We start from the raw sequence: 56,012 nt of genomic DNA, 5'->3' as shown, positions 1-56,012 counted from the left end.
GGAGAGGTCGACGGCGCCCGAGATCAGACCGCCCTGCGTGCCCGCGTGCAGCAGCTCGGCGAGCGCGCGCTCGTCGTCGAGCACCGCCACGGGCGGCCGGCCGCCCAGGTGCTGGTGCACGGCCTCGGCCCAGGCCGAGCCGTCGAGCTCGTCGCGGGTGGTGCCGAGCAGGTAGAGGTGCTCGCCCTGATCCTGCCAGCCGCTCGGAACTCGGCGGGCGACGTCGTCGATGATGCCGAGCACCCCCACGACGGGCGTGGGGTGGATGGGGGTGTCGCCGGTCTGGTTGTAGAGCGACACGTTGCCGCCGGTGACGGGCACTTCGAGCGCGAGGCAGGCGTCGGAGAGACCCTCGACCGAGCGCGAGAACTGCCACATGACCTCGGGGTTCTCGGGGCTGCCGAAGTTGAGGCAGTCGGTCACCGCGGTGGGCACGGCGCCGGAGGCGGCCACGTTGCGGTAGGCCTCGGCGAGGGCGAGCTGCGAGCCGACGTAGGGGTCGAGCTGGCAGTAGCGGCCATTGGCGTCGGTCGAGATCGCGACGCCGAGGCCCGTCTGCTCGTCGACCCGGATCATGCCCGCCCCGTCGGGGAAGGAGAGTGCGGTGTTGCCGAGCACGTACTTGTCGTACTGGTTGGTGATCCAGTCGACGGAGGCCTGGTTGGGGGAGCCTGCCACGGCGAGCACCTGCTCGCGCAGTTCATCGCCCGACTCGGCGCGCGAGAGGCCGGAGGCGCGCACGCCCGAGGCCTGCAGCTCGTCGATCCACGACGGGTAGGCGACGGGGCGCTCGTAGACGGGGCCGTCGACGGCGACGGTGCGGGGGTCGACGTTGACGATCTCCTCGCCGCGCCAGTTGATGACGAGGCGGCCGCTGTCGGTGACCTCGCCGAGCACGCTGGTCTCGACGTCCCATTTCTCGGTGACGGCGAGGAACGCGTCGAGCTTCTCGGGGGCCACGACCGCCATCATGCGCTCCTGGCTCTCGGACATGAGGATCTCCTCGGCGGTGAGCGAGGGGTCGCGCAGCAGCACGCTGTCGAGCTCGATGAACATGCCGCCGTCGCCGTTGGCCGCGAGCTCGGAGGTGGCGCACGAGATGCCCGCCGCGCCGAGGTCCTGGATGCCCTCGACGAGTTCGCCCCGGAACAGTTCGAGGCAGCACTCGATGAGCACCTTCTCGGCGAAGGGGTCGCCGACCTGCACGGCCGGGCGCTTCGTCGGGCCGCCCTCGCTGAAGCTGTCGGAGGCGAGGATCGAGGCGCCGCCGATGCCGTCGCCGCCAGTGCGGGCGCCGAAGAGCACGACCTTGTTGCCGGTGCCGGAGGCGTTGGCGAGGTGCAGGTCTTCGTGCCGCAGCACGCCGACGCCGAGCGCGTTGACGAGGGGGTTCCGCTGGTAGACCCGGTCGAACACGGTCTCTCCGCCGAGGTTCGGCAGGCCGAGGCAGTTCGCGTAGGAGGAGATGCCGGAGACGACGCCGTGCACGACGCGGGCGGTGTCGGGGTCGTCGATGTCGCCGAAGCGCAGCTGGTCCATCACCGCGACGGGGCGCGCGCCCATCGAGATGATGTCGCGGATGATGCCGCCGACGCCCGTCGCCGCGCCCTGGAAGGGCTCGATGTACGAGGGGTGGTTGTGGCTCTCGACCTTGAAGGTGACGGCCCAGCCCTCGCCGATGTCGATCACGCCGGCGTTCTCGCCCATGCCGACGAGCAGGCGCTCGCGCATCTTGTCGTTGACCTTCTTGCCGAACTGGCGCAGGTACATCTTCGACGACTTGTAGGAGCAGTGCTCGGACCACATCACCGAGTACATGGCGAGCTCGCCCGAGGTGGGGCGGCGGCCGAGGATCTCGCGGATCCGCTCGTACTCGTCGGGCTTGAGGCCGAGAGCGCCGTAGGGCTGCTCCTTCTCAGGGGTGGCGATCGCGTCGGCCACCGTGTCGGGGCGAGGGGCGTGGGTGGGGGCGGCGGTGTCGGTCACGCTCGGTGTGCTCCAGTGAGTGAGAGATCGGGATCGGCTCGCGAGCCGAAACATGCAGTCTCCAGTCTATCCCGCCCCGTGCGGGGCCGCCTCGAGGGGTCGGAGTCGCGAGAATGACGCCACGGTTGCCGTTTCACAGGGGAACGCGCAAGACTTGGAGCATGAGCGATCCGAACACGAACGCACCCCGTCCGAACCCGCAGGCGTCGCAGCCCGCGCCGGAGGCGTCGCAGCAGGGCGGCCGGCAGGAGGCCTTCTCGTGGCAGAGCGGTGCGGGTGAGAGCGCCGCTGCGGCGCGCGCTCCGCAGGCGGCGCCGGCGAAGAAGCGCAAGCGGGCCGCCAAGCCCGAGGCGTCCGGCGAGGGGCTTTCGACCTTTCTGAAGGTCAGCATCATCCTGCTCGCGGGCCTCACGGTGGCGTCGATCTCGCTGCTGTTCATCGGCGACTTCGAGGGCAAGTTCGAGCGCGTGTTCTCGACGTTCGCGCTCTTCGCGGTGTTCGTGCTGTTCACCGCCCTCGACACGCGGCGCGAGCAGAAGTCGGAGTGGTACGCGCCCGTCGCGCTCATCGCGAACGCCTACATCCTGGGGCTGCTGCTCATCGTGATCTGGATGACGCCGTACGCGTCGTTCGGACTCATGCTCGAGATCTTCTGGAAGTCGGTGTTCGTGATCGTCGTCACGAGGCTCGTGATCCTGTGCTGCCAGCTGCTGCTGGGCATGGGCGCGAAGCTGCCCGCGGTCGTGACGCGGTTCGCGTTCGTGACGAGCGTGCTCGCGGTGCTCTCGGGGATCCTCTTCACCGCTCCGGTCGGCATCGAGGCCTTCGATCTGCACATCCCGGATCTGTACTGGAAGATCGCGACCGCGCTGCTGATCCTCACCGCTCTCGGCCTCTCGATCACGTTGCTGCTGCGCTGGTCGTACGGCTCGGCCGCTCGTGAAGCCGCGCGCGCCGCTCGGGGCAGTGCCCCCGCGGCGGCCCCGCAGCCGCTCCGCCCCTCGCCCGCACCCGCCCAGCCGCAGCTCGCGCCGCAGCCCGCGCCGCAGGCGCCCGCGGTCGAGCACCCGCAGCAGCTGCTGCCCTGGCCGACCTTCCCCGACGGGCGTCCGCTTCCCGCGGGCCCGGACGGCCAGCCCGACTTCTCCGCGCTCCAGCCGCCCCGGGGGTGACCGCGGGCGTAGAGGTCCGCAGGATGCGCGTCGACGAGATCGACGCGACGGGTGAGCTGATGCGGGCGGCCTACGGAGGGGACTACCGACTCGATCCCGCCTACCTCGACGAGATCGCGGACGTTCGCGGCCGGGCCGAGACGGCGCAGCTGTGGGTTGCCGCTGATCAGGGAAGCGGTGCAGTGCTCGGCAGCGTGACGACCCCGCATCCGGGGCGACGCCTGCAGCGCGACAGCGAGGCCGACGAGATGGATCTGCGGCTGCTCGGCGTCGCCCGGGAGGCGCGGGGCCGGGGGATCGGCGAACTGCTCGTGCGGCACTGCGCGGGGCTCGCCCGGGAGCGCGGGGTGAGCCGGCTGGTGCTGCACACGGCCTCTCAGATGGTGGCCGCTCAGCGGCTCTACGAGCGCGTGGGGTTCGAGCGGGTGCGCGAGCGTGAGCGGGACTTCATCGCGATGGGCGAGCGGAGGCTCTTGATGGTCTACGCTTTGCCCGTCTGATCTGGGCTTCCGTGACGCTGAACCGAAATCGGGTTGAACATCAGATGAATGTATGTATAGGCTTACTCAGAGGTTCCGGGGGGTCGTGATCGCGTCGCCCGGGATCGCGAAGCATCGATGCGCGCACCGCGTCGGTGCTTTCTTTTTGCCAGCCCAACCTCAGGAGAACACCAGTGTCCATCCGCACCACCCGTAGCGCAGCAGTCGCGCTGACCCTGGGCGCCGCACTCGTCCTCTCGGCTTGCGCATCGAGCGCCCCCGCCGGCGAGGAGCCCGCGGAGTCGGCCGACGCCACCACCGTCACCATCACCGACAACCACGGCGAGGTCGAGGTTCCGGTCAACCCCGAGACCGTCGTCGCGCTCGACAACACGATCTTCGACACCCTCGACGAGTGGGACGTCGAGCTCGCGGCTGTGCCGAAGGACGTCATGGGCTCGGTGTGGCCCGACTACATCGACGACCCCGAGGTCGCCAACGTCGGCAACCACCGCGAGCCGAACCTCGAGGTGATCGTCGCGGAGCAGCCCGACCTCATCATCGGCGGCTACCGCTTCGGCGACTATTACGACCAGATCAAGCAGCAGAACCCCGACGCGGTGGTCATCGAGATCTCTCCCCGCGACGATGAGGACGAGTTCGACGAGCTCAAGCGCCAGACCGAGATCCTCGGCCAGATCTTCGACCACGAGGACGAGGCGACCGAGCTGAACGAGGGCCTCGACGAGGCGATCGCCGGTGCGAAGGAGGCCTACAACGGCACCGACACCGTCATGGCCGTCAACACCTCGGCCGGCCAGATCGGCTACCTCGCGCCCGTCGTGGGCCGCGGCCTCGGCCCGGTGTTCCCGGCGCTCGGCTGGAAGCCCGCGCTCGAGGTCGAGGGCGCGACCGACGACCACCAGGGCGACGACATCAGCGTCGAGGCGATCGCCGACTCGAACCCCGACTGGATCGTGGCGCTCGACCGCGACGCCGCGTTCGCTCCCGAGGAGCGCGAGGCCGGTTCGGCTCCCGCCGACGAGCTCATCAAGAACTCCGAGGCGCTGCAGAACGTGCCCGCCGTGCAGCAGGACCGCATCGTGGTGCTCGATCCGAACTTCTACCTGACCGAGGGCGTCCAGGCCTACACGAAGCTGTTCACGCAGCTCCAGGAGGCATTCTCCGCCGCATGAGCCGCTCGGCCATGACCCCGGAGGGGCCCGACAGCGGGGCGCCCGTTCGCGAGAACGGGCGCCCCGCTCGCCGCGTCCGCCGCACCGCGACCGCCGGCACCGCGACCGCCGCCGCGACCGCCGCCGCGACCGCCGGCACCGCCTCGGCCCCCGCCGGCGCCGAGGCCGGTGGCACGGCGGTGATCGGCGGCACGCGGCCCGTGGCCCCCGAGCTCGCCCCGCCGAGGCGGCGCCCCTGGCTGCTCGTCGTCGCGGCGGTCGTCGTGCTCGGTCTGCTCGCCGCGTCGCTCGCGATCGGCGTCTACGACATCACGGGCAACGACTTCGGCTCGGAGATGTTCTGGATCACCCGCGTGCCCCGCACCCTCGCGCTCGTGCTCGCGGGCGCCGCGATGGCCACGAGCGGCCTCGTGATGCAGATGCTCACCCAGAACCGCTTCGTCGACGCCACCACCTCGGGCACGACCGAGTGGGCGGCGCTCGGACTGCTGCTCTCGGCGCTGCTGCTGCCGGGGCTCGGGCTCGTCGGCAAGATGGTGATCGCGAGCTGCTTCGCCTTCGTCGGTGCGATGCTGTTCATGCTGATCCTGCGACGCATCGTGATCCGCACCACGCTCGTCGTGCCCCTCATCGGCATCATGCTCGGCGCGATCGTGAGCTCGCTCACCACCTTCCTCGCCGCGCAGTTCAACCTGCTGCAGATGCTCGGCACGTGGTTCATGGGCAGCTTCACCGCCGTGGTGCGCGGCCGCTACGAGGTGCTGTGGGTGGTCGCGGTCGTCACGATCCTGGTCTTCCTCATGGCGGATCGCATCACCGTCGCGGGGCTCGGCAAGGACGTGGCGACGAGCGTGGGCGTGCGCTACGAGGCGATCCTGATCGGCGGCACGGCGCTCGTGGCGGTCGCCGCGGGCGTCACCACGGTGGTCGTCGGCTTCCTGCCCCTGCTGGGTCTCGTCGTGCCGAACATCGTCTCGATGATCCGCGGCGACAACGTGCGCAGCAATCTGCCCTGGGTGTGCCTGGGCGGGATCGCGCTCGTGGTGGTCTGCGACATCATCGGCCGCCTCATCATCATGCCGTTCGAGATCCCGGTCTCGATGGTGCTCGGCCTCGTGGGCGCCGTCGTGTTCGTCACGCTCCTGCTGCGGCAGCGGGAGAGGTGATCATGGAGAGCAGCATCGTCAGGCTCGCGAGCACGGGGGAGCCCCCGCTCGCGCCGTCGTCGCGTTCCTCGCGCTGGCGCGACGCGCTCCCCGTCGTCGTCGTGTTCGCGGCTGCGGCGGCCTTCGCCGTCGCGATCCTCGTCTACGGCAAGCCGGCGCCCGCGGGCAGCTCGGGGTTCTGGGTCATCGTGCAGTCGCGCCTCACGTCGCTCGGCACGATCGCCTTCGTCGCCGTCGCCCAGGCGCTCGCCACCGTGCTCTTCCACACGGCCACCTCGAACCGCATCCTCACCCCCTCGATCCTGGGGTTCGACGCGCTCTACGTGCTCACCCAGACGGCGCTCGTCTTCGTCTTCGGCACGACGGCCGCGAGCATGGAGGGGATCCCGAAGATCATCGCCCAGAGCGTGCTGATGGTGCTGTTCGCCACCCTGCTGTACGGATGGCTGTTCTCGGGGACGCGCGCGAACCTGCACCTGCTGCTGCTCGTCGGCGTGGTGCTCGGGATCGGCTTCGGGTCGGTGTCGACCTTCATGCAGCGCACGCTCACCCCGAGCGAGTTCGACGTGCTGAGCGCTCGCCTCTTCGGCAGCATCAGCAAGGGTAACCCCGACTACCTGCCGATCGCGGGCGCCATCGTCTGCGCGATCCTCGTGTTCGTGTGGCTGCGCCGGCGCACCTACGACGTCGTGGCCCTGGGCCGCGACGTCGCCGTCGGGCTGGGCGTGAACTACCGGCGCGAGGTGGTCACCGTGCTCGTGCTCGTGGCGGTGCTGGTCTCGGTGTCGGCCACGATGGTCGGGCCCATGACCTTCTACGGCTTCCTGGTCGCGACCCTCGCGTACCAGTTCGCCCGGGGCGACTCGCACGCCGAGACGATCCCGCTCGCCATCGGCATCGGGCTCGTCACGCTGCTCGGAGCGACCTTCGTGCTCAGGCACCTGTTCGCCGCGGCCGGCCTCGTGACCGTGATCATCGAGTTCGCGGGCGGCCTGCTGTTCCTCATCGTCCTGCTGAGAAAGGGGATGCGTTGACCGACGCACACATCGGAGCCGGGGCGGCAGCCCCGGCCGACGCTAGGAGCGCCGCCGCACCTGACGGGCCGCCGCGCTCGGTCGCGGGCATCGAGCTGCGCGGCGTCGAGAAGACCTATTCCGGCCATCGGGTGCTCGGCCCCGTCGATCTCAGCATCGAGCGGGGCGGCGTGACCGCGCTCATCGGCCCGAACGGGGCCGGCAAGTCGACCATGCTGACCATCATCGGACGACTGCTCGAGCCGGACAGCGGGCGCGTGAGCGTGGGCGGCCTCGACGTGCGCACGGCCAAGTCGAAGCAGCTCGCACAGGTGGTGTCGATCCTCAAGCAGGAGAACCACTTCATGGCGCGCCTCACCGTGCAGCAGCTCGTCACCTTCGGGCGCTTCCCGCACTCGGCGGGCCGGCTCACCGAGACCGATCAGCGTGCGATCCACGCCGCCATCGCATTCCTCGACCTGGCCGGGTTCGAGCACCGGTTCATCGACGAGCTGTCCGGCGGTCAGCGCCAGCGCGCCTTCGTGGCCATGGTGCTCGCGCAGGACACCGACTTCGTGCTGCTCGACGAGCCGCTGACGGGGCTCGACATGCGGCACGCGGTGAGCATGATGGGGCAGGTGCGCGCGGCCGCCGACGCGCTCGGCAAGACCGTGGTGCTGGTGATCCACGACGTGAACTTCGCGGCCGCCTACGCCGACCGGATCGTCGCGCTCGCCGAGGGGCGCGTCGTCGCCTCGGGCACGCCCGACGAGATCATCACGTCGGAGGTGCTGGAGCGCGTCTTCGAGACCCCCGTCGACGTGGTCGAGCACGGCGGGCACCGCGTCGCGGTCTACTACCGGCCGTAGGCCGCCGACGCTGCCGGCGGGTGCGGGCCCGGGGCTCGGCACACGGGTGCGGCCGCGGGGCTCGGCCCGTGCCGCGGGGTGCGCCGATGTTTCGGACCGTGGCGCTGCCGTCGGATCCGCAGGATCGGCGCGGTCCGAGGTGCGGGATCAGGATCCTGGTCCGCCGCGTGCCGGTTCCTCGCCGAGAAGCGCGGCGACGGCGGCGACCCCTTCGGCGGCGCGCCCCTCCCGGGCCAGCTCGCGGAGGCGCACCGTCGGCCGGTGCAGCAGACGCCCCGCGAGGTGGCGCAGGGCGGCCTCGGTCTCAGCCGCGACGCCCGCGCTGTTCGAGTCCACGGCCTCGCGATCCCGGATCCTCGCGATCTCCTCTTCGAGGATCCCGTTCACGAACGACCGCAGTTCGCGCAGAGCCGGCACGGCGCCCCGCTCGGCGCGCAGAGCCGCGAACTCGGCGGCGGCGGTGCGCACGATGTCCCGGGCCTCGAGCTCGGCTCCGAGTTCGGGGATGGGTGCGTGCAGCGCGATCGTCTCGAGGTCGAGCAGCTCGACGCCGGCGACGCCGGCGACGTCGGTGGAGATGTTGCGCGGGAGACCCATGTCGATGAGCAGCCGGGGCCGGGTACGGTTGCGCGCGGGCGGAGCGATCCTGCCGAAGCGGGAGCAGAACGGCGGGCTGCCCTCGGTGACGGTCTCGTCGAAGCGCTCGCGCGTGAGCAGCGGCTCGTGCACGGTGCTGCAGGCCACCACCAGGTCGGTGTCGCACAGCTCGGCGTCGAGCGCGTCGTGCTCCACCGGTCGGATGCCGTGCGAGTCGGCGAAGGCGCGTGCCCTGCCCGAGGGGGAGTAGACCCCGATGCTGCGCGCGCCGCGGGCGCGCAGCGCGGCGAGGCTCGCTCCCGCGTAGGCGCCGGTGCCGATCAGCAGCACCCGGGCGGCCTGCCAGTCGCCCACGCGGCTGTCGACCATGGTCAGTGCGAGCTGCACGAGCGACCGGCCCTGGGTCTGCAGGCCGGTGCGGTGCTTGATGCGCTTCGAGACGACCATGGCCTGCTGGAAGAGCCGCTCGAGTTCGGTGCTCGACCGTCCCGATGCGCGCGCGGCGTCGATGGCGCGCCGCACCTGCCCCGTGATCTCGCCCTCGCCCACCGAGACCGATTCGAGGCCGCTCGAGACCGCGAAGAGATGCTCGACGACGGCGTCGCCCCGGTGCACCGAGCACGACGCGGCGAGTTCCGCGGGCGCCAGGTCGGCCGCCCGCGCGAGGCCGTCGAGCGCCTGCTCCGGCGCGAGCCCCGGAGCGTCGAGGTAGGCCTCGAAGCGGTTGCACGTCGCGAGCACGACGGCGCCGCGGGCGAGCTCGGGGTCGCTGAGCGCGGCGGTCACCGTGTCGGTGCGTCGCTCGATCCGCTCGAGCAGCGCCAGGTCGGCGTTTCGATGATCGACGGTGAGGCAGAGCAGCATGGGTTCTCGGGAGGTGTTCTGGGCGGGATCGGGCTCGGAGGTCTGCCGGGCGCGGCACGCCAAGCTGAGTAGATCTGATGTTTCACATCAGATCTATAAGCTAGCATCTCGACCGATGAACTCACTCCCAGCTTCGCACCCGCTCGTCGACGGTCGCACGAGCGACGCCCCCCTGGTCCGCGCCCTCCACGGCCACCGGCCGGAGCGCACGCCCGTCTGGTTCATGCGCCAGGCGGGCCGGTCTCTGCCCGAATACCGAAGCATCCGCGCAGACCACCGTATGCTCGACGCCTGCGTGAATCCCGAACTCGCGAGCGAGATCACGCTGCAGCCCGTGCGGCGGCACGGAGTCGACGCCGCCGTGTTCTTCAGCGACATCGTCGTGCCGATGAAGCTCGCCGGCGTCGAGGTCGACCTGGTCGCCGGGCGCGGCCCGGTGTTCGCCGAGCCCGTGCGCACCGCCGCGGACGTGGCGCGCTGCCGCGCAGAGTTCACCGCGGACCGCCTGCGGGAAGCCCTCGACCCGGTGCGCGAGGCCGTGCGACTGACGGTCGCCCAGCTCGGCGGCACGCCGCTCATCGGCTTCGCGGGAGCCCCGTTCACGCTGGCGGCCTACCTCGTGGAGGGCGGCCCATCACGCGATCATCTGCGGGCCCGCACGCTCATGCACGCCGAACCGCGGGTCTGGCGCGAGCTGCTCGAATGGACGGCCGAGCTGAGCGGCGTCTTCCTCGAGGGGCAGGTCGACGCGGGGGCGAGCGCGGTGCAGCTCTTCGACTCGTGGGCCGGCTCGCTCAGCGCTGCGGACTACCGGGAGCACGTGGCCCCCGCCTCCCGCCGCACGCTCGACGCCGTGCGCGGCCGCGCGTACCGGCACCCGCTGCGCGAGGGCTACGCGGCGCGCGACGAGACGGTGCCGACGATCCACTTCGCCGTGGGCTCGGGGCACCTGCTCGAAGAGCTCGCCGCGATCGGGGCCGGCGCGCTCGGCGTCGACTGGCGCACGCCGCTCGACGAGGCGAGCCGCCGACTGGGCGACGCCGTGCCGCTGCAGGGCAACCTCGATCCCGCCTACCTCGGGGCGCCGCCCCCACGGCTCGAAGCCCACCTCGACGACGTGCTGCGACGAGGATCGCGTGCTCCGGCGCACGTGCTGAACCTCGGGCACGGCGTCCCGCCCGAGACCGACCCCGGCGTGCTCACGCGCATCGTGGAGCTCGCGCATGCGCGCTGACGGATCCGGTGACGCGCCGGGCGGCCTCCGCCGTCGCGCCGACGGGATCGCCGTCGCCGTCGTGGGCGGCGGCGTCTCGGGGCTCACCGCGGCTCGGGAGCTCGCGCTCGCGGGAGCCCGCGTCGTGCTCTACGAGGAGCGGGATCGCCTCGGCGGCCGCGTGCGCCGCGAGAACGTCGCCGACGTGCCGCTCGACATCGGAGCCGAGGCGTTCGCGACGCGGGGCGGCGCCGTCGCCGAGCTGCTGACCGAGCTCGGCCTCGACGGTCAGATCGTGAACCCTGCGCCGCTCGGCTCATGGGTGGTCGCCGACGACGGCGCGATGCCGCTGCCGGCCGCGGGCACGGTCGGCATCCCCGCCGCGCCGCTCGCCCGCGACGCCGTGCGCGCGCTCGGCATCGGCGGGTCGCTGCGGGCCGCCCTCGAACCGCTGCTGCCCCGATCGGTCGGCCGCGGAGCGACGCTCGCGCGCCTCGTGCGCGCGCGGCTCGGCTCGCGCGTGCTCGACCGGCTCGTACGCCCGGTGGTGCTCGGGGTGCACTCCGCCGACCCCGCCGATCTGCCGGTCGAGGCGGTGCCCGGCCTCGCCGAGGCCTTCGAGCGCCGCGGAACGCTCATCTCAGCCGCCCGCGAGCTGCGCGACAGCCGCGCCGCGGCGGGCGGAGCCGTCGCCGGACTCCGAGACGGCATGGGCGAGCTCGTCGACGCGCTCGCCGATGAACTCGAGCGCTTGGGCGTCGAGGTGCGCACGAGCGCTCGAGTGCGGCGGGTGGAGCGCGGGGAGGCGGACGGGATCCGGATCCTCGCCGCCGCACGTTCCACCGCCGGCCCCGCCGCCGATGACGCGGAGACCGAGGCCCTCGCGGACGCCGCGATCCTCGCGGTTCCGGAGCGCGCGGCCCGGCAGATGCTCGGCGCCCCCGACGCGGAGCCGGAGGCGCGCATCGAGATCGTCGCACTCGCGATCGACGATCCGCGCCTCGACGCGGCTCCCCGCGGCACGGGCGCGCTGGTGGCCGCCGACGCCGTCCCCCGCATCCGCGCGAAGGCCCTGACCCACGTCACCGCGAAGTGGCCCGCGCGTGCCGCATCGCTCGGGCCAGGCCGGCACCTGCTGCGGCTCTCCTACGGGCGCCTGGGCAGCGCCCCCGAGACCGCCGGGCTGCCGGACGAGGAGGTGCTCGCGCTCGCGCTGCGGGACGCCTCACGCATCCTGGGAATGGAGCTCGACCCGGCATCCGTGCGCGGTATGCTCCGCCGAGAGTGGGACAACGGATCCGTCCGAGCGTCGGCCGCCACCGGCAGCGACCGCACGGGCCTGTCCGAGCCGCCCGGCGTCGCATTCGCCGGGGACTGGGTCGGCGGCACGGGTCTCGCCTCCGTCATCCCGGCCGCCCGCGCGGCCGCCCGGCGCATCCTGCGCCCCGCTCCCACTCCCGCTGCGCCCGCGCACGTCCCAGCCCCGCACCCCGAAGGAGGCCCCAGATGACCGCACGCACGACCGCCGCCGATGCGCAGGCGCCGCGCGTACGCCGATCCGACGCGCCCGTCGCGGCCGCACCCGGCCTCATCCGCATCGGCACCCGAGGCAGCGCGCTCGCCGTCGCGCAGTGCACGACCGTCGCGCGAGCCGTATCCGCGGCCACGGGCCTCGAAGCGGTGCTCGTCATCGTCACGACCCAGGGCGACGTCTCCCGGGCCTCGCTGGCTCAACTCGGAGGCACCGGCGTCTTCGTGAGCGCGCTGCGGGACGCGCTGCTCGCCGGCGAGTGCGACCTCGCCGTGCACTCGCTGAAGGATCTACCGACGGGCCCCTGCCCCGGTATCGAGATCGGCGCCATCCCCCCGCGGGCCGACGCCCGCGACGCGCTCTGCGCCCGGGACGGTCTGACCCTCGAGGCGCTGCCGGCGGGCGCACGCGTCGGCACCGGATCGCCGCGCCGAGCCGCGCAGCTCCGCGCGCGGAGATCCGACCTCGAAGTCGTCGATCTGCGCGGCAACGTCGACACCCGTCTCGCTCGGGTCGGCGCCGACCTCGACGCGGTCGTGCTGGCCTGCGCCGGCCTCGACCGGCTGGGGCGCCAGACCGCCATCACCGAGCGGTTCCCGCTCGCCGAGGCGCCCGCCGCCCCCGGGCAGGGTGCGCTCGCCGTCGAGGTGCGCGCCGACGACCTCGCCCGCGAACCCTACGCCGGAGCGCTCGCCGCCCTGGACGACGCCGAGTCGCACGCCAGCGCTCTCGCCGAGCGCGCCGTGTTGGCGACGCTCGAGGCGGGGTGCGCGGCCCCCGTCGGGGCGACCGCCCGCGTGGAGAGCGGCCGCCTCGCGCTGCGCGCCGAGGTGACGAGCCTCGACGGCGCCCAGCGGATCGTCACGGAGGACGCACTGCCCTGGGACGCCGCGGATCCCGGGCACCGGCGCATCCCGGAGCGCCTCGGCAGGCTCGTCGCCCAGAGCCTCTTCGACCAGGGAGCCGCGATGATCGCCCCGCGCGCGGGTACCGCACCGGGCGCGGAGCACCCCGGAGGTTCGCGCCCCGGAGGGCCCCGGTGACCCTCCGCCGCCCCGATCACCAGCCCGGACACCGACCCGATGAGCGCGATCTCGCCGGGTGCCGCATCCTCGTGCCGCGCGGCGGCGAAGCCGGAGAGCGGCTGGCGGCCGAGATCCGCGAGCGCGGCGGGATCCCCATGATCGCCCCGCTCACCGTGACCGCCGCTCCCGAGCATCCCGCCGCGCTCGCGGCGGCCGTCGAGCGCTGGAACCGCGGCGGCTACGACTGGCTCGCGATCACGAGCGCGAACGGGGCGCACGCCGTCGCCGACGCCGGTGCGCGCCCCAGCGCGGGGAGCGTCGCCGCGGTCGGCCCCGCCACCGCCGAAGCGTTGCGCGAGCGCGGCTTCACGGTCGATGCGCGGCCCGAGCACGACTTCTCCGCGACCGGGCTCGCCGAGGCGCTGCTCGCGACGTTCGGCTCCGGCTCCGGCCCAGCAGGCTCCGGCTCCGGTCCAGTCGGCCCGGGCGCCCCCGCGCAGCGGGTGCTGCTGCCGCTCTCCGAGATCGCGGGCGATGAGCTCGAGCGCGCGCTCGCCGCGGCGGGGCACACGGCCGAGCGGGTCACGGCGTACCGCACCATCCCCGCCGCACGGGATCCGCGGCTCGAGGCGCAGGTGCGAGCCGGCGGCGTCGACGCGATCCTCGTGATGAGCGGCTCCGGCGCGGCCGAGGCGGCCCGCCGCTTCTCGCCGCTCCCCGAGAGCACACGACTCGTCGCGATCGGTCAGCCGACGGCCCGGGCGCTCGCCGATCACGGGCTGAGCGCCGACGCCGTCTCGCCCCGGCACACCTCGACCGGACTGCTCGACACCCTCGCCGCGACTCTCGCCCGCGACTCCGCGCCCGCGCAGCCGGCCGGCCCCGACCCCGTAGACCCCGGGCCCGCACGCGCCGTCGGCCTCCCAGACCGCTCCGAATCCCCGCACCACCCGGAAGGAAGTTCCGCATGATCCCCACAGTCCGCCCCCGCCGTCTGCGCACCACCCCCGCCATGCGCAGGCTCACCGCGGAGCATCGGCTGCACCCGGCCGAGCTGATCCTGCCCGCCTTCGTGCGCGAGGGACTCGGCGAACCCCGCGAGATCTCCGCTATGCCGGGCGTGCTGCAGCACACCCTCGACTCCCTGCGCCGCGCCGCGGTCGAGGCGGCCGAGTCCGGTATCGGGGGCATCATGCTGTTCGGCGTGCCGGCCGTCCGCGACGCTCGCGGCAGCGCCGCCGACGACCCCCGGGGCATCCTCAACGTCGCGACCCGGGCCGTCGCCGCAGAGGTCGGCGACGCGCTCGTGGTGCAGACCGACCTCTGCCTCGACGAGTTCACCGACCACGGCCACTGCGGGGTGCTCGACGCGCACGGCGAGGTCGACAACGACACCACACTCGACCGCTACCGCGCGATGGCGCTCGCGCAGGCGGAGGCCGGATCGGCGCTGCTCGGGCTCTCGGGCATGATGGACGGCCAGGTCGCCGCCGTGCGCGACGCGCTCGACGCCGCCGGACATCAGGGCACCGCGATCCTCGGCTACTCCGCCAAGTACGCCTCCGCGTTCTACGGGCCCTTCCGCGAGGCCGTCGACTCGCAGCTGTCGGGCGACCGCCGCACCTACCAGCAGGATCCCGCGAACCGGCGGGAGGGGCTGCGCGAGGCCGAGCTCGACATCGCCGAGGGCGCCGACGTCGTCATGGTGAAACCGGCGATGAGCTACCTCGACGTGCTCGCCGACGTCGCTTCGGCGAGCCCCGTGCCCGTGTGGGCCTACCAGGTGTCGGGCGAGGCCGCGATGATCGAAGCCGCAGCGGCGAACGGGTGGATCGACCGGCGCCGCACCATCGAGGAGTCGGTGATCGGCATCAAGCGCGCGGGGGCCGATGCGATCCTGAGCTACTTCGCCGTCGAGCTCGCGGGGTGGCTGCGATGAGCTCCGGATCGACCGACCGCAGCGCGCAGCTCGCCGAGCGCGCGTCCCGCGTGATCCCCGGCGGCGTGAACTCCCCGGTGCGGGCGTTCGGCTCCGTCGGCGGCACGCCCCGCTTCCTCGTCTCTGGTCGCGGGCCATACGTCACCGACGCCGACGGCACCGAGTACGTCGACCTCGTCGCCTCGTGGGGGCCCGCCCTGCTGGGGCACGCGCACCCCGCCGTGGTCGAGGCCGTGCAGGCCGCGGCGGCGAGAGGGCTCGGGTTCGGCGCCTCGGTGCCCGAAGAGGCCGAGCTCGCCGAGGAGATCATCGCCCGCGTGCCCGAGGTCGAGCGCCTGCGTCTCGTCTCCACCGGCACCGAGGCGACCATGACCGCGATCCGGCTCGCCCGCGGCGCCACGGGCGGGCCGCTCGTCGTCAAGTTCGCCGGCCACTACCACGGCCACTCCGACGGCCTGCTCGCCGAGGCCGGATCCGGCCTGGCGACGCTCGCGATGCCCGGCTCCGCGGGCGTGACCGCCGAGACCGCGGCCCAGACGCTCGTGCTGCCCTACAACGACCGGGCCGCACTCGCCGCGGCGTTCGCCGAGCACGGCGACCGCATCGCCGCGGTGATCGCCGAGGCCGCGGCCGCGAACATGGGGGTGCTGCCGCCCGAGCCGGGCTTCACCGACTTCATGATCGGTCTCGCGCACCGGCACGGCGCGCTCGTGATCCTCGACGAGGTGCTCACCGGCTTCCGAGCCGGCCCCTCGGGGTACTGGGGCATCGAGCAGGCCCGCGTGGCCGCCGGGCTCGCGCCGGACCTCTTCACCTTCGGCAAGGTGGTGGGCGGCGGACTGCCGCTCGCCGCGCTCGGCGGGCGGGCCGAGATCATGGATCTGCTCGCGCCCCTCGGGCCCGTGTACCAGGCCGGAACGCTCTCGGGCAACCCGCTCGCCGTTGCCGCCGGCCTCACGACGCTGCGCCACGCCGACGTGCCCGCCTACGCGGCGCTCGGCCGCGCCGCCGACGCGATCTCGGGCGAGGTCGCCGCGGCGCTCTCCGCAGCCGGCGTGCCGCACCGCGTGCAGCGCGCGGGATCGCTGTTCAGCGTGCTCTTCGGAGAGTTCCCCGAGGCGCCCCTCGACTACGCCGCCGTGCAGCGGCAGCAGACGCAGCGCCACCGCGCCTTCTTCCACGCGATGCTCGACGCTGGGGTCAACCTGCCGCCGAGCGCCTTCGAGGCGTGGTTCGTCACGGCCGCCCACGACGACGCCGCGCTCTCGCGGGTGATCGAAGCGCTGCCGGCGGCCGCGCAGGCCGCAGCCGAGGCCGGGCCCGCGTAGCGGTCGCAGGGTTGGCCCTGCCGTGGATATGGGATCTGCCGGAGATATGGGATTTCGGCCGGGATCCGCCCGATCTTCGGCAGATCCCATATCCAGAGGTCGGCCTCCAAAACGGCGAGGGGTGGAGGGGCGCACGATCCTCCACCCCTCGCCGCAGTGTGTTGCTACACACGCCACCCCGCGCTTCGCTCCGTGGGCTGCCGCTGTGGCGGCGCCTCGGGCGTGCTCGAACGCTTCGCGTACGCGCTACACCCGCGTCGCGAGCGCCGCGACGGCGCTCTCGAAGAAGCGCAGCCCGTCGACGCCGGAGCGCATGGCATCGGTCATGTCGGGGCCGAACCCGGGCTCGACCGCGTGCTCGGGGTGCGGCATGAGGCCGACCACGTTGCCGCGCTCGTTCGTGAGACCCGCGATGTCGTCGAGCGACCCGTTCGGGTTGACGCCCGCGTAGCGGAAGGCGACGAGCCCCTCGCCTTCGAGACGCTTCAGGGTCTCGTCGTCGGCGATGAAACCGCCATCGCCGTTCTTGAGCGGGATCACGATCTCCTCGCCCTGCTCGAAGCGGTTGGTCCAGGCGGTGTCGGCGTTCTCGACCACGAGTCGCTGATCGCGGCGGATGAACTGCTGGTGGGCGTTGCGGATCAGCCCGCCGGGAAGCAGGTGCGACTCGACCAGCACCTGGAAGCCGTTGCAGATGCCGAGCACGGGCATGCCCTTGCGCGCCGCCTCGACGACCTCGGTCATGATGGGGGAGACCGCCGCGATGGCGCCGGGGCGCAGGTAGTCGCCGTAGCTGAAACCGCCGGGCAGCACGATCGCGTCGACGCCCTGCAGATCGTGGTCGGCGTGCCAGAGCTCGACGGGCTCGGCGTCGACGAGCCGGATCGCGCGCTGCGCGTCGCGGTCGTCGAGCGAGCCGGGGAAGGTGACGACGCCGATGCGGGTGGTCATCAGCGAGCCTCGCCGTCGACGCTGATCGCGACGACGTCTTCGATGACCGAGTTCGAGAGGATCTCGTCGGCGACCTGGCGCACCTCGGCCAGCACGGCGTCGGTCACCTCGCCGTCGACGGTGAACTCGAAGCGCTTGCCGATGCGCACGTTCTCGAACTTGTCGTGGCCGAGGCGGGCGAGCGCCCCCGTGGTCGCCTTGCCCTGCGGGTCGAGCAGTTCGGCCTTCGGCATGACATCAACAACAATCGTGGGCACTAGAGAGCCTCCAACTCGAGAACACAGAAGTCGAGCACCAGTCTACCCGCAGCCGCGACCCGATTCGCAGGACGCCGAACCGCGGGGAATCAGGAGCGGGCGGGTGCGCCGGTGAGGCGGGTGTAGAGCTCCGCGTAGCGGTCGTAGGTGCGCGACACGATCTCGTCGGGCAGCGCGGGCGGCTCGCCCGTGCGGTCCCAGTTGGCGGCGAGCCAGTCGCGCACGATCTGCTTGTCGAACGAGGCGAGGCGATCCCTCCTCGGCTTCCGCTCGTCGGAATAGGCCGCGGCGTCCCAGTAACGGGAGGAGTCGCTCGTGAGCACCTCGTCGGCGAGCACCAGCTCGGCGGCGCCCTCGGCGCGGGGGTCGCGGCCGAACTCGAACTTCGTGTCGGCGAGCACCACCCCCCGCTCGGCGGCGAGATCCCGCGCCGCCGTGAAGATGCGCAGCGAGGCGTCGCGCAGGGCCGCGGCGGCCTCCTCGCCGACCAGCTCGACGCTCTTCTCGTAGGTGATGTTCTCGTCGTGCTCGCCGAGCGGCGCCTTGTACGCAGGTGTGTAGATGGGGGTGTCGAGCAGGTCGCCGTCTTCGATGCCGGCGGGCAGCTCGATCCCGCAGACCGCGCCCGTGCGACGGTACTCCGCGAAGCCCGATCCGGTGAGCGCCCCGCGCACGACGCACTCGATCGGGTGCATCTCGAGGCGGCGGGTCACGACGGCGCGATCCGCGACCTCGTCGGGAATCGCGGGCGCCCCCGGCCCCGCCAGATGGTTGGGCAGATCGATGCGCTCGAACCACCAGTTCGAGAGGGCGGTGAGCAGTGCGCCCTTGCCCGGGATCGGCGGCTCCAGCACGTGGTCGAACGCGCTCACGCGGTTGCTCGCGACGACGAGCAGATAATCGTCGGAGCCGTCGGCGGGAACGTAGAGGTCGCGCACCTTCCCGGAGTAGACGTGCTTCCAACCGGTGAGCTGCTGAGGCGAGGCGAGTTCGGTCACGAATCCCATTCTTCCACGCGAATTGCCACCGGAATGAGACCTCGTTGTCAGCGGGTGGGACTACTCTTCCTAGTGAGGGGAATCTCCGTGCCCTGTGCTCGCCGGGAGCCGGGCACGAGGGAGATATCGACCCGGTGAGCGACGCTGAGGAGAAACATGATCCCGCTGGGACCGGTCGTGGCGCGGAGTCGGATGAGAGCCGCGCGTGCCGGCGTATGGTCGTACGTGAGCGACCCCGGAAGGCGGGCCGAGTGGTGGCCCGAACTGCAGTTGGAGCCGCGCATCGGCGGTGAGATCGCCGAGCGCTGGAGCGAGGGCTCCGGAGACGCCACGGTGAGCCGCGACGCCTCCGGTCAGGTCGACGTCTGGGTCGAGGGTCACGCGATCGGGTTCACGTGGCGCGAGGCCGGCGACCTGCGCGACACCGCCGTGCTGCTGACGCTGCGCACGCAGGGAAGCGAGACGGGCGTCACCGTCACCGAGACCGGCTTCGACGCGCTGCCCGCCCCCGCCGAGCGCGCCGCCGCCTCGCAGCAGGGCTGGGAGGTGCTGCTCGCCGCGCTGTCGAAGGCCATCGACGGCGCCGTGGCCGCCGGCACCATCGCCGCCGGCGAGGCGCCGAAGCCCGAGCCGCGACCGTCCGACGAGGCCGAGGAGGCCGAGGAGCAGGGTGCCGCAGCCGAGGCCCCCGGCGCGGTCGAGCCCGAGACGAACGATGAGACGGTGCCCGTCGAGCGGCTGCCGATCGAGACCGGCGGGGCCCCTGCAGGGGCGATCGAGCTCGCGCCCGAGGAGATCGACGGCGAGGTCGTCGAGGTCGAGACCGAGATCTCCATCGAGGTCGACGCCGAGCCGCAGCTCGGCGAGCACCTCGAGCTCGACACAGGGGTCGTGCCCGTGATCGCGCCCGACGCTGCACCCGACGCCGAAGACCCGCAAGGATCCGCGACTGTGCAAGGTTCCGCGGCCGCGCACGACTCCGCCGACTCCGACGAAGCGGCCGGCGCGAGCGGAACCGGCGAGCGCGACGCGAGCGGCGACGCAGAGGCCGCCGACGCAGAGGCCGCCGACGCGGCCGAGCAGAAGCCGGCCGGCCATCGGCGCGAGACCGACGACGCCAGTTTCACGGGCGACCCCGACTTCGACGCGCTGATCCGGGGCCTCTGACCCGGGCCTCTCATGCGAGGGCGTTGAGTCGGGGGCGCTGAGTCGAGGTCTCCGATCAGCGGTCTCAGAGAAGAGCCGCCGACACGACGGCGCCCGCGCTTCCTCGCATCCGCGGAGCGCGGGCGCCGTTCGTGCTGCAGCGCCTCGCGGGAGGCGAGGACGTGCGGGACGCCTAGGCGACGCGCGCCGCGATGTCGGTGCGGTGCTGCGATCCCTCGAGACCGATGCGCCCCACGGCGTCGTAGGCGCGGGACCGGGCCTCTCCGAAGTCGGCGCCGCGGGCGACCACCCCGAGCACACGACCGCCGGTCGCGATCCAGCGCCCCTCGGCGTCGCGCTCGGTGGCGGCGTGCACCACGTGCACCCCGGCGAGCCGCTCGGCGGCCTCGATGCCGGTGATCTCGCGCCCCGTGACGACCTCGCCCGGGTAGCCCTCGCTCGCGACGACGACGATCACGGCCGGCTCGTCCGAGAACTCGGGAGCGGGCTGCGAGGCGAGCTCGCCCCGCGCCGAAGCCAGCAGGTAGCGGCTGAGGGGCGACTCGAGGCGCGCGAGCACCACCTGGGTCTCGGGATCGCCGAAGCGCGCGTTGAACTCGATGACGCGCACGCCCTTCGAGGTCACGATGAGCCCGCAGTAGAGCAGACCCGTGAAGGGCGTGCCCTCGGCCTCGAGCCGGCGCACGGTCGGCAGCGCGACCGTGCGGGTGATCTCCTCGACGAAGGCGTCGACGCCGCCCGGCAGCCACGGCAGCGGCGAGTAGGCGCCCATGCCGCCCGTGTTCGGGCCCTCGTCGCCGTCGAAGATGCGCTTGTAGTCCTGGGCGGGGGTCAGCGGCAGCACGTCGTGCCCGTCGGCGAAGAAGAAGAGCGACACCTCTTGGCCGTCGAGGAACTCCTCGATCAGCACGTCGCCGTGCGGTGCCCAGGTCGCCACGTGGTCGAGCGCCGCCGCCCGATCCTCGGTCACCAGCACACCCTTGCCCGCGGCCAGGCCGTCGGCCTTCACCACGTACGGGGCGCCGAACTCGTCGAGCACGGCCCCCGCCTCATCGGCGGATGAGACGCGCACCGCGCGACCCGTGGGCACCTCGGCGGCATCCATGATGCGCTTGGCGAACGCCTTCGATCCCTCGAGCTGCGCGGCGGCCCGATTCGGCCCGAACACGGGCACACCGGCCGCGCGCAGCGGGTCCGCCACACCCGCGACCAGCGGAGCCTCGGGCCCCACCACCACGAGATCGAAGCCGCGCTCGCTCACGAACGCAGCCACCGCCTCGGGATCGGTGTAGGCCAGCGCGGGGGTCTCGACGCCGCTCGCGGCGATGCCGGCGTTGCCGGGGGCGCAGACGATCTCGTGATCGGCGGACTCCGAGCGGAGGGCGAGGACGATGGCGTGTTCGCGGGCACCCGGCCCCAGGACGAGAATCTTCACCGTTCCAGGATAGTGGGGTGGCGATCCGGGGCTCTGCGCGCACGTTCTGCGCGCGCACGTGTCCGAGCTTCCTTCCCGGCTCTCGCGCACCGATCGACGCTCAGGCACCTCGATCCGCTGCTTCTCGGTGCGTGAACGTCGATCGGTGCTTCGAGCGAGAGCGGTCGCCGAGGCGCCGCCGTTCGAGGCTCCGGGTTCGGCTCGGGACCCGGACGCGCGAGGGGCGGCGGTACAGTGGATCACGTGGCGAAGCGGAAGGTGGCGATCGAGGACGGGCGCGCTGCGCTCGCCGCGGCGCGGAAGGGCGAGACCGGCCGGACCGTGCTCGCGACCGCCGTGCGATACCTGCTCGAGGAGCTCGCCGAGCGCGCCCCGGGCAACTCGGTCGAGGTGCGCGTGCCCCCCTTCGGAGCGACCCAGTGCGTCGCGGGCCCCCGGCACACGCGGGGCACCCCGCCCAACGTGATCGAGACCGATCCGGCGACCTGGATCGCGCTCGCGACGGGCGAACTCGACTGGGAGACCGCGCTCGCCGATTCGCGCGTCGTTGCCTCCGGATCCCGAGCCGATCTCCACGGCCTGCTGCCGCTCGCCTGAGCGCCCCGAGCCGCTTGAGCGGAGCGCCGAGAGCCCCGCGCCGCCGAGCGCCCGTGCCCCGACGCGAAGGCGCGCATTCGGCGGTCTCGCACGCCGAGCGGAGGTGACGCTCAGTCGCCGGCTGCGACAATGGAGGCATGAGTAATCCCGATGCCGCGAGCGAGCAGCCGCAGCGCGCCGCCGTCGAACCCGAAGCCGAGCTCTCCGCGCAGCAGGCGATCGAAGAGGCCCTCGCAGAGCCCGTGCCCGTGATCGAGGAGACCGAGCACGAGGTCACTCTGCAGCGCACCGTGCGCTACGGCCGGGTGCTCGTGGGCGCCGCCGCCCTGGGGGCGATCGTGGCCATGCTGGCCTGCCTGCTCTTCCCCATCCCCGAGGGCGCCGAGTACACGATGGGCCAGGTGATCGGCTTCAGCGCGATCATCGGCGCCGCGATCGGCCTGGGCGTCGGCGGCCTCTTCTCGCTCGTGCTCGGATTCCTCGCGAAGCGCGGCAGCGGCGTCGGCATCGCCATTCAGCGCGACGTGCGATAATCGGCCCATCACTCACGAACGGAGTTCACCCGATGCTAGGAAACCTGGGTGGAGCGCACCTCGTCGTCATCCTCTTCATCGTGCTGCTGCTCTTCGGTGCGCCGAAGTTTGCCGGGGCTGGCGAAGAGCCTGGGGCAGTCGATGCGCATCCTCAAGAAAGAGGTGAGCAGCGATCCCGACACGACGGAGGCGGCTGCTCAGGATCGCCCCGCGGCGGCTCCGGCGGTCTCCGCCGCCCCCGTCGCGCAGGAGGCCGCACCGCAGCCGCCGCGCCCCGACGTGCCATAATGATCTGACCCTGACGATCGGAGTGCTCCCGCATGCTCGGTAACCTCAACGGCCCCACACTGGTGGTCATCCTCTTCATCGTGCTGCTGCTCTTCGGCGCGCCGAAGCTGCCGGGCCTGGCGAAGAGCCTGGGACAGTCGATGCGCATCCTCAAGAAAGAGGTGCGCAACGACGACGCGGACGCGACCGCGAAGGGCAACGGCCCCGCCGGTGCCGCGCCCGAGGCGCCGAAGAACGAGACTCCCCGCACCGAGCCCCGCGATCCCGGCGACGATCCGACCCCCGGCGACAGGCCCTAGAGCTCTCACCGACGACAGAGCCCTCACCCACGACAGAGGCGGGCGCCGCGCGAGAAGCGCGGCGCCCGCCTCTGTCGTCCCCGTCGCTTCAGCCCGTGGCGCCTCCCCGCACCTCAGCCCGTCGCTCCGCCCGGCGATCCGCTCGAGACGGATCCCTGCGCGGCGACGGCGTCGGCCGCGCTCGTGCGATCGGCGCCGGGCTGGGCCCTAGCTCTCCTGCGTCGCCTCGACCCACGCCAGGTACTCGGCGTCGACGCTGCCGGCGATGTACTCGCCGGTGAAGCAGCTCTGCTCGAGCTCGGTGACGCGATCCTGACCCTGCATGATGGCGCGGTTCATGCCCTCGACGCTCATGTAGATGAGGTGGTCGGCGCCCAGCTCGGCGGCGATCTCCTCGGAGGTGCGGCCGTGCGCGATCAGCTCGCCGCGCGACGGCATGTTGATGCCGTAGACGTGCGGGAACACCACGGGGGGAGCCGCCGAGGCGAAGACGACCGACTTCGCACCCGCGGCGCGCGCCATCTCGACGATCTCGCGCGAGGTGGTGCCGCGCACGATCGAGTCGTCGACGATCAGCACGTTCTTGCCCTTGAACTCGACGCTCATGGCGTTGAGCTTCTGACGCACGCTCTTCTTGCGCACCGCCTGTCCGGGCATGATGAAGGTGCGGCCCACGTAGCGGTTCTTGAAGAAGCCCTCGCGGTACTCGATGCCGAGCTTCTGCGCCACCTGCATCGCGCTCGGACGGGCGGAATCGGGGATCGGCATGACCACGTCGATGTCGACGTCGGGCAGCTGCTCGGCGATCTCCTCGGCGAGCACGTCGCCGAGCCGCAGCCGGGCGTCGTAGACGGCGATGCCGTCGAGCACCGAGTCGGGGCGGGCGAGGTAGATGTACTCGAACGCGCAGGGCACGAGGCGGGTGGTCTTCGCGCACTGCTGCGAATACATCCAGCCGTCGGGGGAGATGAGGATCGCCTCGCCGGGCTCGACGTCGCGCACGATCTCGTAGCCGCCCGACTCGAGCACGAGCGACTCCGAGGCGACGACCCACTCGTCGGCGCCGTTCTCGGCGGTGCGGCGGCCGAGCACGAGAGGGCGGATGCCGTGGGGATCGCGGAAGGCGAGCAGGCCGTAGCCGGCGATGAGCGCGATGGTGGCGTAGGATCCCTCGACCCGCTCGTGCACGCGGGAGACGGCCTCGAAGACCTGATCCTTGTCGAGCGAGAGGCCGGTGATCCCGGCCTGCAGCTCGTTCGCGAGCACGTTGAGCAGCAGCTCGGTGTCGGAGTGCGTGTTGAGGTGGCGGCGGTCGACGTTGTAGAGCTCGGCGGTGAGCTCGCGCGTGTTCGTGAGGTTGCCGTTGTGCACCAGGATGATGCCGTAGGGGGCGCCCACGTAGAAGGGCTGCGCCTCTTCTTCGGCGGCGGCCGAGCCGCGGGTCGCATAGCGCACGTGGCCGAGGCCGACGTTGCCCTTCAGGGTGCGCATGTCGCGCGTGCGGTAGGCCTCGCGCACCTGGCCCTTGGCTTTGACGACGTGGAAGAAGTCGCCGTCGAGCGTGGCGATGCCCGTCGAGTCCTGGCCGCGGTGCTGCAGGAGGAGGAGGCTGTCGTAGACCTGCTGGTTGACCGGTTCTTGCGAGACGATACCGACGATGCCGCACATGCTGGTGTGAATGCTCCCTGGGATGCGATGGGGCGTCAGACAGACGCACGCTCTAGTGTCCCACACGCCGCTGGGTGCGGGGGATCGCCTGCGCCCGGGGCCGTGCACTCGCCGCCGGCGCGCCCGGTTCGGCACGGTACGCTGGTGGGGTGAGCGAAAACGCGTCGATCTATGCCCAGTCCGGAGTCGATACCGCGGCGGGCGACCTCGCCGTCGAACTGATGAAGTCGGCGGTCGGCCGCACCCACGGCCCCGAGGTGCTGGGGGGCGTCGGCGGTTTCGCCGGCATGTTCGACGCGAGTGCGCTGCTCGGCTACAAGCGCCCGCTGCTCGCCTCGTCGACCGACGGCGTGGGCACGAAGGTCGCGATCGCGCAGGCCATCGACAAGCACGACACCATCGGTCAGGATCTCGTGGCCATGGTCGTCGACGACATCGTGGTGGTCGGGGCGAAGCCGCTCTTCATGACCGACTACATCGCGTGCGGCAAGGTGGTGCCCGAGCGCATCGCCGACATCGTGCGCGGCATCGCCGAGGCCTGCGAGGCCACCGGCACCGCGCTGGTCGGCGGTGAGACCGCCGAGCACCCCGGCCTGCTCGGGCCCGACGACTATGACGTGGCGGGCGCCGCGACGGGTGTGGTCGAGGCCGACCGCATGCTGCAGCCCTCGCTCGTGCAGCACGGCGACGTGGTGCTCGCGATGGCGGCCTCCGGCCTGCACTCCAACGGCTTCTCGCTCGTGCGCCATATCCTCGCCGAGCGCGGCATCGGCTACGGCGACCGCAGCGCAGAGCTGGGGGCGAGTTACGGTGAGGCCCTGCTGACGCCCACCGCGCTGTACACGGCGCCCCTGCTGCGCGTGCTCGAGGATCCGTCGCTCGACGGCGCCGTGCACGTGCTGAGCCACGTCACCGGCGGCGGCATCGCGGCGAACCTGGCGCGGGTGCTGCCGAGGGGCGCCTGGGTCGAGGTGGATCGCACCTCGTGGTCGCCGCTGCCCGTCTTCCGGCACCTCGCCGAGCTGGGCGGCCACACGCTCGAGTCGCTCGAGGGCGCCTGGAACCTCGGAGTCGGCATGTTCGCGGTGGTGGCCGCGGATCGCGCCCCGCAGGTGGCCGCGGCACTCACCGGCGAGGGGCTCGACACCTGGGTGGTGGGCACGGTCTCCACGTCGTCGCGCGACTTCGAGGGCTTCGAGCAGGGCGCGAAGGGCGTGGACGGTGGCGCGGTGCGCCTCGTCGGCTCCTACGCGGGCTGAGATCCGCGGCGCTCGATGAGCGCGGTCGCGATCGCGGCGAGCCCCTCGCCCCGACCGGTGAAGCCGAGGTGGTCGGTCGTGGTGGCGCCGAGGCTCACGGGCGCGCCCACGAGCTCGCTCATGACCCGCTGGGCTTCGTCGCGTCTGGGTGAGAACTTCGGTCGGTCGCCCACGATCTGCACGGACACGTTGACCGGGCGCCAGCCGTGCGCCTGCAGCCGCGCGAGCGCGAGGCGCACGAAGCCGGTGCTCGCGGCGCCCTCGGTGCGCGGCTGATCCACACCCACGAGGCCGCCGATGTCGCCGAGCCCCGCCGCCGAGAGCAGCGCGTCGACGACGGCGTGGCAGACGGCGTCGCCGTCGCTGTGCCCCGACAGGCCGGTCTCGCCGGGCCAGTCGAGGCCGGCGAGGCGCAGCGGTGATCCTGCATCGTACGCGTGCACGTCGAACCCCGTGCCCACGCGGATCTGCGCCGCGGCGGATCCGGGGTTCGCAGCCGGCTCGGCCGCGCTCATGCCTCGGACTCCAGGCCGAGCAGATTGGCGGTGAGGAAGTGCTCGAGGATCGCCAGATCGGCCGGTGCGGTGAGCTTGTGGGCGCGCTGCTCGCCCGGCACGGTGCGCACCTGCGCGCCGGCGCGCTGCACGACCTCGGCATCGTCGGTCGGGAGGCCCGCCTCGTGCTGCAGCTGCGCGGTGGAGTGCGCTGCGGCGAGCGTCTCGCGCGCGAAGCCCTGCGGGGTCTGCACGGCCACGAGCGGCGCGCGGTCCACGGTCTCGTGCACGATCCCGTCGGCATCGACCCGCTTGATGGTGTCGACCACCGGCAGCGCGGGAACGACCGCGTCGCCAGTTCGCCGCACCTCGGCGATCACACGCTCGAAGAGCTCGGCGCTCGCGAAGGGCCGGGCCGCGTCGTGCACGAGCACGGTCTCGACGCTCTCGGGGAGCGCCTCCAGGCCGAAGCGCACCGACTCGTGGCGCTCGCGGCCGCCGGGCACGACCGAGACCTCCCACGGCGACCCCTCGGGCAGCACCTGCTCGACGATGTCGAGCGCGATCGCGGCGTGCGACTCGGGCGCCACGACCACGAGGTGCCCCAGGTGGGGCAGCGAGGTGACGACGCCGACCCCGAATTCGAGCAGTGCGCGCCCGTGCAGCTCGACGAAGGCCTTGGGGGTGCCCGCTCCGAGCCGCTCGCCGCGCCCCGCGGCGACGAGCACGACTCCCAGGGTGGGCAGCGCGTGCGGGGTCGATCCGGACAGATCGTTCGCGAGTGGGTTCATGGCCCCAGCGTACCCGGCCGCCCCGCGACGGGGCGCAAACGCGTGACGCCCCGCTCTGGGCGGGGCGTCACGGGTGAGGGATGCGGATCCCCGAGTGCTCTGCGGCTACGAGGCGAGCACCTGGTCGAGCACTTCGGAGGCCTTCTCCTCGTCGGTCTTCTCTGCGAGCGCGAGCTCGGAGACGAGGATCTGACGGGCCTTCGCGAGCATGCGCTTCTCGCCGGCGGAGAGCGAGCGCACCTCTTGATCGCGGCGCCACAGGTCGCGCACGACCTCGGAGACCTTGATCACATCGCCCGAGGCGAGCTTCTCGGTGTTGGCCTTGTAGCGGCGCGACCAGTTGGTCGGCTCTTCGGTGAAGGGGGCGCGCAGCACCTCGAACACCCGCTCGAGGCCTTCCTTGTCGATGACATCGCGCACGCCGACGAGTTCGCAGTTCTCGGCCGGCACCTCGATGGTGAGATCGCCCTGATCGACCTGCAGCTTCAGGAAGAGCTTCTCTTCACCGCCGAGCTTGCGCTTCTTGACATCGATGATCCTGGCGGCACCGTGGTGGGGGAAGACGACGGTCTCTCCGACCTCAAATTGCATCGAGTTGGCTCCTTTACAGCAGTTCAACCACTAGAATACCACACTCGTCATCTCTGACTTAGGCTTACCTAAGCTGCGTGAGGCGAACGCGGACCGTTATGATGAGTTCAAACTGTGATCGCGGTATGCGACGCACGTCATCGACCCACGGCTCGGAGGACCTCTTGAAGATTCGGATCGCCTCGTCCATCGCTCTGGCGGCGGTACTCGCGCTCGGCGCGACCGGATGCAGCCTGATCGCGCCCCAGGGCACGCTCGAGCCCTACGCACCCAGCGATGGTCGTGACATCTCGACCCAGAACGTCGACGTGCGCAACATCATGCTGATCGCCGATGAGACGGGCGAGAACTTCAATGTCGTGTTCAGCGCCGTGAACCGCAGCGGCAGCGAGCAGCAGCTCACCATCAACTTCGTGACCGAGGGCTCGGCCTCCGCCAGCGCCGAGTTCGACATCCCCACGGGCAACACCCGCTTCGGCAACCCCGACGACGAGCAGGCTCCCGTGCTCGTGTCGCTGCCCGGCGTCTCCGCGGGCGCGACGGTCGCCGCCTACTTCCAGGCCGCCGGCACCCCCGAGGTCGAGTACCAGATCCCCGTGCTCGACGGCACGCTCGCCGAGTACCGCGACTACGTGCTGCCCGCCGACTTCGGCGCCGCCGATGAGCGCGATGAGCAGGCGACCGCCGAGCAGCAGGAGGCCGCGCAGTCCCACGTCGGCGAGAACGACGAGGATCAGCCCCAGTAACCTCCGCCGCACGCGGTGCGCCCCCGGGATCCCGACGATCCCGGGGGCGCACTGCGTAGGGGCCTCTTTCCAGCCATCCCCGGGGCGTCGATCACCTCTTCCGGCCGATGCTCTCTCGGCCGCACCGATGCTCCGGTCGTACCGATACCCCCGGCGACGCTCCCTCAGCGGCACCGAGGCCCCGGCCGCATCGATACCCCCCGCGATGTTTCCCTCAGCGGCACCGATCGACGCTCGGGCACCTCGTTTCGCGGAAGAGGGGTGTCTGAACGTCGATCGGTGCTGGAGGACCCGCCGCGCCCGCTCGGACGGGGCCGGGATGCGGCCTACCCGAACCGGTAGCCCACGCCCCGCACCGTCGAGATGAGCTTCGGTTTCGAGGGCTCCTCCTCGATGCGGGCGCGGATGCGCTTGATGTGCACGTCGAGGGTCTTGGTGTCGCCGTAGTAGTTGCTGCCCCAGACCCGGTCGATGAGCTGCCCGCGGGTCAGCACGCGGCCGGAGTGCCGCATGAGCATCTCGAGCAGCTCGAACTCGCGCAGCGGCATGGCGATCTCCTCGCCGCGCACGGTCACCGCGTGGCGCTCGGAGTCGAGGCGGATCCCCAGCTCGTCGAGCACCATCTCGTCGAGGTCGTCCTCGCGATCCTCATCGCTCACGCCCGAGCGACGCAGCGCGGCCCGCACCCGGGCGAGCAGCTCGCGAGTGGAGTAGGGCTTCGTGATGTAGTCGTCGGCGCCGAGCTCGAGGCCCACGACGATGTCGATCTCGCTGTCCTTCGCCGTGAGCATGATGACGGGCACCTGCGAGGTCTGGCGGATCGCCCGGCAGACCTCGGTTCCGGGCAGGCCGGGCAGCATGAGGTCGAGCAGCACCAGGTCGGGGTGCGCGCCGCCGAACACGGTGACCGCCTCGGCGCCGTTGTCGACCACCGTCACGCGGTAGCCCTCCCGCTCGAGCAGGAACGAGAGCGGGCGGGAGATCGACTCCTCGTCTTCGACGAGCAGGATGTGCTGTGCCACTACTGGTGTCCTTTCTGGGGAACGGGGGCGGCGGTCTGCGCCGCCTCGGCGGATCCGCGCGTCGCGCGTCGCGCCTTCTTCGCCCGCTTGGAGCTCTTCGAGGAGCCCTCCGGGTCGTGGAGGGGGAAGGTGAGTGTGAAGCTCGAACCGACGCCCGGCTGCGACCACACGTCGACGTCGCCGCCGTGCGCGCGCATCGTGTGCCGGGTGATGCTGAGGCCGAGACCCGTGCCGCCCTCCCCGCGGGTGCGGGCGCCGTCGACGCGGTAGAAGCGCTCGAAGATGCGGGGCTGGTGCTCGGGCGCGATGCCCTCGCCCTGGTCGGTGACGGTCACGAGGAAGCTGCGGCGCTGGAGCTCCATGCCGATGCCCACCCGGCTGCCCTCGGGGGAGTGCCGGATCGCGTTGCTCAGCAGGTTCGCGACCGCGGTGCCGAGCGAGGTCGGGCGGCCGAGGATCGTCGCGTCGCGATCCGGCTCCGAATCGTCGGTCACGACCAACTCGATGCCGTGCTGCGCCGCGAACTCCCGGTGCGACTCGACCTCGCCGCGCACGAGGTCGCGCAGCGAGACCGACTCGCGATCCTCGGGGCGCAGCGTGGACTGCGCCTCGGAGAGCTGGATGATGTCGCGGCTCAGCTCGCCGAGCCTGCGCGACTCCTTCACGAGGCTCTTCGCGAAGCCGCGCACCAGCTCGGGCTCGTCGGCGGCCTGCTGCACGGCCTCGGAGAGCAGACCGATCGCGGCGATCGGGGTCTTCAGCTCGTGGCTCACGTTCGCGATGAAGTCCCGTCGCATCGCGTTCACGCGCTGTTCCTCGCCCAGATCCTCGGCGAGCACCACCGCGAAGCGCCGCTGGATGCGCACGATGTGGATGCGCACCGTGTCGGCGGGATCCGTGGGATCGGGCTCGTGGGTGTCGGGCGCACCCGTCGTCATCACCCGCCGCACCCTGGCCAGGAACTCGGGATCGCGGATGTCCTCGTCGCTGATGTGGCGCTCCTGACGGGCGATCGGGTTCGCGTACACCGGGGTGAGGGAGGAGTCGAGGATCACCGCGAACATGTCGATTTCGTCGAGGATCGTAGTGGCGACCTCGCCGAGCTCGGGCCGCAGCTCGGCCGCGCGTCGACGGCCCGCCCTCCGCATGCCCAGGATGGTGACGGCCACGCCCGCGCCGACCACGGCTCCCAGTGCCGTCGAAGCGAGAACGAGCAGGGTCGGGTCCATGTCTTTTATCGTAGAGGTGGCCCCCGGCGCGAGATCCAGAGTTCAACTGTTGTTCACCTGCCGGTGCGCCGTGGTTCATCGATCCGCCCCAGACTGGTGAGGGTGCCCGTTCGGCGCAGCATTTGAGAGAGGAAACGGCATGCGTGAGGTCTTCCAGCAGGAACTGCGCGAGGTGCAGGAGCGCCTCGTCAAGATCGCCGAGCTCGTAGAGGCGGCGATCGAGAACGCCACCGCCGCCTTCGGCAACTCCGACGTCGCCCTCGCCGAGCAGGTGCTCGACGGCGCCGACGAGATCGACGTGCTCGCAGCCCAGCTCGACCAGCTCACGATCGACATCCTGGCCCGTCAGCAGCCCGTCGCGTCCGACCTGCGCCTCATGGTCGGCGCCCTGCGCATGAGCGCCTCCCTCGAGCGCATGGGCGACCTCGCCCAGCACATCGCGCAGCTCGCGCGCTACCGCTACCCCGAGAGCGCGATCCCGAAGGGCCTCAAGAAGATCTTCGTGCGCATGGGCGCGCTCGACGTCGAGATGGCGAGCAAGATCGTCGAACTGCTCGGCACGCAGGACCCGCGGGTGATCGAGGAGGTGCGCGACCTCGACGACGACCTCGACGAGCTGCACGCCAAGGTGTTCGAGAAGGTGCTCAGCGACAAGCTGGCCGCCAACCCGATGGGCGCCGTCGACGCGACCCTCGCGAGCCGGTACCACGAGCGCTTCGGCGACCACGCCGTGAGCATCGCCAAGCAGGTGCAGTTCTTCCTGCACGGCACGCTCGACTGAGCGATCCGCTCGCGCCGCCGGCGCCGGCCGCACCGGCCGCGCGGTCGGCCGCAGGTAGGCTTGTAGGGTGAGACAACGCATCTACGATTCGCGCGCGCAGCAGGTCGTCGATTTCGAGCCCCGCGAGGAGGGCCGGATCGGCCTCTACGTCTGCGGCCCCACCGTGCAGTCGGCCCCCCACATCGGGCACCTGCGCAGCGCGCTCGTCTACGACCAGATGCGGCGCTGGTTCACGGCGACCGGCCACGACGTCACCCTGATCCGAAACGTCACCGACATCGACGACAAGATCCTCGACCACGCCCGCGCCGCCCAGCAGAGCGGATCCGCCGAGCAGTGGTGGGCCCTCGCCTACCGCGTGGAGCGCGAGTTCACCGCCGCCTACGAGGCGATCGGCGTGCTGCCGCCCACTTACGAGCCGCGCGCCACGGCGAACATCGCCGAGATGATCGCGCTCATCGAGCGGCTCATCGGGCGCGGCCACGCCTACCGGGCGGCCGACGGTTCGGCGAGCGTCTACTTCGACACCGCGAGCTGGCCCGAGTACGGCGCCCTCACGCGTCAGAGCCGCGAGCAGATGGACGCTGCGGCCGATTCGGAACCGGTGGGCAAGCGCGACCCCCGCGATTTCGCGCTCTGGAAGGCGCACCGCGAGCACGAGCCGGTGTCGGCCTCGTGGGAGTCGCCGTGGGGGCGCGGCCGGCCCGGCTGGCACATCGAGTGCTCGGCGATGGCGACGCGCTACCTGGGCGAGCAGTTCGACATCCACGGCGGCGGCCTCGACCTGCGCTTCCCGCACCACGAGAACGAGCTGGCGCAGTCGCAGGCCGCGGGCCACCCGTTCGCGCGTCACTGGATCCACAACGGCCTCGTGAACACGGGCGGGCAGAAGATGTCGAAGTCGCTCGGCAACTCGCTGTTCGCCGCAGACCTGCTGGCGGCTGCGCGGCCCGTCGTGCTGCGCTACTTCCTCGGATCGGCGCACTACCGTTCGGTGCTCGAGTTCTCGGACACCTCGCTCGCCGAGGCGGCAGCGGCGTTCGAGCGCATCGAGGGCTTCCTCGAGCGCGCCGGCAAGCTCGCCGAGGCGGCGGGCGCCCCGATCCCCGCCCCGGGCGAGGGCGACGCCGCGTCACGGCTCCCCGCCGCGTTCGTCGAAGCGATGCTCGACGACTTCGCGGTTCCGCAGGCGCTCGCCGCTCTGCACGGCGCCGTCCGAGCGGGCAACGCGGCGATCGACTCCGCCGACACCGCGACGGCGCTCGCCCGAGCCGCGGAGGTCGCCGCCATGCTCGACGTGCTCGGCCTCGATCCGCGAGCCGACTCCTGGGCCGCGCCCGGCGGCTCCGCACCCGGCGATGCATCCGCATCCGCCCTCGACCACCTCGTGCGCGCGCTCATCGAGCAGCGCGCCGAAGCCCGCGCGAACAAGGACTTCGCCGCGAGCGACGCGATCCGGGACCGCCTGCTGGCGGCCGGCGTCGCGCTCGAAGACACCCCGAACGGAACCCGCTGGAGCCTGTCATGAGTAATAAGAAGAGCCGTACCGGCGCAGTGCGCAAGAAGGGCCTCGGCAAAGCCGTCGGCTCGGGCGGGCAGGGGCGTCAGGCCCTCGAGGGCCGCGGCCCCACGCCCCGCGCCGAGGATCGCGAGTATCACGCCGCCTACAAGGCCAAGAAGTCGCGCGAGCGCTACGAGGCGGCGAAGCTGCGGCACGCGGGCGGCGCCGGCCGCGGCCCCGAGCGAGGCCGCGGCGGTGCGAAGAAGGACGAGTCCGAGCTCGTGACCGGCCGCAACGCCGTGCTCGAGGCCCTACGCACCCGCATCCCAGCGACCGCGCTCTACATCGCCGCGCGCATCGAGATGGACGACCGCACGCGCGAGATCCTGCGCCTCGCGACGAACCGCAACGTGCCCGTGCTCGAGGTGATGCGCCCCGAGATGGATCGCATGACCGAGCGCGACACGGTGCACCAGGGCGTGGTGCTCAAGGTGCCGCCGATGGAGTACGCGCACCCCCTCGAGATGCTCGACGAGATCATCGGCCGCGACGAGGTGCCGCTGATCGTCGCGCTCGACGGCGTCACCGACCCCCGCAACCTGGGAGCGATCATCCGCTCGACCGCCGCGTTCGGCGGGCAGGGCGTGGTCGTGCCGCAGCGCCGGTCGGCCGGCCTCAACTCGGCCGCCTGGAAGACCTCGGCCGGCGCCGCCGCCCGCATCCCCGTGGCGATGGCGTCGAACCTCACGCAGACCCTCAAGGAGTTCAAGAAGCAGGGCGTCTTCGTGCTCGGCCTCGACGGCGGCGGCAACGTGTCGCTGCCCGGGCTCGAGCTGGCGGATCGCCCGCTCGTGCTCGTGATCGGCAGCGAGGGCAAGGGACTCTCGCGGCTCGTCACCGAGCACTGCGACGCGGTCGTGTCGATTCCGATCTCGTCGGCGGCCGAGTCGCTGAACGCCGGCATCGCGGCGAGCGTCGCACTCTACGAGGTGGCGAAGCTCCGCGCGGAGTAGCGGCTGCCGGGAGTTCGAGGTCGCGGGTTTGCGGGGCGCTTCACGGTGACTCCGCGGCCGCGGCTCAGAGCACCGTGAGCGATGTGGCGCGCCAGCGGCCGGCCGCGTGCTCGAGCCGCATCGCGACGACGCAGGATCTCGGCTCCGCGAACAGCACGACGGTCGCCTCGATCACGTGCGGCATCGGCCGTCCGATATGCGCCCTGCCGGGGGTCGCCACGATGCGGCGGTCGTCGCGGTAGATCGTGCGGCGCTCGGTGCGGGCGGCGCGTCGCTCACGCAGCTGCTGCACGACCGCCGGTGTGATCCACCCCGCGAGCTGGGCGATCGCGCGCGAGCCCTCGAGGGCTTCGAAGGCGTAGAGCGCGAGCCTCTGGACGAGCTGCGCGGGAGGCGGCGGGATGTCGCCGTTGTCGCTGCCCGTGCCGGATGCGGAGCTGGGGCGCAGGCGGCCGCCCGGTCCCGTGTCGGCCCCGACCGGCGTCTCGCCGAGTGCGGGCAGCGCGCGCAGGTGCCGCCGAGTCGACCTGCTCGGAGCGCGCAGCGGCGCCGGGCCGACCGGCCGCGCGATGGGTGTCGCGGCCGGCGCGAGCGGTGAGTCCGCCGGTGCGAACGGTGAGTCGGCAGGGGTCGGCGGACGCGGCGACGGGCCGGTGGAGTTCTGGCGCGCGGGGGTGCGAGGGGCGGAAGAGGGCATGAGGATCTCCTTTCGCGTCAGCCGACCGGGTCGTCGACGACGATGCGTCATCGCATCGAACACCGAGTTTCGCGATAACTGTCGCGGAGTCGGGGAAGCTCCACACTAGAGAATGCGACCTGCGGCGGGTCAAGAGCTTTTGGGAGCAGGATGTAAAAGCTGTGATAAAGCTGTGCTTAGCCTGGGGCGGGGGATGGGTCGTTCCGCATTGAGCCGTCGTCGGCGCGGGTCTCCGGCGCGGGTCTCCGGCGCGCCTGCTCGGAGACAGCCGATGGAAGCCCGTTCGGGCTTCAGCGGATCGAGCGGCGGCGCAGCGTCGGCCCGGGTCGGGTGCCCTAGGCTGAGGGGGTGGCAACTCTGCGTGATCTCGCGACGAAGTACTCGACCCTGAACGAAGAAGAGGTCGAGTGGCTCGAGCTGCTCGCCCTCGACTGGCAGCTGCTCGCCGACCTCGCCCTCAGCGACGTCGTGCTCTGGGTGCCGACCGAGAGCGGCGACTACCTCGCGGTGGCGCACAGCCGGCCCGCGGGCTCGGTCACGCTGTTCTACCGCGACGTGATCGGCGAGTTCCTGCGCCCGGACTGGCGCGAACTGGTCGACGAGGCGATGGGGACGGGGGAGCCGGTCATCTCGACGTCTCCCGCGTGGTACGAGGAGAACCCGATGCGGCTCTCGGCCTACTCGGTGAGCCGCCTCGCCGACGGCGAGGAGTTCGGCCCGTTCGCCGTCGTCACCGTGCACACGAGCGTCGCCGACACCCAGAAGGCGTCGCGCATCGGAGCCGCGTTCCGCGAGGTCTCCGACGACATGTTCATGATGATCCGGCACGGCCTCTTCCCGTCGCCCGGTTCATCCCCCGGGCGCCAGCACGGCGCCCCTCGCGCCTCCGACGGCCTGGCCCGCATCGACCTCGAGGGCACCGTGACCTTCGCAAGCCCCAACACCCAGACCATCTTCAACCGGCTCGGCTTCCGCGACGAGCTCGAGGGCGAGAACTTCTCGGAGGTGATCGCCGAGATCGTCAAGGGGCAGTTCGACACCAACGAGTCGCTGCCGCTCATCGCGCAGGGCAAGGTCGCGAAGCGCGGCGAGATCACCGCGCGCGGCCGCACCGTGAACCTGCGCTCCATCCCCGTGATCCGCGACGGTGCGCGCGTCGGCGGCATCGTGCTCACCCGAGACGTGACCGAGCTGCGGCAGCAGGCCCAGGAGCTCATCACCAAGGACGCGACCATTCGCGAGATCCACCACCGGGTGAAGAACAACCTGCAGACGGTGGCCTCGCTGCTGCGGGTGCAGGCCCGCCGCGCGCGCAGCGAGGAGGCCAAGCAGGTGCTCGGCCAGGCCATGCGCCGCGTCGCCGCCATCGCCGTGGTGCACGACACGCTGTCGACGGGCCTCTCTCAGATCGTCGACTTCGACGTGGTCTTCGACCGGGTGCTGGGGCTCGCCGCCGAGGTCGCGAGCCTGCACAACACCACCGTGCACCTGCGAAAGGACGGCGAGTTCGGCGAGCTGCCCTCGGAGTACGCGACGCCGCTGGCGCTGGCGCTCACCGAGATCGTGACGAACGCCGTCGAGCACGGCCTCGCGGGGCGCGAGGGAGAGGTGTTCATCCGCGCGAACCGCAGCGACGAGAGGCTCGCCGTCGAGGTCGTCGACACCGGCACGGGTCTGCCCGGGGGCGCCGTCGGCGACGGCCTCGGCACTCAGATCGTGCGCACCCTCGTCGAGGGCGAGCTCGGCGGCAGCATCGTGTGGGGCCCCAGCGAGGGCGGCGGCACCCGCGTGGCCGTGCAGGTGCCGCTGCACTGGATCTCGGCGCAGACGCGCGAGATCCCTCGCATCCAGGGCTGACTCAGCGTCTGCCTCGCAGCAGGATCGCCCCGCCCACCACGAGCAGCAGCACGCCGAGGCCGATCACCGTCGCGGTGATCCACCAGGCGGTGTCGAGGCCGTCGGTGCCGAACGCGCGCTGCGCCGCATAGCCGCAGAAGGCGAGGATCAGCGCGCCCCAGACGATCGGTCCGGTGCGCGGTCCGGTGCGGGCCGGCGGTCGGGCGTCCGCGGCGACCGGCGCCGGATGGGCGCCAGCGGCGGGCGCGGCGGGAGCGGCACCGGATGCGGCCGATGCCCCGTCGGTCTCGGGGGGAGGGGGCACGAGATCGTCTCGCCCGTGCGGCAGCGGCGTGGTCTGCGGCTCGTGCGGCTCGGAGCCCTGGTCGTTCGTGTTCATCGCGCCATCTCCTGTTCGAGGTCGTTCACGGTGTCGAGTAGCTCGTCGCGCTGCCGTTCGAGCGATCGCTGCTCGCTCGCACTCAGGCCGGGCTCCTCCAGCCTCCACTCGACGCGCTCGAGCTGCTGCTGCGCCTCGTCGAGGCGCTCGGCGTCGGCACCGGCCCGCTGCTCGGCGGCGATGCGGCGCTGCTCGTCTTCGAGTCGCTGCCGTTCGCGCTCGCCGATCTGACCCACCGACGATCCGCCGCCCTCGACGCGCACGTTGCCGGCGAGCAGGTATACCGTGACATGCGCGACCGAGTCGTCGGCGAAGGCGTCGCCGGTGCCGGTGAGCGTCGTGCCCGTGTCGTGGGCGAGGAACGGCCCCGAGATCCTGAAGCCGTCGCGCTCGGTGCCCGTCTCCTTGACGTTGCCGGCGAGCACCCGCACCCGCACCGCCGTGGGTCGATGCTCTGGGAGCTGCACCGTCGCGTTGCCGGCGAGCTGCCAGACCTCGATGTCGCCCCCGTCGCCGGGATGCTCGTCGAGGCTGCTGAGGTCGATCTCGACGTTGCCGGCCACGACGACGGTGCCCGCGGGGCTCATCCCGTCGACGTGCGCGGTGCCGAACGGCTGGAAGCGGGTGCCCCAGGGCAGCACGACGGTGATGAGCAGCGCGAACACACCGCAGGCGGCGAGGAACCCGACCCAGCCGGTGTGGCGGCCGCGCACCCCGGCGACGATGAGCGAGAGCGCCAGCACTGCGAGCGCCGCGATGATGGCCGCGAGCAGGGGTGCCGGTGCGACGCTGCTCACCTGCGGGGGCACGTCGAGGCCCATCACCCAGAGCGCGGTGCCGCCTGCCGCGAGCAGTGCGAGTGCGAGTGTGAGCACCGCCTGCGCGGGGCCCATGCGGTGCGCGTCGTGGTGCTCGGCGTACCGGGCGCTCCACTCGTCGGCCTGGCGGCCGACCTCTTCGCTCCAGCGGGTGGCCTTCTCGCCGACGCGCTCGCCCCAGGCCGCGGCGTCTTCGGCGGTGCGCTTCGCGAACTCGTCGGTGCGATCGGCGAAGGAGCGGCCGCCTGAGGCCGGCGGAATCGAGCCGTCCGCGCTGGGCGAGCCCGGCGCGGACGTCGGGGTGGGCGGACCGAGGGGCTCGGTGCCCGAGCCATCGGCGGTGGCGGCGAAGCCGGCCCCGAACGGGGGAGCGGGCGCCGACGAGCCCGTCGCCGCCGCCTCGTCAGCGGTCTCGGCGGCGCGCTGCCCGGCCTGCTCGCGACCACGGTTCAACAGGGCCTTGCGCAGCCACAGGAAGCCGAACACGAGGATCGCGATCCAGAACAGCCAGGCGACGGTGCGCGGAATCCACTCGGGCACTCCCACGGAGCCCCAGAGATCCCAGCCCCAGAAGCCGGGCGCGCCGACCAGCGGCGCCCCCGTGAGCACGAACCCGACGATCGCCGGGATGATGACCACTGCGGCGAAGATGATCGCCGCGGTCAGCACCCCGGCCGATGCTCGCCCCCGGAAGATGTCCTCCACGTGGATGCGCCCGGTCGAGTCGGGCAGCAGCAGCCAGCCCACGAGGTAGAGGATCACGCCGGGCCCGCCGAGCAGTGCCAGCACCACGAAGATGCCGCGCACGATGAGCGGGTCGATGCCGGCCTTCGCCGCGATGCCTCCGGCCACGCCGGCGAACCAGCGGTCGGAGCCGCGCACGATGCCGAGGCCGCGGAGCCAGGCGAAGAAGCCCTGCCCGGCCGGGGCGCCCCCGGGGCGTTCGGATTCTGATGATTCGTTCATGCTTCGAGTCTGACGCCGACCACCGACACCGCGCCATCGGGGATCACCCTGAGCGACCCCTGATGTTTCGAACGCGACCCCGACCGTGTCGGCGGCCCGTGCTTTGATGGAAGCATGCAGCGACCGCCCCTCACCCGTTCGCGCGACGCCGGCGTTCTCGCCGGTGTCTGCGCGGGTCTCGCCGAGCACCTCGGCTGGCCGATCGCGGTGGTGCGCGGAGCGATGCTCGGCATGTGCCTGTTCGGCGGAGCGGGCGGGCTGCTCTACCTCTGGCTGTGGGGCACGGTGCCCCTCGAGGGCGAGGTCGAGGGCGTGGTGCCGCTGCGCCGAGCCCTCACCCGTCCCTCGGCCGCCGCGCCTCGGGCAGAGGGTCAACTCCCGCTCTCCGGGCCGCGCGCGGCCCCCTCAGCGGAGGCGACGCGGGAAGGCACGCGTTCGTCGGCGCGGCCCGAAGCGCCCGCTCCGGAGCCCCGGTCGGGCGAGGCGCCCCGCCCCCGCCCGCGGTGGCCCATCGCCGAGCTGCTGCTGGGCGTCTGCCTGCTGATCGCGGGCGCCGGCCTCGTGCTCGACCGCCTCGGCGCGCACCTCGAGCTCGAGCTGCTGCTGCCCGCTCTCGCGGTGCTCGTCGGGGTCGGGCTCACCTGGTGGCAGATCGCGGATCGCGACCGCCCAGACCGCAACCAGCTGCCGCGCGTGCTCGGCGCACTCGCGCTGGTGGCCGTGGGAGTGCTCATGATCTTCGTGACCTCGCGCGAGCCGAACGCCTGGACGGTGGTCGCAGCCTCCCTCGCCGTGCTCGCGGGCGTCGCGCTCGCCATCGCGCCGTGGCTGCTGCGTATCAACCGCGAACTGATCGCCGAGCGCGCGGCGCGCGCGAGGGAGGCCGAGCGCTCCGACATCGCGGCGCACCTGCACGACTCGGTGCTGCAGACCCTGGCGCTCATTCAGCAGCGGTCGGAGCCGGGCAGCGACGTCGCACGGCTCGCGCGGGGCCAGGAGCGCGAGCTGCGGGAATGGCTGTTCCGGTCGGCCGACGGGGCTCCGCAGCCGCAGCGCGAGGCCGTCGATGCAGAGCTCAGGGCGCATGCGACGGCGCTCGAGGGGGATCACGCCGCGCGCTTCGAGGTGGTGTCCGTCGGTGGCAGCGCGACCGCGCCCGAGGCGATCGTGCTCGCAGCCCGGGAGGCCATGCTCAACGCCGCGCGGCACGCCGGGGGCGACGTGACCGTCTACATCGAAGCCGCTCGCGACCGCATCTCCATCGACGTGACCGACCGCGGCCCCGGCCTCGATCCCGAGCGGCTGCCCGAGGGTCGGATGGGCGTGCGGGAGTCGATCCTCGGCCGCATGGAGCGCGCCGGCGGCTCGGCGAGGATCGTTCCCGGCCCGGGCGGCGGCACCTCGGTGCGACTGGAGATGCCCATCGACCAGCCGGTCGCCGAGACCGCCGAGCACGAGCGACGAGGGAGCGAACGATGACGGAGCAGCGCGAAGCGGACGAGCAGCGGGATCGGGGCGGGGCGCCGATCCGGGTGGTGATCGTCGATGACCACCAGATCTTCCGCACCGGGCTGCGCGCGGAACTCGGGCCGCAGCTCGACGTCGTGGGCGAGGCGGCGAGCGTCGACGAGGCCGTCGAGCGCGTCGCGGCGCTCGCCCCCGACGTGGTGCTGCTCGACGTGCATCTGCCGGGCGGGCGCGGCGGGGGCGGGGCCGAGGTCGTGCAGCGCCTTGCCGCCGATCCGACGCTGCGCGCGACGCGCTTCCTCGCGCTCAGCGTCTCGGACGCGGCCGACGACGTGGTCAGCGTCATCCGCGCCGGCGCGCGCGGGTACCTCACCAAGACGGCCTCGGGGGCCGAGGTGACGGCAGCGGCCCTGCGCGTGCACGGGGGCGACGCGGTGTTCTCGCCGCGACTCGCGGGCTTCGTGCTCGACGCTTTCGGAGCGGGTCTCGGCGAGACCGCCGCCGCCGACGACGAACTCGATCGGCTCTCGGCCCGCGAGCAGGAGGTCATGCGCATGATCGCCCGCGGCTACGCCTACAAAGAGGTGGCCGCAGAGCTGTTCCTCTCGGTCAAGACGGTCGAGACCCACGTCTCGAAGGTGCTGCGCAAGCTGCAGCTCTCGAACCGTCACGAGCTCACCGCCTGGGCGTTGCAGCGGCGCCTGCTGTGACCGGGCACCGGCTCCGTCCGGGCCGGTCAGCAGCGGGTCAGCTCCACCCGGGCAGCCACAGGTGCAGCTGCCAGAACCAGTCGGCGACCGGCATGCCCGACCACACCGGGAAGAAGAACACGGCGAGCACTCCGGCCACGACCACGAACAGTGCGACCGCGAGGCGACGGCCGAGCAGGGCGGCCGGCTCGGGGTCGAACGGCGCCTCGAAACGCGCGCCGTCCCTCGAACGCAGCGGGATCCCGCACAGCATCCCGAGCACGAGCCCCAGCGCGAGGGCCGAGAACGGAGTCAGCACCACCGCGTAGAACTGGAACACCGCCGAGCGCGAGAACGTGAGCACCCAGGGCAGCCACCCCGACAGGTAGCCCGTGAGCACGAATGCGCCCCCCAGCAGCAGGGGGCTGCGGGCCGCCCCGCCGGGCCCGATCCCGAACCCCCCGCGCGAGCGGACCAGCTGCCGCACCAGCAGCCAGACCAGCCCGACGAGCGCGGCCGCCCCTCCCCAGGTCACGAGCGGATTCGGCAGCGGCGAGATGCCCGACACGCACTCGCTCCACGAGCACCCCTCGGACCAGCGCACCTCGTACATCGCGGTCGGCACGAGTGCGAGGGGCCAGCTCAGCGGAGGCGACTGGTACGGGTGGGGCGCGGTGAGCGTGCTGTGCCACGACAGCATCTCGGCGTGGTACTCGACGAACGCCGCGGGCCACGGCGTTCCGGGCGTGCGCCCCCACCCGCCGGGGGTGAGGATCCAGCCCGTCCAGCTCGCGAGATAGGCCAGCGCCGCCGCCGGCAGAACCAGCACCGCGGTGACCGCCGCCTGGGCGGCCGATCGTCGCACCCCCGCGTGCTCGCGCCGGCGCAGCCGAGCGAGCAGATCCCGCACCGCCACGAAGACGAGGAGGAACGCGAGCGGGTAGAGCCCCGACCACTTCACCGCCGCAGCCGCGCCGAAGGCGAGCCCCGCGGCGACGAGCCAGGGGCGCCAGACGAGGATCGGCCGCGCGTCGGCCCGAGATCCGGCGGTGAGGCCGTTCCGGCCCGTCCCGACAGGTCGATCCTGCGACCTCAGCGACACCCACTCCGCGTCCCGCCACACGAAGAGCGCGCCCAACGCTACGAACAGCGTGAGAAAGCCGTCGAGCAGCGCCACGCGGGTCAGCACCACGTGCACGCCGTCGATCGCGAGCAGCAGGCCCGCGGTGCACGCGATGACCAGGCTGCGCGAGAGCAGCCAGCCGAGCCGCATCACCACGGCGACCGTCGCCACGCCCGCCAGCGCGACCGCGCTGCGCCAGCCCCAGCCGCTGTCCGGGCCGAAGACCAGGATCCCGAGCCCGATCAGCCACTTGCCGAGCGGCGGGTGCACGGCGTTGGACGGTGCGTCGCCGAACGCCGTCGCGCGAGCCCCGGCCATCGAGGGCTCGTCGTCCGGCCAGACGGTCGGGAAGCCGTGCGCGAGCTGGCTGATCGCGTCGCGCACGTAGTAGAGCTCGTCGAACACGAGCACCCCCGGGCGGCCCAGCGCCCAGAACCGCAGCGCGGCGGCGATCCCGAGCACCAGCGCGGGAGCGACCCAGCGCAGCCACCGTCTTCCCCTCATGCCCCCAGACTAGGGTGGGCGCGGCGAGGGGCGCGCGGGTGCGGCGCCCCTCGTGCGGTGGAGCGCCCATCGAAGCGGCTGCAACCCGGGAAGCCGTCCGCTCCGGCGGGGATCCAGTGCACGACGAATCGAGTGATGATGGCCCGGCGCCGACGGGGCTACGATGGTGGGGTGATTACGCGGCTCAGCAACTACTTCCTGAAGACCCTCCGTGAGGATCCCGCCGACGCCGAGGTGGCCAGCCACAAGCTGCTCGTGCGCGCCGGCTACATCCGCCGACAGGCGCCGGGAGTCTTCGGCTGGCTGCCGCTGGGGCTGCGCGTCAAGGCGAAGCTCGAGCAGATCATCCGCGACGAGATGGCCGCGGCGGGCGCCCACGAGGTGCACTTCCCCGCCATGCTGCCGCGCGAGCCCTACGAGGCCACCGGCCGCTGGGAGGAGTACGGCGACGCGCTGTTCCGCCTGAAGGACCGGCACGGCGCCGACTACCTGCTCGCCCCCACCCACGAAGAGGCCTTCACCCTGATGGTGAAGGACATCGTCTCGTCGTACAAGGATCTGCCCCTCTCGCTCTACCAGATCCAGGACAAGTACCGTGACGAGGCCCGGCCCCGCGCGGGCCTGTTGCGCGGGCGCGAGTTCACCATGAAGGACGCGTACTCCTTCGACGTCTCCGACGAGGGGCTCGCCGCGAGCTACCAGCGGCAGCGCGACGCCTACGAGCGCATCTTCTCCCGGCTCGGCCTCGAATACGTGATCGTCTCGGCCGACGCCGGAGCGATGGGCGGGTCGCGCAGCGAGGAATTCCTGCTGCCGATCGGCATCGGCGAGGACACCTTCGTGCGCTCGGCGGGCGGCTACGCCGCGAACGTCGAGGCCTACGCGACGCCCGTGCCCGATCCGGTGCCCGCCGAGGTGATCGCGGGCCTGCCGCAGCCGGTCGTGTTCGACTCGCCCGACACCCCCACGATCGACACGCTCGTCGCGCACACGAACGCGGTGCTGCCCCGCGAAGACGGCCGGGCCTGGCGGGCCGCCGACACGCTCAAGTGCCTCGTGTTCGCGGTGACGAACCTCGAGGGCGAGCGCTCGCTCGTGGTGATCGGCGTGCCCGGCGACCGCGACGCCGACATGAAGCGCGTCGAAGTGGCGTTCCCCGGCTGCGAGGTCGAGCCCGCGACCGCCGCGGACTTCGAGAAGCACCCCGGGCTCGTCAAGGGCTACATCGGCCCCGCGCTGAACGGCGAGGCCGTGCTGGGCCTCGAGGGAACGACGGGGATCCGCTTCCTGCTCGACCCCAGGGTCATCGACGGCACCCCCTGGGTGACCGGCGCGAACGAGCACGAGAAGCACGTCGCGCACCTCGTCGCAGGCCGCGACTTCACCGCCGACGGCGTGGCCGACGTCGCGACCGTACGCGACGGCGACCCCGCGCCCGACGGCTCGGGCCCCATCGAGACCGCTCGCGGCATGGAGATCGGCCACGTCTTCCAGCTCGGCCGCAAGTACGCCGAAGCCCTCGGCCTCAAGGTGCTCGACGAGAACGGCAAGCTCGTCACCGTGACCATGGGCTCCTACGGCATCGGCGTGACCCGCATCATGGCGATCCTCGCCGAGCTGCACCACGACGACCGCGGGCTGATCTGGCCCGCCGCGGTGGCGCCGTTCGACGTGCACCTCGTCGCGACCGGCAAGGACACGGCCGTCTACGACATCGCCGACTCGCTCGCCTCGACCCTCGACGCCGCGGGCGTCGACGTGCTGTTCGACGACCGGCCCAAGGTGTCGCCCGGCGTGAAGTTCGGCGACGCCGAACTGCTCGGCGTGCCGCGCGTGGTGGTCGTGGGACGCGATGCCGCCGAGGGTTTCGCCGAGGTATGGGATCGCGCCGCGGGCACGAAGGATCGCGTGGCGCTCGCCGACGTGCCCGCGCTCTTCACGGGTGCGACCGCGCAGTAGCGGAGACGACGCGCGCTGCGCGTGATCGGAGAGGCCCCGGATCGCTCGATCCGGGGCCTCTTTGCGTATCAGAGCGTTGGCGGCACTTCGCTCCCACATGGTTGATAGCTTGCTTCTTGCCTGAGTTATCCACATATTTGTATTGCTTACGCATTGTGAAGTCATATAGAGGGTAGCGTTGCAGACATCGCCTCAGCGGCGACCTCTCACTCATCATCTTCGCGGGCGCTTCTCCTCGCGGACCGGAACGAACGGACCCCCCATGGCTAACATCAGCGTCTCCTACGCCGAGATCGAGCAGTCGGCGACCCAACTGGGCGTCGGGCGCGACGAGATCACCCAAAAGCTGCAGCTGATGCAGCAGCAGATCGCCTCGCTCGTGTCCTCGGGTTTCGTCACCGACCAGGCCTCGGTGCGATTCAACGAGGCCTACGGGCAGTACACCGCGAGTGCCAACACCGTGATCGAGAAGCTCACCGAGATCCAGAGCTTTCTCACCCAGACCGCGAACGCGATGCGCGACATGGACGCGCAGATCGCGTCGCGGATCAACTAGGGCCGGCCTGCTGCTCGGTCGAGGAGGGTTGCGCCGTGTCTGATCTGAAACTGTCCAGCGAGCAACTGCATGCGGCGGCCTCCGGGTTGCACCGCGCGTGTTCCGCCGTTCCCGCGAGTGCGGTGACGGGGCTGCCGATACGTGGCGCCGCCACATACGAGAACGTGACCGACCGCATCGACGCGTTCTTCCGGGCCGTCGAGACCGGCATGGCGGAGCTCTCGATCTCGGCGGCTTCCGCTCGCGCTTCGGTCATCGCCGTCGCCGATACGGCGAAGCAGACTGATAATCGCATTGCGCACGGCGTCGGCTCCGGCGGAACAGCGACGGTCTAGTCATGCCGGTGCTGCTGCCCCCGGTCGAAGGCGGTGTACTGCACGAGCGGTCGCCCGTGGCGGGGTCTCCCGCTGACGCGGCTCAGGCCGCCCAGGTTCTACGCGGCGTGGTCCGTCGACTCGAAGAGATGATCGGGCACACGGTCCAGGCGTCTGGATCTTTGAACGCGATGCGGGCGGTGAGCATACGGAACCTGCAGGCCCGGCTCGACAGCCGTGTGGTTTCCGGAGCCCGCGCGTTCACGCGGTCGGTGACCGCAGGTGCGCAGGCATTCGGCAGGTACGCGTCCGAGATCGAAGAGATCCATACCGCCGCTCATGCGGTGGTGACCCGGGTTGAATCCGAACTGGCCGTGATCGTCGCGGCCTCCCGTCGATTGGAAGCCGCATGCGAGGGCCTCGGAGTAGGAAGCCGGTGCGTGCCCGAGAGATGGAACGCGCCGCCGAGCGTGTTCCCGCCTGCGGACCCCGGGGAGTCGGTGTTCGCGGGTGCTGAGACGGTCGACCCCGCGGTCGCCGCGCGCGGGACCGCGAAGCGGGCTGCGCGGGCGCAAGCCGAGGCCGAGTGGGCAAGCGCGGTTCGGATATGGCTGGGCGCCGTGGAGCGCGTATGCGCGGAGCAACGTCTGTGGCGTGCTCTCGTTGAGGATCGGAGGAACGCAGAGCATGCGCTCGTGAACGCACTGGATCGCACGGATATCGGCGAGCTGATCCGTTTCTCGGGAGGCCCGGTTCCTGCGAGCATGTTCCAAACGGATATCAGCGGTACATCGCGGCCCAGAAGTCTCGCCGACGATCCGAACATGCGACGGATCCTTTCGGGCGGGCTCTCTGAGACCGAGGTTGCTGCGGCATGGAAAGCGATCCGAGAGTCGGCGCGGTACGGGAAGAGCGAAGTTCAGAATCTTCCCCTCGACGTGCTCGCGGTGCTGGCGCGCACGAACGGCATTCCGGCCTGGGTGCAGGATATCGCCGGGCGAGCGGTGCTCGATCACGCACTGACCGATCCGGCTTCGGCCTATGAGCTGATGTACGGTTCACCGCCCGGGGATCCGCTCGCTCTCACCGAGTTCATGCGGCATGTCGAGGGGCTGAATGAAGCGCTCGTCGACGCCGACCGGAGAATCGGGAAAGACCTCCCCGCCGGCACGAGGATCCAGCTCGTGAACCTGGGAACGCACGACGGCGCTCTGACCGCCGGGATCTCGCTCGGCAACCTCGACCGTGCGTCTCATGTGGGGGTGAACTACGCGGGCATGAACTCGAGTGTGGGACTGTCTGAATAATGGTGTGTGAGGGTCCGGCCTGATCCGAAAGGAGATGGCCGTGGCTGACACGACCACTGTCGTTGTTGACGACGAGATGATTGATCCCGTGACCGGGGAGATCATCGATCAGAAAGAACTCGCAGAACGCTTGCTCGCGCAGGCGAAGGAGCAGGGCGTGAGCCTGACGGGGCCGGGCGGCCTGCTCAGCCAGCTCACGAAGAACGTCCTCGAGACCGCGCTGAATGCCGAGTTGACCGAGCACCTCGGCCACGAGCACGGCGGGACCCCAATCGGCGAGAACATGCGTAACGGGACGCGGGTCAAGACGGTGCTGACAGAGATCGGCCCCGTCGAGATCGAAGTCCCGCGAGATCGAGACGGGTCGTTCGAGCCGGTGATCGTCCCCAAGCGGAAACGCCGACTGGACGGCATCGATCAGATCGTTCTGTCCCTTTCCGCTCGGGGGTTGACGACCGGTGAGATCGCTGCGCATTTCGACGAGGTCTATGGGGCGAAGGTCTCCAAGGACACGATCAGCCGGATCACCGAGAAGGTCGCCGGGGAACTCGCCGAATGGTCGAGCAGGCCGTTGGATGCGCTCTACCCGGTGATCTTCGTCGACGCGATCGTGGTGAAGGTCCGTGACGGGCAGGTGAGGAACACCCCGTTCTATGTCGTGATGGGCGTCACCGTGAACGGGGAACGCGACATCCTCGGCATCTGGGCCGGTGACGGTCAGGAGGGTGCGAGGTTCTGGCTGCAGGTGTTCACCGAGCTGAAGAACCGGGGTGTCGAGGACGTGCTCATCGCGGTCTGCGACGGGCTGAAGGGTCTCCCGGAGGCGATCAACACCACTTGGGAGCAAACGGTCGTCCAGCAGTGCATCGTCCATCTGATCCGCAACAGCTTCCGCTACGCCGGGCGGCAACACCGCGACGCGATCGTCCGTTCCCTCAAACCCGTCTACACGGCCCCGTCGGAGCAGGCGGCGAAGGATCGGTTCGAGGAGTTCGCCGCCGAGTGGGGCGGACGGTATCCGGCGATCGTGCAGCTCTGGAAGAACAGCTGGGCGGAGTTCGTGCCGTTCCTCGAGTATGACGTCGAGATCCGGCGGGTGATCTGCACGACCAACGCGATCGAGTCAATCAACGCTCGCTATCGGCGCGCCGTGAGAGCTCGGGGGCACTTTCCCAACGAGGCCGCCGCGCTGAAATGTCTCTACCTCGTGACGCGGTCGCTTGACCCGACTGGCGGCGGAAGGGCACGCTGGGTGATGAGGTGGAAGCCCGCGCTGAACGCGTTCGCGATCACCTTCGCCGGACGGTTCGAGAAAACCACTCACGAATGAAAACCGCCGGATCCCACACACCGTTTATCGGACAGACCCTCGAGTGTCGCCGGGATCGGAAACGGGGTCGACGGTGCCGCGGAGATATTCAAGGAAGCCCGGGACGTCCGCCCCGGCAGCTCCTATGCGGTGGTGATGATGATCGGTTACCGGCCCCCATCCTTCGCGGGAGTGGCATCGATGGCGCGTGCGACCGGGGCCGCGGAGAGCATCGCGAGTTTCCTGGACGGCATTCAAGCGAGCCGCGGCACGAGACGGCGTCCTGTCGAGCAGTTCGCGGTGTTCGCCCACTCCTACGGCTCGACCGCGGTTGCCGAAGCGCTGCAGCACGTCTCGCTGGAGTTCAAGATCGACAGCTTCGTGACATACGGGTCTGCCGGCTTCGCGGCCGATACCACGCTCGACGGCCTGCGGCACGGGATCACAGACACGGGGCACCTCTACGCAACGCACGCAGCGGGAGACGGGCTGGCGCAGCTGCCGATCAAGGCGCAAGCCGGCACAGATGTCTACCTGAGTGACCGGGTCGACCCGCGGCAGCTCGGGGCCGCGGAGTTCTCGGCCGAGGGCGGCAGGGGTGAGAAGCGGACGAATGCTCATGACATGTTCGTGGCAGACGTTGATGAGAAGGGCAGTCCGAGCGAGAAAGTCGGGTATCTGTCGCCCGGGACGAGTTCCGTGAGGGAGATCGCGTCGATTCTTGCGACAGGGAAGTTGAGGAGTGATACATGAGATCGAGAATGGTTCGAGTGGTCGGCGCGGCGGCGGTGCTGCTGTGTCTGGCGGCGTCATCGGGGTGCGTGCGGGCGGAGAAGGAGAACGGGGAGGTCGGCCTGATGCTGACAGGCGAGGTGCGAGACGCGGCGGGGCTCACGCGGTCCGAGGTGGAGCGGATGCCGCTTGCGCAGCAGTTCGCTCTGCTGGGTGAGCGGTATGACCGATCGCAGGATTTATTGGCTGATGCGCAGAAGCAGGTCAGCGAAGACAAATGGCTCTACAACTACCGAGGGATGGCGCCGTCAAACGGGTTGTTTGCACCGACGGGCGCGCTTCCGGGTGCTGGAGGTGAAGACTCCTATTACTTGAGTGCGAGCCGTGCGATTGAACTTGAGGGTGCGATTGGGGAACGGGCCGACCTTGACCGGGTCCTCGCGTATTTCGATGCGCAGGGCTGGGCGTACCAGGTCAACGACGTCGCGGAGTTCCACCACGAGGTGTACGCTGACACGGATGACGGCTACCTGCTCGAGTACCGAGTGCAACCGGGCGGATGGTACGTCATGAAGGTTTCCGCGGGCCCGTTCTGGGGGAGTGACAGTGCACTCCTTGCCGAGCTCGATAAGCGCACGCTCGACGAGGCCTTCGAAGACGAGTTCACGGTCCCGGGGGTGCGGGTGCCGTTCCCCGCGTGGGACGACCCCGTCGTGAACCCGCCGAAGAAGAACCTGAGCGACCGGTAGTGCGCGAGCGGGCGGGGAGCGGGCCGTGAAGCTGAAGGTCTCGGTGTCCCTGCCGCAGGGCAGGGTGCACGATGTCACGCTCTCCTGCGATGTCACGGCGACCGTCGCCGACGTCGCACGATCCCTCATGCGCGCGGGCCTGGGATCGGACCCGCGCCTCGCCGAGATCGCGAACCGCGGGCTCGCACCGATGACACTGCGCGTCACCCGGGGCGGCGAGGCGAGCGCCGTGCTGCTCGACCCTGCGGCCCCGGTGGCGGCCTCCGGATTGCAGTCCGGTCACGTGATCCAGCCGGTGCCTGAATTCGGATCCGCGGGCCCGGCCGAACGGATGATCGAAGCCGCCGCATTCGTCGAGGTGCTGACCGGGGAGCAACGCGGCGTGCAGTTCAGCCTGATCCGCGGCGCGGCCCTCATCGGTCGCGACAGGTCCTGCCGCATCCGACTGCTCGATTCCAGCGTTTCGCGCCGCCACGCCGAGGTGCGCGTCGAACCCGACGGCACGATCGCCGTGACCGACCTCGGATCCGCCAACGGCGTGCTGCTCGCCGATGAGCGCCTCACCTCATGCCGTATCACCAGGCCGACCACTCTGCGCCTGGGCGAGATCGACCTCCGCGTCTTCCCCGGGCAGCCCGGCGCCGCCGAACCGCGACCGCCGGCCCTCTCCCACCGAGTGATGCACACCCGATCGCCCCGCGTCGCGCCTCGTTTTCCGGCGACCGGGCGAACGCTCCCCGCCCCTCCCGCACCGAGCGAGCCCGCGCGGATCCCGATGCTCGCCATGCTCGTCCCCATGCTCATGGGCGGCGCCATGTACGCGATCACCCAGTCCCCGCTGAGCCTCATGATGGTGGCCTTCACGCCCATGATGATGATCGGATCGTGGCTCGACGGCAGGCTCGGAAGCCGCCGCAAGCTCAGGAGTGCGACCACCCGCTTCGAGGAAGACCTGAGCGGGGAGCGCGACGAACTCACCGCTCTGCGCAGGCGTGAGATCGAGGTGCGGGCCGCGGAGACCCCCACCAGCGGTGACGTGCGCGCCGCGATCGAGAACCGCGGCGAGCTGCTCTGGACCCGGCGCCCGGAACATCGATCCTTCCTCGAGCTGCGCTTCGGCGAGGGCGCGCTTCCCAGCCGCACCGGGCTTTCCATGCCAGACCGGGGCGATGCGCCGCATCATCAGTGGCAGCGACTGCAGCAGATTGCGGACGAGTTCGAGCACATCTCACCCGTGCCCGTGCTCGAGCGCTTCGACCGATGCGGGGCGATCGGAGTCTCCGGCGAGAGATACTGGGCCGAGGGAATGGCCGCGTCACTGGTGCTGCAGCTCGCCGGCCTGCACTCGCCGTATGAGCTCGTGCTGGCGTGCTTCGCGGGCGCGCAACACGATGAGACCTGGGGCTGGCTCAAGTGGCTGCCCCATGTCGACCCCGTTGCGAGCCCCATCCGCGGCTGGCAGCTCGCAGACTCGAAGCAGAGCTCCCTCAGCCTGCTCACCGCGCTCGAGGGGGTGCTCGAAACCCGCAAAGCCGCCCGAGGCGCGCGAGCGGGCATACGCTCTCACCTCGATGAGACCACCCGCAACGACGAATCCCACGGCGACGCGGTGACCGAGACGCCCGCGCTGCCGGCGATCGTGGTGCTGGTGCTCGAAGACGGCCTGGTCGATCCCGCGCGCCTCATCGAGATCGCGGAGACCGGCCCCGACCACGGCATCCACATGCTCTGGGCGGCTGCGGATCGCGCCTCCCTGCCCGCGGCCTGTCGCGCCTTCGTCGAGGTCGATCGCGGTGAAGGCCGCGTGCACTTCGTGCGCTCCGGAAACGTGGTGCCGATGTCGCGGCACGAGCACGTCGACTCCGCGCTGGCCCACGACCTCGCCCGGCGGCTCGCCCCCGTCGAGGACACCGCGGCACGCGTGCTCGACGAGAGCGACCTGCCGAGATCGGTGCACCTGCGCGAACTGCACGGCACTGACCTGCTCGGCGGCAGCCTTCCCATCGCTCGGGCCTGGGCGCGAAGCGGCTCCCTCGTATCGGAGTGGCAATCGGGTCGGGATCGCGGCCCCGTCGAACTCACCGCCGTGGTGGGCCAGAGCCCCGACGGGCCCGCGAAGATCGACCTGCGCGCCCACGGCCCGCACGCGCTCGTCGGCGGCACCACGGGCGCCGGCAAGTCGGAGTTCTTGCAGACCTGGATCATGAGCATGGCCGCGAATGTGAGCCCGGATCGCCTCACCTTTCTCCTGGTCGACTACAAGGGCGGAGCCGCGTTCGCCGAGTGCGTGGACCTGCCCCACACCGTCGGGCTCGTTACCGACCTCAGCCCCCACCTCGTGCGTCGCGCGCTCACCTCGCTGCGCGCCGAGCTCCATCACCGTGAAGAACTCCTCGCGGCACGCGGAGCGAAGGATCTCATCTCGATGGAGCGTCGATCCGACGCGGAGGCTCCGCCCGCGCTGGTCATCGTGATCGACGAGTTCGCGGCCCTCGCGAGCGAAGTGCCCGAGTTCGTCGACGGCGTCGTCGACATCGCCCAGCGGGGACGATCCCTCGGGCTCCACCTGATCATGGCCACGCAGCGCCCCGCCGGCGTGATCACGGACAATCTGCGGGCCAACACGAACCTGCGCGTCGCTCTGCGCATGGCCGACGAATCCGACAGCGCCGACGTGATCGGGATGAAAGACGCCGCGTTCTTCGCCGCCGAGACCCCCGGCCGCGGTGCGATCAAGGTCGGCCCCGGCCGCATCGCGCACTTCCAGACCGGCTACCTCGGCGGGCGAGCCTCACGCGAGAGCACATCCGCCGAGATCGAGGTGCGATCCCTCGGCTTCATCGAGAGCGAGCCGTGGAGCATCCCCTCCGAGGCCTCGCTCGCAAGCTCGGCTCGGCCTCAGGCCAGGGACATCGAACGTCTCCGCGACGGCATCGTGGCAGCCTCTCGGCACCTCGGACTCGCCGCGCCTCGCAGACCGTGGCTCGACGAACTCCCTTCCCGGCTGACGCTCGCAGAGCTGCACGCCCGGGCAGACGAAGAGCCCCCGGCTGCTCTCATCGGCCTGCACGACGAACCAGCTGCGCAAGCTCAGCACCCCGTGCACGTCGGCTTCGAAGAAGCCGGCAACATCTCCATCATCGGAGCCGGCGGCACCGGCAAGACTAGCGCGCTCATCACCCTGTCGGCCGCCCTGAGCGCAGCGGCCGGCAGCGACCCGGTGCAGATCTACGCCATCGACGCCGCGGGCGGTTCGCTCGCCACGCTCACACCCCTGCCCACCGTCGGCGCCGTCGCGCCGCTCGCCGACACCGAGCTGACGGGCCGGGTGCTCCGACACCTCAGAGCGCTGATCGCCAGTCGCGGGCCGCGCTACGCGACGGTGCGTGCCGGCGGGCTCGCCGCCTACCGCGAGGCCGTGCCGGACAGCCGCGAACCCCGCGTTTTCCTGCTGGTCGACGGGTTCGCCGCGTTCCGACAGGCCACCGAGACGCTCGGAGGAGCCGAGGCGCCGTTCCAGATGCTCGCCGAGATCATGATGCAGGGCCGCTCGGTCGGCGTGCACGTCGTGCTCACCGGCGACCGACCGTCGGCGATTCCCGCATCGATGAGCGCGAGCCTGCAACGGCAGTTCGTGCTCAGACTGGCGAATCCGCACGACTACGGCGCCCTCGGGGTGCCGGTCGACGCGCTCGAGAACGCTCCCGCGGGGCGGGGGCTGCTCGCGGGAGACGATCGTGAGATCCAGTTCGCGATCGTCGGCGGCCTCGATCTCGCAGAACAGGCCGCCGCGATCGAGCTCCTCGCCGACGAACTGCGCGCCAGCGGAGTCGAACAGGCGCCGCGCGTCGTGAACGCCCCCGAACGCCTGCCGCTCGTCGAACTGCCGGCCACGGCGAGGGGCAGGCCGGTGTTCGGCATCGACGTGCGCACGTTCGATCCGGTCGGTCTGCCGAGCCGCGGTCTCGGGGTCATCGCCGGCCCCAGCGGATCGGGTCTGTCGTTCGCCGCGCTCTGCTGCGTCGGAGCCGTCGAGCGCGCGGCCGCCGAACGGGGGCAGCCCATCGACTGCGCACTGCTCAGCCTCGACGAGAACGGTCTTCGAAGCGGCCGGGCGTGGAACCGCCTCGCCCAGGGCGAGGAAGAGGTGGAGCGGCTCGCGGGGGAGCTCGTCGTCGCCATCGGGGGCCGGAGCCCCGCGCGCGCTCCCTCCTCTGGAGGAGTGCTCCTCGGAGCCGGAGCGCTCGTCGGCGGGGGAGTCATCGGTGCGGGCGGCGGGGGAGGCGGGGCCGAACTCGCCGAGGGCGGCAGCCCCAGCGCAGTCGGGTTCGCGCATGCAGCCGCGGATCGGACTCGAGCAGCCGATGGCCCGCTGGTCTTCCCGAGGGATGGCGCCCAGGGGGTGATCGTCGTCGAGCGCCCCGCCGAGGCCGAGGGCACCGCGGCGCTGCCGCTGCTCGTCGCGCTCGCCAAGGCCGCGCGCAGGGCCGGTGTGCTCGTGCTGTTCGAATTCGAATCGGGTACGGCGAGCGCCGTCTGGGACCTCTTTCACGCACTCAAACAGCCGAAGTGGGGCCTGTCGCTGCAGCTGGATCAGCAGGAGTCGCAGAGCCCGTTCCGCGAGGATCTCGGCCGCGTGAAGCGCGCGGACTTCCCTCCCGGCCGTGGTTTCGCGATCGAGGGCGGGCGCGCGATCCCCGTGCAGGTGGCGATTCCCTGCCCGGTGGACGCATCAGACGAGCTGGGATAAAATCGAGGTTTGATCCGCTGTGCGGATCGATAGCTGAATAGACATTTCAATACTCAAGGAGGCGCCGTGAAGATCGAACTCGTCACGCTGCGACAGATCGAGCGCGAGAAGGAGATCCCCTTCGACGAACTCGTCGAGATCATCGAGCAGGCGATCCAGTCCGCCTACCTGCGTCACGCCGAGAACCAGAACATCCCGGTTCCCCGGGAAGACGAGGTGCGGGTGACGCTTGATCGCAAGAGCGGCGAGATCTCCGTGCTCGTTCCCGAGGTCGACGAGCAGGGCCAGGTCATCGGCGAGGCCTACGTCACCACCGACGAGTTCGGTCGTGTCGCCTCGAGCGCGGCGAAGCAGGTCATCAACCAGCGCCTGCGCGACCTCAGCGACGACGCCGTGCTCGGAACCTTCAAAGACAAGGAAGGCCAGATCGTCTCCGGCGTCGTGCAGCAGGGGCCGAACCCGCGCATGGTGCACGTCGATCTGGGCGAGCTCGAGGCGATCCTGCCTCCCGAGGAGCAGGTGCCGGGTGAGAAGTACCCGCACGGCGCCCGCATCCGCGTGTACGTGACGAGCGTTTCCAAGGGGCTGAAGGGGCCGCAGGTCATCGTGTCGCGCACCCACCCGGGCCTCGTGCGCAAGCTGTTCGAACGGGAGGTTCCCGAGCTCGCCGAGGGCATCGTCGAGATCGTGTCGCTCGCGCGCGAGGCGGGGCACCGCACCAAGGTGGCCGTTCGTGCGAAGCAGCCCGGCATCAACGCCAAGGGCACCTGCATCGGCGAGATGGGCAGCCGCGTGCGAGCGGTGATGAGCGAGCTCGGCGAGGAGAAGATCGACATCGTCGACTACTCGTCGCAGCTGCCCGCGTTCGTCGCGAACGCGCTCTCGCCCGCGAAGGTGACCGACGTGTTCATGCTGAACGAGTCGCTGAAGCAGGTGCGCGCGCTGGTGCCCGACTTCCAGCTGTCGCTCGCGATCGGCAAGGAGGGCCAGAACGCGCGCCTCGCCGCGAAGCTGACGGGCGCGAAGATCGACATCCAGCCCGACTCGATCATGAACGACTGAGAGCGGCGTCGAGGGCCGGATGTCTCGATTCTTGCGCCGGAGCGCTCAGGGAGATCGCGCCAGCGATTTCGTACTCCGGTCGGTGAGCTGTGGCGAGCGCAGAGAGCATCGACATCCAGCCTGCGGGGATCGCTTGAGCAGAAGCGCGCCAGCGGTTCTGCGCGATCCGCGGCGGTGCCACCGCGCCGCTTCATGAACGGCCGAGTTTCGTTCGAGGCTGAGCCCCGGTCCTGCACGGGATCCCCGGGCTCTCCCCGCGTGCGCCGACACGCGGGGAGAGCCCGGGGATCGCTGTGAGCGCAGCACCGAAGGAGAGCGAGAAGTGGGAAGCTGGTAAGATGGATTCGGTTCGGACCTGTGTCGCGTGTCGCAAGCGTGCGTCGCGCGCAGAACTGCTGCGTGTAGTGCTGCACGATGACCGGCTCATTGCCGATGATCGTGCGGTGCTTCCCGGGCGGGGAGCCTGGGTGCATCCCACGGCGCAGTGTCTGGAACGAGCGGTGTCTCGCGGAGCTTTTCCGCGTGCATTGAAGGTGTCGGGCAAGCCTGACACCGGCCCCTTAGAGAACAGGCTGAAAACACTCATGGACAACTAATGAGCGGCTCACAATGAGGCCCGTCCGATAACCAAGGTTCTCGCCTGTCTGGCGTGAACCCAGACAGGAGAAAAGTGGCAAACCCACGCGTACACGAGATCGCTACTGAGATCGGTGTAGATAGCAAGGTCGTGCTGGCCAAGCTGAAGGAGATGGGCGAGTTCGTCAAGGCGCCCTCGT

Annotated in this window: 52 protein-coding genes (2 of these 52 cut by a window edge); 36 read left to right on the top strand and 16 right to left on the bottom strand. The window is 71.2% G+C overall.

Annotated features, from left to right (window positions below; genetic code table 11):
- On the bottom strand, window positions 1-1,986 hold the 5' portion of the coding sequence (gene purL / locus Leucomu_RS11850; RefSeq protein ID WP_128387350.1) for a phosphoribosylformylglycinamidine synthase subunit PurL. 348 nt of this gene lie to the left of the window's left edge; the window shows 1,986 of its 2,334 coding nt (coding positions 1-1,986); it begins with the start codon at window positions 1,984-1,986; its stop codon lies off the left edge, out of view.
- A 161-nt stretch (window positions 1,987-2,147) separates the two neighbouring features.
- On the opposite strand from purL, the gene Leucomu_RS11845 reads away from it, so the two are divergent.
- The 6 genes from Leucomu_RS11845 to Leucomu_RS11820 all read left to right on the top strand — a co-directional run bounded on the left by Leucomu_RS11845 (window position 2,148) and on the right by Leucomu_RS11820 (window position 7,881).
- Entirely contained in the window at window positions 2,148-3,158 is a 1,011-nt protein-coding gene (locus tag Leucomu_RS11845; RefSeq protein WP_128387349.1) for a hypothetical protein, read from the top strand.
- Between the two features lie 23 nt (window positions 3,159-3,181).
- Window positions 3,182-3,658, top strand: coding sequence for a GNAT family N-acetyltransferase (locus Leucomu_RS11840; protein WP_128387348.1), 477 nt, complete (start codon window positions 3,182-3,184; stop codon window positions 3,656-3,658).
- A 173-nt stretch (window positions 3,659-3,831) separates the two neighbouring features.
- Entirely contained in the window at window positions 3,832-4,833 is a 1,002-nt protein-coding gene (locus Leucomu_RS11835; protein ID WP_017883603.1) for a siderophore ABC transporter substrate-binding protein, read from the top strand.
- Window positions 4,830-5,999 carry an ABC transporter permease gene (locus Leucomu_RS11830; protein ID WP_228407091.1) on the top strand — a complete coding sequence of 390 codons (1,170 nt, stop codon included), beginning with the start codon at window positions 4,830-4,832 and terminating at the stop codon, window positions 5,997-5,999. Before Leucomu_RS11835 ends, Leucomu_RS11830 begins: the two co-directional genes overlap by 4 nt.
- 2 nt (window positions 6,000-6,001) lie before the next feature.
- Window positions 6,002-7,033 (top strand): iron chelate uptake ABC transporter family permease subunit, encoded by a 1,032-nt coding sequence (locus Leucomu_RS11825; protein ID WP_228407090.1) that lies wholly within the window; start codon window positions 6,002-6,004, stop codon window positions 7,031-7,033.
- A gap of 89 nt (window positions 7,034-7,122) precedes the next feature.
- Window positions 7,123-7,881: an iron ABC transporter ATP-binding protein gene (locus tag Leucomu_RS11820; RefSeq protein ID WP_031289876.1), complete on the top strand. Its 759-nt coding sequence runs from the start codon at window positions 7,123-7,125 to the stop codon at window positions 7,879-7,881.
- 147 nt (window positions 7,882-8,028) lie between these two features.
- Here the strand turns inward: Leucomu_RS11820 and Leucomu_RS11815 are convergent, their stop codons facing one another.
- Window positions 8,029-9,342, bottom strand: a complete 1,314-nt coding sequence (locus Leucomu_RS11815; protein WP_017883599.1) for a glutamyl-tRNA reductase — start codon at window positions 9,340-9,342, stop codon at window positions 8,029-8,031.
- A 115-nt stretch (window positions 9,343-9,457) separates the two neighbouring features.
- On the opposite strand from Leucomu_RS11815, the gene hemE reads away from it, so the two are divergent.
- From hemE to Leucomu_RS11785, 6 genes are read left to right on the top strand one after another with little or no spacing between them, the layout of a single operon-like run.
- Complete coding sequence (gene hemE / locus Leucomu_RS11810; RefSeq protein WP_031289874.1) at window positions 9,458-10,576, top strand: uroporphyrinogen decarboxylase; 1,119 nt, start codon at window positions 9,458-9,460, stop codon at window positions 10,574-10,576.
- On the top strand, window positions 10,566-12,065 hold the full coding sequence (locus tag Leucomu_RS11805) for a protoporphyrinogen/coproporphyrinogen oxidase (protein ID WP_128387346.1): 1,500 nt from the start codon (window positions 10,566-10,568) through the stop codon (window positions 12,063-12,065). Before hemE ends, Leucomu_RS11805 begins: the two co-directional genes overlap by 11 nt.
- Window positions 12,062-13,129 carry a hydroxymethylbilane synthase gene (gene hemC, locus Leucomu_RS11800; RefSeq protein WP_017883596.1) on the top strand — a complete coding sequence of 356 codons (1,068 nt, stop codon included), beginning with the start codon at window positions 12,062-12,064 and terminating at the stop codon, window positions 13,127-13,129. Before Leucomu_RS11805 ends, hemC begins: the two co-directional genes overlap by 4 nt.
- Window positions 13,126-14,082: a uroporphyrinogen-III synthase gene (locus Leucomu_RS11795; RefSeq protein WP_017883595.1), complete on the top strand. Its 957-nt coding sequence runs from the start codon at window positions 13,126-13,128 to the stop codon at window positions 14,080-14,082. The genes hemC and Leucomu_RS11795 overlap by 4 nt, the downstream gene beginning before the upstream one ends.
- Complete coding sequence (gene hemB / locus Leucomu_RS11790) at window positions 14,079-15,050, top strand: porphobilinogen synthase (protein WP_017883594.1); 972 nt, start codon at window positions 14,079-14,081, stop codon at window positions 15,048-15,050. Before Leucomu_RS11795 ends, hemB begins: the two co-directional genes overlap by 4 nt.
- Window positions 15,047-16,378: a glutamate-1-semialdehyde 2,1-aminomutase gene (locus Leucomu_RS11785; protein WP_164884553.1), complete on the top strand. Its 1,332-nt coding sequence runs from the start codon at window positions 15,047-15,049 to the stop codon at window positions 16,376-16,378. Before hemB ends, Leucomu_RS11785 begins: the two co-directional genes overlap by 4 nt.
- Before the next feature lie 246 nt (window positions 16,379-16,624).
- Here Leucomu_RS11785 and purQ read toward each other — a convergent pair whose 3' ends face one another.
- The 3 genes from purQ to Leucomu_RS11770 all read right to left on the bottom strand — a co-directional run bounded on the left by purQ (window position 16,625) and on the right by Leucomu_RS11770 (window position 18,593).
- Window positions 16,625-17,329 carry a phosphoribosylformylglycinamidine synthase subunit PurQ gene (gene purQ, locus Leucomu_RS11780; RefSeq protein WP_128387344.1) on the bottom strand — a complete coding sequence of 235 codons (705 nt, stop codon included), beginning with the start codon at window positions 17,327-17,329 and terminating at the stop codon, window positions 16,625-16,627.
- The gene (purS, locus tag Leucomu_RS11775; RefSeq protein WP_031289871.1) at window positions 17,329-17,586 is read right to left on the bottom strand and encodes a phosphoribosylformylglycinamidine synthase subunit PurS; all 258 of its coding nucleotides are present in this window, start codon (window positions 17,584-17,586) and stop codon (window positions 17,329-17,331) included. Before purS ends, purQ begins: the two co-directional genes overlap by 1 nt.
- 89 nt (window positions 17,587-17,675) lie before the next feature.
- Window positions 17,676-18,593, bottom strand: coding sequence for a phosphoribosylaminoimidazolesuccinocarboxamide synthase (locus Leucomu_RS11770; RefSeq protein WP_128387343.1), 918 nt, complete (start codon window positions 18,591-18,593; stop codon window positions 17,676-17,678).
- A gap of 216 nt (window positions 18,594-18,809) precedes the next feature.
- On the opposite strand from Leucomu_RS11770, the gene Leucomu_RS11765 reads away from it, so the two are divergent.
- Complete coding sequence (locus tag Leucomu_RS11765) at window positions 18,810-19,751, top strand: SRPBCC family protein (protein ID WP_164884552.1); 942 nt, start codon at window positions 18,810-18,812, stop codon at window positions 19,749-19,751.
- 172 nt (window positions 19,752-19,923) lie between these two features.
- Here Leucomu_RS11765 and purD read toward each other — a convergent pair whose 3' ends face one another.
- A complete protein-coding gene (purD, locus tag Leucomu_RS11760; RefSeq protein WP_128387341.1) occupies window positions 19,924-21,186 on the bottom strand; it encodes a phosphoribosylamine--glycine ligase in 1,263 nt (420 codons plus the stop codon).
- A 243-nt stretch (window positions 21,187-21,429) separates the two neighbouring features.
- On the opposite strand from purD, the gene Leucomu_RS11755 reads away from it, so the two are divergent.
- From Leucomu_RS11755 to Leucomu_RS15570, 4 genes are all read left to right on the top strand, one after another.
- A complete protein-coding gene (locus Leucomu_RS11755; protein WP_017883587.1) occupies window positions 21,430-21,783 on the top strand; it encodes a sterol carrier family protein in 354 nt (117 codons plus the stop codon).
- A gap of 137 nt (window positions 21,784-21,920) precedes the next feature.
- Entirely contained in the window at window positions 21,921-22,316 is a 396-nt protein-coding gene (locus tag Leucomu_RS11750) for a hypothetical protein (RefSeq protein ID WP_128387340.1), read from the top strand.
- A 141-nt stretch (window positions 22,317-22,457) separates the two neighbouring features.
- Window positions 22,458-22,604, top strand: a complete 147-nt coding sequence (locus tag Leucomu_RS15980; RefSeq protein ID WP_407656644.1) for a hypothetical protein — start codon at window positions 22,458-22,460, stop codon at window positions 22,602-22,604.
- A 32-nt stretch (window positions 22,605-22,636) separates the two neighbouring features.
- Window positions 22,637-22,903, top strand: a complete 267-nt coding sequence (locus Leucomu_RS15570; RefSeq protein WP_017883584.1) for a twin-arginine translocase TatA/TatE family subunit — start codon at window positions 22,637-22,639, stop codon at window positions 22,901-22,903.
- 207 nt (window positions 22,904-23,110) lie between these two features.
- Here the strand turns inward: Leucomu_RS15570 and purF are convergent, their stop codons facing one another.
- Window positions 23,111-24,571 (bottom strand): amidophosphoribosyltransferase, encoded by a 1,461-nt coding sequence (gene purF, locus Leucomu_RS11735; protein WP_017883583.1) that lies wholly within the window; start codon window positions 24,569-24,571, stop codon window positions 23,111-23,113.
- Window positions 24,572-24,720: 149 nt separating this feature from the next.
- Here purF and purM point away from each other — a divergent pair, with 149 nt between their 5' ends.
- Window positions 24,721-25,830 carry a phosphoribosylformylglycinamidine cyclo-ligase gene (gene purM, locus Leucomu_RS11730; protein ID WP_128387339.1) on the top strand — a complete coding sequence of 370 codons (1,110 nt, stop codon included), beginning with the start codon at window positions 24,721-24,723 and terminating at the stop codon, window positions 25,828-25,830.
- Here purM and ispF read toward each other — a convergent pair.
- From ispF to Leucomu_RS11720, 3 genes are all read right to left on the bottom strand, one after another.
- A complete protein-coding gene (ispF, locus tag Leucomu_RS15565; RefSeq protein WP_164884551.1) occupies window positions 25,818-26,345 on the bottom strand; it encodes a 2-C-methyl-D-erythritol 2,4-cyclodiphosphate synthase in 528 nt (175 codons plus the stop codon). The genes purM and ispF overlap by 13 nt on opposite strands.
- A complete protein-coding gene (gene ispD, locus Leucomu_RS15560; protein WP_164884550.1) occupies window positions 26,342-27,115 on the bottom strand; it encodes a 2-C-methyl-D-erythritol 4-phosphate cytidylyltransferase in 774 nt (257 codons plus the stop codon). Before ispD ends, ispF begins: the two co-directional genes overlap by 4 nt.
- Window positions 27,116-27,220: 105 nt before the next feature.
- Complete coding sequence (locus tag Leucomu_RS11720) at window positions 27,221-27,706, bottom strand: CarD family transcriptional regulator (protein ID WP_017883579.1); 486 nt, start codon at window positions 27,704-27,706, stop codon at window positions 27,221-27,223.
- A gap of 164 nt (window positions 27,707-27,870) precedes the next feature.
- Here Leucomu_RS11720 and Leucomu_RS11715 point away from each other — a divergent pair, with 164 nt between their 5' ends.
- On the top strand, window positions 27,871-28,452 hold the full coding sequence (locus Leucomu_RS11715; protein ID WP_228407088.1) for a DNA modification methylase: 582 nt from the start codon (window positions 27,871-27,873) through the stop codon (window positions 28,450-28,452).
- A 326-nt stretch (window positions 28,453-28,778) separates the two neighbouring features.
- Here Leucomu_RS11715 and Leucomu_RS11710 read toward each other — a convergent pair whose 3' ends face one another.
- Both Leucomu_RS11710 and Leucomu_RS11705 read right to left on the bottom strand, forming a co-directional pair.
- Window positions 28,779-29,474 carry a response regulator transcription factor gene (locus Leucomu_RS11710; protein ID WP_017883577.1) on the bottom strand — a complete coding sequence of 232 codons (696 nt, stop codon included), beginning with the start codon at window positions 29,472-29,474 and terminating at the stop codon, window positions 28,779-28,781.
- Window positions 29,474-30,703 carry a sensor histidine kinase gene (locus Leucomu_RS11705; RefSeq protein ID WP_128387337.1) on the bottom strand — a complete coding sequence of 410 codons (1,230 nt, stop codon included), beginning with the start codon at window positions 30,701-30,703 and terminating at the stop codon, window positions 29,474-29,476. The genes Leucomu_RS11710 and Leucomu_RS11705 overlap by 1 nt, the downstream gene beginning before the upstream one ends.
- 139 nt (window positions 30,704-30,842) lie before the next feature.
- Here Leucomu_RS11705 and phoU point away from each other — a divergent pair, with 139 nt between their 5' ends.
- From phoU to rlmB, 3 genes are all read left to right on the top strand, one after another.
- Window positions 30,843-31,484: a phosphate signaling complex protein PhoU gene (gene phoU, locus Leucomu_RS11700; RefSeq protein ID WP_128387336.1), complete on the top strand. Its 642-nt coding sequence runs from the start codon at window positions 30,843-30,845 to the stop codon at window positions 31,482-31,484.
- Between the two features lie 67 nt (window positions 31,485-31,551).
- Entirely contained in the window at window positions 31,552-33,012 is a 1,461-nt protein-coding gene (gene cysS, locus Leucomu_RS11695) for a cysteine--tRNA ligase (RefSeq protein WP_128387335.1), read from the top strand.
- Window positions 33,009-33,998: a 23S rRNA (guanosine(2251)-2'-O)-methyltransferase RlmB gene (gene rlmB / locus Leucomu_RS11690; protein WP_128387334.1), complete on the top strand. Its 990-nt coding sequence runs from the start codon at window positions 33,009-33,011 to the stop codon at window positions 33,996-33,998. Before cysS ends, rlmB begins: the two co-directional genes overlap by 4 nt.
- A 64-nt stretch (window positions 33,999-34,062) precedes the next feature.
- Here rlmB and Leucomu_RS11685 read toward each other — a convergent pair whose 3' ends face one another.
- Window positions 34,063-34,695 carry an Rv3235 family protein gene (locus Leucomu_RS11685; protein WP_128387333.1) on the bottom strand — a complete coding sequence of 211 codons (633 nt, stop codon included), beginning with the start codon at window positions 34,693-34,695 and terminating at the stop codon, window positions 34,063-34,065.
- Window positions 34,696-35,043: 348 nt separating this feature from the next.
- Here Leucomu_RS11685 and Leucomu_RS11680 point away from each other — a divergent pair, with 348 nt between their 5' ends.
- The gene (locus Leucomu_RS11680) at window positions 35,044-36,552 is read left to right on the top strand and encodes a sensor histidine kinase (RefSeq protein ID WP_017883571.1); all 1,509 of its coding nucleotides are present in this window, start codon (window positions 35,044-35,046) and stop codon (window positions 36,550-36,552) included.
- Window position 36,553: 1 nt separating this feature from the next.
- Here the strand turns inward: Leucomu_RS11680 and Leucomu_RS11675 are convergent, their stop codons facing one another.
- Entirely contained in the window at window positions 36,554-36,931 is a 378-nt protein-coding gene (locus tag Leucomu_RS11675; protein WP_128387332.1) for a hypothetical protein, read from the bottom strand.
- Entirely contained in the window at window positions 36,928-38,715 is a 1,788-nt protein-coding gene (locus tag Leucomu_RS11670; protein ID WP_128387331.1) for a PspC domain-containing protein, read from the bottom strand. The genes Leucomu_RS11675 and Leucomu_RS11670 overlap by 4 nt, the downstream gene beginning before the upstream one ends.
- 114 nt (window positions 38,716-38,829) lie before the next feature.
- Between Leucomu_RS11670 and Leucomu_RS11665 the strand changes: the two genes are divergently transcribed.
- A complete protein-coding gene (locus Leucomu_RS11665) occupies window positions 38,830-40,194 on the top strand; it encodes an ATP-binding protein (protein WP_128387330.1) in 1,365 nt (454 codons plus the stop codon).
- Window positions 40,191-40,892, top strand: coding sequence for a response regulator (locus Leucomu_RS11660; protein ID WP_017883569.1), 702 nt, complete (start codon window positions 40,191-40,193; stop codon window positions 40,890-40,892). The genes Leucomu_RS11665 and Leucomu_RS11660 overlap by 4 nt, the downstream gene beginning before the upstream one ends.
- A 37-nt stretch (window positions 40,893-40,929) precedes the next feature.
- Here the strand turns inward: Leucomu_RS11660 and Leucomu_RS11655 are convergent, their stop codons facing one another.
- The gene (locus Leucomu_RS11655; RefSeq protein ID WP_228407087.1) at window positions 40,930-42,498 is read right to left on the bottom strand and encodes a phospholipid carrier-dependent glycosyltransferase; all 1,569 of its coding nucleotides are present in this window, start codon (window positions 42,496-42,498) and stop codon (window positions 40,930-40,932) included.
- 171 nt (window positions 42,499-42,669) lie between these two features.
- On the opposite strand from Leucomu_RS11655, the gene Leucomu_RS11650 reads away from it, so the two are divergent.
- The 11 genes from Leucomu_RS11650 to infB all read left to right on the top strand — a co-directional run.
- Window positions 42,670-44,457: a proline--tRNA ligase gene (locus Leucomu_RS11650; RefSeq protein ID WP_128387329.1), complete on the top strand. Its 1,788-nt coding sequence runs from the start codon at window positions 42,670-42,672 to the stop codon at window positions 44,455-44,457.
- A gap of 262 nt (window positions 44,458-44,719) precedes the next feature.
- Window positions 44,720-45,013 (top strand): WXG100 family type VII secretion target, encoded by a 294-nt coding sequence (locus Leucomu_RS11645; RefSeq protein ID WP_017883566.1) that lies wholly within the window; start codon window positions 44,720-44,722, stop codon window positions 45,011-45,013.
- Window positions 45,014-45,048: 35 nt separating this feature from the next.
- Complete coding sequence (locus Leucomu_RS11640; protein ID WP_128387328.1) at window positions 45,049-45,348, top strand: hypothetical protein; 300 nt, start codon at window positions 45,049-45,051, stop codon at window positions 45,346-45,348.
- 2 nt (window positions 45,349-45,350) lie between these two features.
- A complete protein-coding gene (locus Leucomu_RS11635) occupies window positions 45,351-46,634 on the top strand; it encodes a hypothetical protein (RefSeq protein ID WP_128387327.1) in 1,284 nt (427 codons plus the stop codon).
- A gap of 76 nt (window positions 46,635-46,710) precedes the next feature.
- A complete protein-coding gene (locus tag Leucomu_RS11630) occupies window positions 46,711-47,964 on the top strand; it encodes an IS256 family transposase (RefSeq protein WP_228407350.1) in 1,254 nt (417 codons plus the stop codon).
- 135 nt (window positions 47,965-48,099) lie between these two features.
- Entirely contained in the window at window positions 48,100-48,696 is a 597-nt protein-coding gene (locus Leucomu_RS11625; protein WP_267128420.1) for an alpha/beta hydrolase, read from the top strand.
- Window positions 48,697-48,713: 17 nt separating this feature from the next.
- Window positions 48,714-49,424 carry a hypothetical protein gene (locus Leucomu_RS11620; RefSeq protein ID WP_164884549.1) on the top strand — a complete coding sequence of 237 codons (711 nt, stop codon included), beginning with the start codon at window positions 48,714-48,716 and terminating at the stop codon, window positions 49,422-49,424.
- A 25-nt stretch (window positions 49,425-49,449) separates the two neighbouring features.
- Window positions 49,450-54,174: an FtsK/SpoIIIE domain-containing protein gene (locus Leucomu_RS11615; RefSeq protein ID WP_128387324.1), complete on the top strand. Its 4,725-nt coding sequence runs from the start codon at window positions 49,450-49,452 to the stop codon at window positions 54,172-54,174.
- Between the two features lie 66 nt (window positions 54,175-54,240).
- On the top strand, window positions 54,241-55,236 hold the full coding sequence (gene nusA / locus Leucomu_RS11610; RefSeq protein ID WP_017883561.1) for a transcription termination factor NusA: 996 nt from the start codon (window positions 54,241-54,243) through the stop codon (window positions 55,234-55,236).
- 338 nt (window positions 55,237-55,574) lie between these two features.
- Window positions 55,575-55,832: a YlxR family protein gene (locus Leucomu_RS11605; protein WP_081611614.1), complete on the top strand. Its 258-nt coding sequence runs from the start codon at window positions 55,575-55,577 to the stop codon at window positions 55,830-55,832.
- Window positions 55,833-55,906: 74 nt separating this feature from the next.
- Window positions 55,907-56,012 carry the beginning of a translation initiation factor IF-2 gene (gene infB, locus Leucomu_RS11600; protein ID WP_128387323.1) on the top strand. The gene runs 2,606 nt beyond the window's last position, so 106 of the gene's 2,712 nt are visible here — the first part of the coding sequence; its start codon is at window positions 55,907-55,909; its stop codon lies off the right edge, out of view.

Source organism: Leucobacter muris (assembly GCF_004028235.1).
Classification (GTDB): Bacteria; Actinomycetota; Actinomycetes; order Actinomycetales; family Microbacteriaceae; genus Leucobacter; species Leucobacter muris.
The sequence above is the reverse complement of the archived record's forward strand: the minus strand, read 5'-3'. Positions and strand labels throughout refer to the sequence as shown.

What these genes read in the sequence shown, in the direction of transcription:
- Leucomu_RS11720 (WP_017883579.1), bottom strand. Translation starts at nt 27,706, where the DNA reads ATGCAATTTGAGGTCGGAGAGACCGTCGTCTTCCCCCACCACGGTGCC.
- Leucomu_RS11625 (WP_267128420.1), top strand. Translation starts at nt 48,100, where the DNA reads ATGATGATCGGTTACCGGCCCCCATCCTTCGCGGGAGTGGCATCGATG.
- Leucomu_RS11660 (WP_017883569.1), top strand. Translation starts at nt 40,191, where the DNA reads ATGACGGAGCAGCGCGAAGCGGACGAGCAGCGGGATCGGGGCGGGGCG.
- Leucomu_RS11635 (WP_128387327.1), top strand. Translation starts at nt 45,351, where the DNA reads ATGCCGGTGCTGCTGCCCCCGGTCGAAGGCGGTGTACTGCACGAGCGG.
- Leucomu_RS15980 (WP_407656644.1), top strand. Translation starts at nt 22,458, where the DNA reads ATGCGCATCCTCAAGAAAGAGGTGAGCAGCGATCCCGACACGACGGAG.
- hemB (WP_017883594.1), top strand. Translation starts at nt 14,079, where the DNA reads ATGATCCCCACAGTCCGCCCCCGCCGTCTGCGCACCACCCCCGCCATG.
- phoU (WP_128387336.1), top strand. Translation starts at nt 30,843, where the DNA reads ATGCGTGAGGTCTTCCAGCAGGAACTGCGCGAGGTGCAGGAGCGCCTC.
- purQ (WP_128387344.1), bottom strand. Translation starts at nt 17,329, where the DNA reads ATGACCACCCGCATCGGCGTCGTCACCTTCCCCGGCTCGCTCGACGAC.
- Leucomu_RS11815 (WP_017883599.1), bottom strand. Translation starts at nt 9,342, where the DNA reads ATGCTGCTCTGCCTCACCGTCGATCATCGAAACGCCGACCTGGCGCTG.
- purF (WP_017883583.1), bottom strand. Translation starts at nt 24,571, where the DNA reads ATGTGCGGCATCGTCGGTATCGTCTCGCAAGAACCGGTCAACCAGCAG.
- Leucomu_RS11805 (WP_128387346.1), top strand. Translation starts at nt 10,566, where the DNA reads ATGCGCGCTGACGGATCCGGTGACGCGCCGGGCGGCCTCCGCCGTCGC.
- Leucomu_RS11655 (WP_228407087.1), bottom strand. Translation starts at nt 42,498, where the DNA reads ATGAGGGGAAGACGGTGGCTGCGCTGGGTCGCTCCCGCGCTGGTGCTC.
- Leucomu_RS11685 (WP_128387333.1), bottom strand. Translation starts at nt 34,695, where the DNA reads ATGCCCTCTTCCGCCCCTCGCACCCCCGCGCGCCAGAACTCCACCGGC.
- Leucomu_RS11645 (WP_017883566.1), top strand. Translation starts at nt 44,720, where the DNA reads ATGGCTAACATCAGCGTCTCCTACGCCGAGATCGAGCAGTCGGCGACC.
- Leucomu_RS11840 (WP_128387348.1), top strand. Translation starts at nt 3,182, where the DNA reads ATGCGCGTCGACGAGATCGACGCGACGGGTGAGCTGATGCGGGCGGCC.
- hemC (WP_017883596.1), top strand. Translation starts at nt 12,062, where the DNA reads ATGACCGCACGCACGACCGCCGCCGATGCGCAGGCGCCGCGCGTACGC.
- Leucomu_RS11670 (WP_128387331.1), bottom strand. Translation starts at nt 38,715, where the DNA reads ATGAACGAATCATCAGAATCCGAACGCCCCGGGGGCGCCCCGGCCGGG.
- hemE (WP_031289874.1), top strand. Translation starts at nt 9,458, where the DNA reads ATGAACTCACTCCCAGCTTCGCACCCGCTCGTCGACGGTCGCACGAGC.
- rlmB (WP_128387334.1), top strand. Translation starts at nt 33,009, where the DNA reads ATGAGTAATAAGAAGAGCCGTACCGGCGCAGTGCGCAAGAAGGGCCTC.
- Leucomu_RS11630 (WP_228407350.1), top strand. Translation starts at nt 46,711, where the DNA reads ATGATTGATCCCGTGACCGGGGAGATCATCGATCAGAAAGAACTCGCA.
- Leucomu_RS11825 (WP_228407090.1), top strand. Translation starts at nt 6,002, where the DNA reads ATGGAGAGCAGCATCGTCAGGCTCGCGAGCACGGGGGAGCCCCCGCTC.
- ispF (WP_164884551.1), bottom strand. Translation starts at nt 26,345, where the DNA reads ATGAGCGCGGCCGAGCCGGCTGCGAACCCCGGATCCGCCGCGGCGCAG.
- Leucomu_RS11705 (WP_128387337.1), bottom strand. Translation starts at nt 30,703, where the DNA reads ATGGACCCGACCCTGCTCGTTCTCGCTTCGACGGCACTGGGAGCCGTG.
- Leucomu_RS11675 (WP_128387332.1), bottom strand. Translation starts at nt 36,931, where the DNA reads ATGAACACGAACGACCAGGGCTCCGAGCCGCACGAGCCGCAGACCACG.
- Leucomu_RS11770 (WP_128387343.1), bottom strand. Translation starts at nt 18,593, where the DNA reads ATGGGATTCGTGACCGAACTCGCCTCGCCTCAGCAGCTCACCGGTTGG.
- Leucomu_RS11665 (WP_128387330.1), top strand. Translation starts at nt 38,830, where the DNA reads ATGCAGCGACCGCCCCTCACCCGTTCGCGCGACGCCGGCGTTCTCGCC.
- Leucomu_RS15570 (WP_017883584.1), top strand. Translation starts at nt 22,637, where the DNA reads ATGCTCGGTAACCTCAACGGCCCCACACTGGTGGTCATCCTCTTCATC.
- Leucomu_RS11845 (WP_128387349.1), top strand. Translation starts at nt 2,148, where the DNA reads ATGAGCGATCCGAACACGAACGCACCCCGTCCGAACCCGCAGGCGTCG.
- ispD (WP_164884550.1), bottom strand. Translation starts at nt 27,115, where the DNA reads ATGAACCCACTCGCGAACGATCTGTCCGGATCGACCCCGCACGCGCTG.
- Leucomu_RS11785 (WP_164884553.1), top strand. Translation starts at nt 15,047, where the DNA reads ATGAGCTCCGGATCGACCGACCGCAGCGCGCAGCTCGCCGAGCGCGCG.
- Leucomu_RS11605 (WP_081611614.1), top strand. Translation starts at nt 55,575, where the DNA reads ATGGATTCGGTTCGGACCTGTGTCGCGTGTCGCAAGCGTGCGTCGCGC.
- Leucomu_RS11830 (WP_228407091.1), top strand. Translation starts at nt 4,830, where the DNA reads ATGAGCCGCTCGGCCATGACCCCGGAGGGGCCCGACAGCGGGGCGCCC.
- Leucomu_RS11750 (WP_128387340.1), top strand. Translation starts at nt 21,921, where the DNA reads ATGAGTAATCCCGATGCCGCGAGCGAGCAGCCGCAGCGCGCCGCCGTC.